Source organism: Nocardia nova NBRC 15556, from assembly GCF_001613005.1.
GTDB classification, from domain to species: domain Bacteria; phylum Actinomycetota; class Actinomycetes; order Mycobacteriales; family Mycobacteriaceae; genus Nocardia; species Nocardia nova.
On sequence record NZ_BDBN01000075.1, the window covers coordinates 1 to 52,097 of the forward strand.

The following is a 52,097-nucleotide window of genomic DNA, read 5'->3' on the forward strand; positions in this document are numbered from 1 at the left end:
CGCCGACCTCGGCGCCGCGGCCCACGACCGTGCCGCCGATCAGCAGCGCACCCGGCGCGACGCCGGCACCGGGATGAACCAGTGATTCGCCGCGCTGCCCCGGCAGCGCCGGAGAAGGCGCGATGCCGCGCACCAGATCGGCGGACCCGCGCACGAAATCCTCGGGCGTACCCATGTCGCGCCAATACGAGGCATCGACATGGCCCTGAATGTGGGCGCCCTCGGCCAGCAGCGACGGGAACACCTCGCGCTCGACCGATACCGGACGGCCACTCGGGATCTTCTCGATGTACTCGCGGCGGAAGACGTAGCAGCCGGCGTTGATCTGGTCGGTCGGCGGATCCTGGGTCTTCTCCAGGAACGCCGTGACCCGGCCGGTCTCGTCGGTGGGTACGCAACCGAACGCGCGCGGATCACCGACCCGGACCAGATGCAGGGTCACATCGGCACGGGTCGAGGCGTGCGTATCGAGCACGGCCCCCAGATCGGCGCCGCCGAGGACGTCACCGTTGAAGACCATCACGTTGTCGGCGCGCAGCTTCGGCAGCACGTTGCGGATGCCGCCGCCGGTTCCGAGCGGCTCGGTCTCGGTGACGTATTCGAGGTCGAGGCCGAGCTCGGCTCCGTCGCCGAAATGCTCCTCGAAGACCTCGGCCTTGAACGATGTGCCCAGCACCACATGAGTGATGCCGGCATCGGCGATCCGGGCCAGCAGGTGATGCAGGAACGGTAGACCGGCGACCGGCAGCATCGGTTTCGGCGCCGACAGCGTCAGCGGGCGCAGCCGGGTGCCCTGGCCACCGACCAGGATCACGGCGTCAGTTGCGGTATCCACGCCCGCTCCCTCCCGAATTGTCCGGCATCAGTCTTCCCCTGTTCAGGTTCGGTCCACGCGTTATCGCTGCGCTTCGCGGTCGCGCTCGCGCAGCGCAGATCGAACCGCAAGTTTGCAGCGAATCGCAAGTCCGGCCCGCAACGCCCAGCGCAGCGGGGCCTGCCACCAGTGCGGATGGCGGTCGGCCTGGAAACGATAGGCGGAGGCGTGGTGGGCGGGCAACATGGTCTCCGGATGCCGCCCGGCCGCGTGTCCTTTGGCGTGGGTGACCTCGGCGGTCGGCACGAAGACGTTGTGCCAGCCGGCCTTGCCCATCCGGTCGCCGAAGTCGACATCCTCCATGTACATGAAGTAGCGGGAGTCGAAGCCCTCGATGCTGTCGAACGCGTCACGCCGGACCAGCAGGCACGAACCCGACAGCCAGCCGACCGTGCGCTCGGCGATCTCCTCGTTCTCCTGCCGGTACCGGCGCGTCCACGGGTTACCCGGCCAGACCGTGCCGAGGATCGCATGGCCGGCGCCGTCGAGCAGGCCGGGCACCCGCCGCGCGGAGGGATAGATGCTGCCGTCCGGCTCGTGGATCAGCGGCCCGAGCGCCCCGGCTCGCGGCCAGCGCCGCGCGGCGGCCAGCAGCTGATCGATGGAATCGGTCCCCCAGCGCACGTCGGGGTTCGCGATGATCACGTATTCGATATCCGGATCGAGCTCGGCGACCGCTCGGTTCACCGCGCCGCCGTAACCGATGTTGCCGCCGGTGCGCAGCAGCGTGACGTGTTCGTTGGACTCCGCGGCCAGCTCGGGAGCGCCGTCGGTCGAGCCGTTGTCGGCGAGGATCACCTGCGGCTTCTCCGCGGTGGCGGTCGCGAGGGTGCTGATGAAGTGGTCGAGATGCTCGCCCGGCGAATAGGTTACGGTGACCACCGCCAGCTGAGGGGTACGGTCCGCGGAAGGGGCTGAATCCGAAGCGCTCACGGAAGGCCAGCCTAATGGGTGAGAGGCCGGAGTAGGCACCCGAGCGCAGCCACCCACAGGGCCTTATCAGACTGACGGCCGGCACCGGTGCTCACGCTCGCCGCCTCGCGCGGCGGCGAGCAGGAAGAATCACGGTTTCGCCCGATCCGACAGGCGTGCCAGCGCGTCGGCGAGCGCCGCGCGCCACTCACGCAGCGGGGTGAGCCCGGCCTCGGCCCACGCTCGATTCGACAGCACCGAGTACGCCGGGCGCCGGGCGGGACTCGGGAAATCGGCGGTGCCGCAGGGCCGCACCCGCTCGGGATCGGCCCCGAGTTCGGCGAACACCGCACGCGCCAGCCCGAAGCGGCTGACCGCACCCGCGTTGCTCGCGTGCAGTACCCCCGGAACCGGCTGTCGCGCAACGAGTTCCAGCAGACCCTGCGCCAGATCGGGCGCGTAGGTGGGCGATCCGATCTGATCGTCGACCACCGATATCGTCTCGCGTTCGGCCTCGAGCCGGCGCATCGTCGCCACGAAGTCGCCGCGGTCACCGGTGTAGACCCAGGCCGTGCGCACGATCGTGGCCTGCGGATACTCTTCGAGCACGGCCTGCTCACCGGCCAGTTTGGTACGGCCGTACACACTTGCCGGTCCGGTCGGGTCGTCCGGCTCGTACGGGTCCGAGGCGGTGCCGTCGAAGACGTAATCGGTCGAGATGTGGATCAGGCGCGCATCGGCCACGCGGCAGGCGGCGGCGAGTACCGCCGGCCCGGTGACGTTGCCCGCATACGCCGCCTCGTGGTCGGACTCGGCGGCGTCGACGGCGGTGTACGCGGCACAGTTGAGCACCACGTCGCCCGGACGCACGACAGCGCGCACCGCCTCGGCGTCGGTGATGTCGAGATCGGCACGCCCCAGGGCGAGTGCCGTGGGCGCCGCCGCGCGCAACGCGCGGCCGAGCTGTCCGCCGGCACCGGTGATCACGAGCCGGGAGTGGGAATCGGGACTCACCCGGCAAGTCTGGCACGCCACGCCAACAGCGGTTCAGCGGTGCGGGCGCACTGGTTGGATAGCCTCGAATCCGGGAACTCCCCGGTACGCCACCGGTATCGGAGGCGGTGGGCTACGCGGGCAGATTCTCGAACGGGGGTCGATCGAGCGTGGAAAAGGAATACGGAGTGCCGCAGAACAGACGTGCGTCGTCGCCGCCCCGCGGCGCCGGAGCACCACTGCCCGGCGGCCGCATCCCGCGAGCTCGCGGCGTTCGCCCGAGGCCGGATCCCGGGGTGAATCGTCCCGGACGGCTGCTCGCCGTAGCCGCCGCGGCCGTGGTGTTCATCGTCACCGGCTTCGGCTGGCACAGTGTGGATTCCTTGATCTCCGGTATCGAGCGGATCGGCAATCTCGGCCTGGGCGGCGGCCACGACGGTGCGGTCGACATCCTGATGGTCGGCATCGACAGCCGCACCGACGCACACGGCAATCCGCTCAGCGACCAGGAACGGGCGATGCTGCACGCCGGCGACGAGGTCGGCACCAACACCGACACCATCGTGCTGGTCCGGGTGCCCAACGACGGCCGTTCGGCGACCGCGATCTCGATTCCGCGCGACTCCTACGTCGACATCCCCGGCATCGGCAAGGGCAAGATCAACTCCGCCTACGGCGCGACCAAGGAGAACGCCCGGCAGAAATACGCGTCGCAGGGCCTGTCCGACTCCCAGATCGAGCAGAAGTCCACCCAGGCCGGCCGGCAGGCGCTGATCAAGTCGGTCGCCAACCTCACCGGGATCACCGTCGACCACTACGCCGAGGTCGGGCTGCTCGGATTCGTGCTGCTCACCAATGCCGTCGGCGGGGTCGACGTATGCCTGAACAATGCGGTGGACGAACCGCTCTCGGGCGCGGATTTCCCAGCCGGACGGCAACGCCTGAACGGGGCGCAGGCACTGAGTTTCGTACGTCAGCGCCACGATCTGCCCCGCGGCGACCTGGATCGGATCGTGCGTCAGCAGGTGTTCATGGCCTCGCTGGTGAACAAGGCGCTCAACGCGCGCATCCTCGCCAATCCCGCGAAGTTGCGCGAACTCAGCGATGCCGTCGGCCGCACGATCGTGCTCGACGAGGACTGGGACGTGGTGGCCTTCATGCATCAGCTGCAGGATCTGTCCGGCGGGAAGGTGAATTTCGAGACCATTCCGGTGCAGGACCTCGACGGGACGACCGCCGACGGCGAATCCGTGGTGAAGGTCGATCCGAAATCGGTGAAATCCTTCGTCGCGGCGGCGGTCGGCGCCACCACCGACGAGCACGACGACGACCGGACGGTGGCGCCGAGTTCGGTCACCACCGACGTCTACAACGCCGGCAGTACCGGTGGTTTGGCCGGCCAGGTGGCGCAGGCCTTGACCGGCAAGGGTTTCCACACCGGAACCGTCGAGAACTGGCCGGGTTCGCCGGTGCGCAGCAGCCGGGTGCTCGCCGCCTCCGGCTCCGATCCGAAGGCGAAGGCGGTCGCCGAGGCGCTCGGCGGCCTGACCGTGGTCGCCGCACCGGATGTGCCGGAGGGCGCGGTGCGCGTGGTGCTCGCCGATGACTACTCTGGTCCGGGCTCGGCGGCCGGCAGTCTGTTCGATATGTCCGGAACCTCGCCGGCCTCGGGCACCGCGACACCGGTGCCGCCCGCGCCTCCCATCGACGCCGGCCAGAACGGACCGAAATGCGTGAACTGAACGACACTCTCACCGATGCCCTGCTCGGCCCGATCCTCGCCCGCGAGCCCGCGGCGCCCCGGATCACCCACTACGACGACAGCACCGGTGCCCGCATCGAACTGTCCGGGCTGACGCTGGCGAACTGGGCGGCCAAGACCGCCAATATGATTCGCGACGAATTCGGCCTCGCTCCGGGCGCACGGGTGTCGGTGCTGCTGCCCGCGCACTGGCAGACCGCCGCGGTCCTGCTCGGCTGCTGGTGGGCGGGCACGGAGGTGGTGCTGCGGCCGGACGCCGACGCCGAGCTCGCGCTGGTCTCGGCCGCGCGCATCGCCGAGGCCGGTGATATCGCCGAGGTGGCCGCGCTGTCGCTGGATCCGATGGGCATGCCCGTCGCCGATCTGCCGGTCGGCGTCACCGATTACGCCACGTCGGTGCGGGCGCACGGCGATCAATTCCACCCGTCGGGCGCGGGCGCCGCCCTCGACGGCGCCACCGTCGCCGAGACCGTGGCCGCGGCCCGGGCCTCGGCCGAACAGCAGGGGTTCACCGCGAGCGACCGGGTGCTGTCCACCACCGACTGGGACACCACCGCCCACCTGATCGACGGACTGCTCGCGGTGTACGCGGCCGGGGCCTCGCTGGTGCAGGTGACCGCCCCGGATCCGGCTCGGCTCGAGCACCGGATCGAGACCGAGCGCGTCACCACTCGCCGGTCCTGATCTCCTACCCGGGTAGGGCACGGCGATCCACCCGCAGGCCGTTTTCGGCTCGCCCGCTACTCCGTAGTGTGGGGGTCAGCGAACCGGACGACGAACGGGGATGGCGATGAAGCCGCAGTACTGGTTTCGGTGGTTGGTGGTGCAGGGCACGCCGCGGCTGGTCTTGAAGACCTACGCCCGGCGCGGCGAAACCGTGGCACAACTGATGTCCAGCCCCGAGGCGGTCGATGATCCGATACCACTGCTGGAATCCTTGCGCGCACAGGGACGGCTGGTGCACTCCCCCCTCGGCTGGGCGACCACCGACTACGAGGTGGTGCGGACCGTGCTGCGCGACACCACCTTCAAGGTCGCGGCGGCCGAGGGTTTCGTGCCCGGACCGCTGCGGCCGCTGATGGATCTGGCGCCGCTGCCGCCCAATCCGGTGCAGCCGCCGTCGATGCTGGTGATCGATCCGCCCGACCACACCCGGATGCGTAAACCGGTGGCCTCGGCATTCACTCCGCGCGCGATCGCCCGGCTGCGCGACCGCGTCGAATCGGTGACAACGGAACTGCTCGATGCCCTGCCCTCCGGCGGTTCGGCGGATCTGGTCGCCGATTTCGCCTCCCAGGTGCCGATCGCGATCATCTCCGAAATGCTGGGCTTCCCCGACGCCGACCGCGACCGCTTCCTGGCGTGGGGCGACGCCGTCTCGCCGATGCTCGATATCGGCATCAGCTGGCCAACCACCCGCGACGCCTCGGCGGCCATTCTGGAGATGGACCACTATCTCGACGAGCACATCGCGCGGCTGCGGCGCGAACCGGGCGAGGACATCCTGTCCGGCCTGGTGAGTTCCGGCACGCTGGACAACACCGAGTTGAAGGCCTCCGCCACGCTGCTGATGGGCGCCGGATTCGAGACCACGGTCAATTTGATCAGCAACGGCGTCGTGCAGCTGGTGAACCATCGCGATCAGCTGGACCTGCTGCGCGAGGATCCGCAGCTGTGGCCCAACGCGATCGAGGAGATTCTGCGTTTCGACGCCCCGGTGCAGAACACCGGCCGCATTGCCGGGCGCGATGCGGAACTGGGCGGGGTCACCGTGCACCGGGGCAGCACGGTGGTGCTGTCGCTGTCGGGCGCCAACCGCGACCCGAAGGTGTTCGACGAACCGCACCGCTTCGACGTCACCCGCGCCAACGCCAAGGATCACCTGACGTTCTCCAGCGGCATCCACGCCTGCCTGGGCGCGAGCCTGGCCCGGATGGAGGGCACGTACGCGCTGCGGTCGCTGTTCGAGCGTTTCCCGAATCTCGTGCTGGCCGGTCGCCCGCAGCGCCGGCCGCTGTTCACCCTGCACGGCTACAGCCGGTTGCCGGTGCTGCTCGGTCAGCGCGCCGAACAGCCCAGCAGCGTCTGAGCCGGCTCAGCTGAAGCCGACCGCCTGGTCGCCCCAGGCGGTGTGCAGATCGTGATCGGGATCGTCGAGGACTCGATCCGCGGCGTCGACGACCAGTGTCGTGCGGGTGGATTCGCGGTAGGGCGGCCAATGCTTCGAGCCGTCCAGCGCGGCCGGCACTCCGTGCTCGGCGAAGGCCAGCCAGCGCCGCATCATCCGGCCCGAGACCTCGCTCGCGACCTTGCGACCACCCAGCCAGAAGGTCGGGTCGTGGTCGAAGGAGCCGAAATTGCCGAAGATGTACGGCAATTCGGTGGCGTGTCCGGCGCCTACACGCGCCGCCTTCAGCATCGGCGTGGCCTGATCGAAGCGATACATCCAGGTGCGGCTGTGCCGGGAATGCGCATCGGCGACCCAGTGCGCCGGCATCCGGAACGCCGCATCGGTCGACATCGCCAGCGCGCCGCGAGTCTTGGTCAGATCCGGGTAGGCGGAGGTGATTTCGGCGATGCGCTCGTGCGACATCCCGGGGTGTTCCCCCGCGACGGCATTGAGCATCGCGTTCACCGCATCCGGTGTCACCGGCATGATCGGCGAGCGGAACAGCCGGAACAGCGACGCCTCGTCCTTGTTGGTGCCGATGATCAGCGGTACGCGATGCGAGCGGCCCTGCTGGAAGCGGTCGGTCGGATAGGTGGGCAGCAGATCACCGTCCACCACCGGCGCCGCCGCCAGGCGCCCCGGCGACTGCAGCGGCACCTCGTCCAGCAGGATGCCGGCCGCGTCCACGATCCGTTCGACGGGGCATTCCAGCAGTTCCCCGGCACGTTCGAGCGGCAGATCCATCAGCTCCAGGAAGCGGCTCGCCACCCCGGCGGCCCGGTCGGGGCCGAAGACCGTCGTGGCCGGGGGGCTCTGCGCGATGGCGCGGTGGAACAGGCCCGCGGCCCGCGGCGAGGTCAGTAGCGCGGTGACGCATCCGGCGCCGGAGGATTCGCCGAAGACGGTGACGTTGCCCGGATCGCCGCCGAAGGCGGCGGCATTGTCGCGCACCCATTCCAGCGCCGCTATCTGGTCGTGCAGGCCGAGGTTGGCGACGAACCCGTCGCCCAGCGAGGACAGATCGAGGAAGCCGAGTGCGCCGAGCCGATAGTTCACCGCGACGATCACCACGTCGCCCATCTCGACCATCCGGCGGCCATCGTAGATCGCCTGGGCCGCCGTGCCCAGACAGTAGGCGCCGCCGTGCAGCCACACCATCACCGGACGCGGCTGCACCGGCTCGGCGGCCGGCGCCCACACGGTGACCCACAGGCAGTCCTCGCCCATGCGCAGCCCCGAGTCGACGGGCACCATATCGCCCATGGTCTGCGGCGCGATCTCGCCGAATTCGGTGCAGTCACGCACTCCCGACCAGTGTTCGGGCGGTTCCGGCCGGGCGAACCGCTTCGGTCCCGCCGGTGCCGCGGCATAGGGAATGCTGCGCCACACGTGAACCGATCCCGTACGGAATCCGCGTACCGCACCGCTGGTCGTGTGGGCGACAGGTCCGGCAGTGTCCTCGACCGGGGTCGCCTCGAAGAATTGAGTGCTCATCTCGCACCTCCTCGTACTCCCTGTAACCGAGAGTACGTCCGAGATCATTCGTACCGCGTCAGCCTCGATCGATGTGGCCGAGGTCGCGGGCGGGATCGATGCGGTCGCGCACGCGCTGTTTCAGCCCGGCGACATCCGGGAAGCCGCCGTCGGCTTTGCGCTCCCAGATCTGCTCACCGTCCACGGTGATCCGGAACACTCCACCGGTTCCGGGAATCAGTGCCACCTCGTCGAGGTCGGTGCCGAAGGTGTTCAGCAACTCCTGGGCCATCCATCCGGCCCGCAGTAACCACCGGCATTGCGTGCAGTATTCGATCGCGATTCGTGCCATGCGGTGACCCTAATGAGGGTCCGGATTCCCGGTAGCCACCGCGCGGCTGTCCACGTTTACGGCAACTCCTTCGCTATCTGCATTAATCGGAAATGTATTGTCGAAATAATAATGGGAGAGCACGGGAAACTCTTTACGAGCCGGTTACGATTCGATATCTCCATCGACGTAGACCCAGCGGCCGTCTATACGAGCAAACCTGCTGCACTCGGAGAGCACACCCCGCCGGCCGTCGTATCGGTATGTGGCGCGGAATTCGACCACTCCGGTGTCGTCGAAGAGGCCGCCCGCCTCCGTAGCGAAGACCTGCAGCGACACCCAGCGCTGCGCCGGATCCAGGGCCAGCCGTCGCGGCCTGGTTCGCGGATGCCAGGTCCGCAGCAGGTAGTCGCGATCGCCGACGGCGAAGGCGGTGTAGCGCGAACGCATCAGCGCCTCGGCGGTCGGCGCTGGGCGGGTGTCGTCCAGGCGCGGGCCGCAGCACTGCCCGAACTGTTCGCCGCTGCCGCACGGACAGCGGTCGGTGTCGTCCGGACGCTCGGGAAAGGTATCGGCCATCGGACGATTATCGCCGCCCGATATCACCTGTTCCGGCGGCGGCCGAAGACGGCGGGTACATCCGCGCGGCCGATGCGGTCGAGTTCCTCGGCCAGCCGGGCGGTCTCGTCGTACCAGTCACGCAGTTCGTGCAGGGTCGGCGCGGGTTCGGAGTCGAGGTGATGTCCGGCCCGCGACAGCGTCGCCCACAATCCGGCGACCCGGCCCGACAGTTCGGAGCCGGCGCAGCTGTCCAGCGCCAGCAGCTGGGCGCGCATACTGCACCGGGCCAGCGGTGGCGACACTCGCGCCCACAGCCGGTCCACCGACTGTTCCAGCGCGATCCGCAGGATCCACACCGTCGCCCGCGACCACAGGCCGCCCGCATCGGTGACCGTGCCGTCGAGTAGTTCCGCGGCCGCCGCCAAGCGCTGGGCCACGGTCGGGCTCACGGATTCAGCCATGTCACGAATCTCTTCGTCCCCGAGATCAAATCGCCCGAGCGACGCTGGATGCGGATATGGGCTCCGGCCGTGGCATCGCGCACCACCGCGCGCGCCCACGGCGCCTCCCGGTCGAGATAGTCGTTGAGATCGTCGACCCGGTCGGGCACACCGAAGACGGCCAGGGCGACCGTCTCCCAGGTAGTCCGGGCCCGATCGACGCGGCGCTGGACCTCGCGGTGGTCGACGCCGGCGGCCAGCAGTTCTCGCCGCGCGCGGGCCAGCGCGGCCGCCTCGATCGCGGATCGGCAGCAGGTGATGACCAGTTCGTTCGCGATGGGCTTGGGCAACTGCCTGGTGCGCAGCAGGGCCCGCGCGTCGCCGAGATAGCGCTGCACCGGATCCTCGACCGCGCGCACCTCCACTCGCGAGTGTTCGCGCCGCTGCACGTCGAGAACCGTTGCGTCCAAACGTAACCGGCGCACCGCCTCGGCCAGCCGCTCGTCGTGGGTGAACACGATGACCTGGCGTCCGCTGCGCGCCACCGCGGCCAGCACGCGGGCGAGTCCGTCGACCTTCGCCGGATCCATCGCCTGCACCGGGTCGTCGATCATGACGAATCCGAACGGACTTTCGGCCACCGTGGCCCGCGGCAGGAACAGGGCCAGGCCCAGCGCATGCAATTCGCCCTGGCTCATCACTCCGAGAGCGGCGGCTCCGGAGTCGTCCACGGTGACGTCGAGCAGCACCTTGCGACTGGCTCCGGCGTTACCCTGCAGGCGAATCGCGCCGAGATCCACATTGCTGCGCTGGCGCAACCCGCCCCAGATGCGCCGGGCGTGCTCGGCCAGCGGGGCGAGCCGTTCGTCGCGCAGGCCGGCGGCGGCCGACTTCAGCCAGTCCTCGGCGCGGCGGACGGTACGCAGTTCGGCATCGACCGAGGCCACCAGCCGTGCCTCGTGCAGCCAGGTGGCGATGCGCGGGACCAGCGGCGTCCAGACCGCATCGATGCGATCGAGTTCCTTGTGCACGGCCCGCTGCAGCACCTCCAGCCGCACCGCGAGGTCGGCGTGCGCGCCGCGCATCCGGGCCGCCAGCGTGGCGCCCGCTTCGACCTCCAGCAGAGCGGACCAGGATGACCAGGCGCGACGAGCGTCCACAGGATCGATATTCGGCGCGGCGATGGTCGAATCCAGTTCCGGCGGCACCGGTTCGATCAGCGCACGGGCCGCGGCGATCGCCTCGCCCAGCGCGCCCCGGGCGGCGGTCAGGACGGCGGCGCGCCGCTCGACGGCCTCGATCCGGGCTGTCGCCTCGCGCCGCCACCGCGCGTCGAGCCGGCCGTGGCCGCAGACCGGGCAGGGGCATTCGCCGTCCTCGGCGTGTTCGCGGGCGCCACGCAGCAGGTCGACCACCCGGAGTTCGGCCTCCAGATCGCCGGTCGCCAGGTCCAGCAGCTCCGCGGTGGCCCACTCGACCGCCTCGGCGGCCGCCTCGACCTGGGCCGGAGCCGGAATGCGCAGCCGTGCCACGGCCTGCAGTGCCGCGACACCGCCGGGGTCGTGGCGGGCGCCGGCGAGTTCGTGGGCAATCGCGGACAGATCCGGCGCGGGCGCGCGCAACATCTCGGCGACGCGCTCGGCGCGCTCGTCGGCGACGGTGATCAGTTCGTCCAGCAAAGCCTGCCGGCCGTCCCGGGACTGTTTCGCGGCGCGTTCCAATTCGATTCGGCGCGTGCGGGTCCGGTCCAAGGCGGCACTGATGTCGTCGAGCCCGAGCAGCCGATGCAGCGCGTCGAACAGATCGCTCGGACGGCCGTCGACCACCGCGCCGAGTTCGCTGTAGGACAAAAACGGCCGATACAGCTCCAGGGCGCGCGCCCAGTCCTGTGGGCGGAATCGGTCGCTGTCGCTGCCGTTCTCGTGCTGCGTCCAGCTGCCTTCGGACAGTTCGTCGCCGCCGGCCCACGTGCGCTCGATCGTGAACGGGCCGCGTTCCTGCGCGACCAGATCGATCGCGATCCGGGGATCCTGCTCGCAGTGCATATTCCGCCAGCCGTCGCGCCAGACCGCGGATCTGCCCTCCCAGCGCCGGTTGACGCCGGTGAGTGCGAGTTCCGCGGCCTCGGCGAAACTCGACTTACCCGACCCGTTGCGGCCGACCACCAGCGTCAGACCGGGGCCGGGCGCGATGCGCAGTACCGCCTCGCGACCGATTCCGCGGAAGCCGCGGACGCGGATGGCACGCAGGAATACTCCGGATCGCGGCCCGGCGCCGCCCGCCTCGGCGGACTCCCCCAGCGCCTCCAGCACCGTCTGCGCTACCTCGGGGCTCACCGACGAATCCGTCTGCAGCCGAGCCGAAACCAGGTCGCGCAGCCGCGGCGCGACCTCCCCCTGCTCTTGCCCCACTGCCCCTCCCGGCCCTCGCACACGACTCGTCGTGGCGAACGCTACCGGAGAACCGGCCCGGGCGGGACGCATGGCCATCGAACGGTCGAACCGCCCGATGTCCACCCCTCGGCCGTCCCGGCCGGGCAGTTCCACGGGTTACACCCCTGACGGGTGGCTCGGTTCAACCGAACAGATCAGAATGCCAGAGATCACGATCATTCACAACAGCGCTTGATCCTGCAATAACATTCCGCGCCACGGCAATTCGTCTCGCAATCGATGAGCGAACCCGGTGACGGCCAGCCGGACGGCGGCGTCGACGGCCGGGCGCGCGATGTTGTCGGTGGGCTCGGGTACAAATCCGTGGGTACCGAACGAACGGGGGAACACGTGACGACCTCTCCGGCCGCGACCTACGCCGTCACCGCCGACAATGTGCTGGCCCTGGCGCCCGACGCCACATCGGTGAGCGCCGCCCGCAAGCTCACCGCCGCATGGCTGGGCACCGGCGTCCACGGCAGCTCGCTGTGGGGGCAGTGCAAGGGCAGTGGCGCCACGCCGTATCAGACGATCGTCGACCTGTCGGGGCCCGCCTATCGCTGCTCGTGCCCCAGCCGGAAATTTCCCTGCAAACATGCGCTGTCGCTGTTACTGCTCTGGTCGCAGGGCACGGTCGCGGCGTCCGACGCACCCGCCGACTTCGCGGCGGAGTGGTTGGCGGGCCGGGCCGCACGGGCCGCGAAACCGGCCGAGCCGGCCACGCGCGGCACCAAACAGTCGACGCTCGACCAGCGGCGGGCGCGAGTGACCACCGGACTCGACGATCTCGACGTCTGGCTCGGCGACCAGATCCGCACCGGCTTGGCCCAGGCCGACCATTCCGCGGCGGCCCTGGAGGCGGTGGCCGCCCGGATGGTGGATTCGCAGGCGCCGGGGGTGGCGGCAGCATTGCGGCAACTGCCGCGCCGCACCCTGGGCGTCGAACAGTGGCCGGCGATTCTGCTCAGCGAATACGCCCGGTTGCATCTGCTGATCGGCGCACACCGGCGGCTCGACGACCTGCCGCCGGCGCTGGCTGCCGGGGTACGCGCCCATATCGGCTATCCGGCCAAGGCCGAGGAGGTCCGCGGCGGCGAGCCCGCGATCCGCGACCGGTGGATGGTGCTCGGGGTGCGGATCACCGAGGAGGAACGGGTCTTCACCCGCCGCACTCTGCTGCTCGGCCGGGACACCCAACGCTGGGCACATATCCTCGACCACAGCTTCGGCAGTGCGAGTTTCGCGGGCGAGCTGCCGATTCCCGGCACCATGGTCGAGGCGGACCTGCACTACTACTCGGGGGCGATGCCGCTGCGCGCGGTGTGGGGCGTGCGCCACGGCGAGCCGGAACCGTTCACCACCATCGTCTCGGAGTCCGCGTCCATCGCCGGACAGCTCGACGCTCACGCGCGGGCACTGGGCGCCGATCCGTGGTTGCGTGGGTGGCCGATGCTGCTGGCGGACGTGGTGCCGAGCCCGGGAACCGCCGGCTGGTATCTCGCCGAGCCCGACGGCACGGCGGTGCCCATCGCCGCGACCGCCGAGGTGCCGTGGCAGTTGATCGGACTGTCGGGCGGTCATCCGCTGACGGTGATCGGTGAATGGACCGCGGCCGGATTGGTCCCGGTCTCCGCTCTGGTGGCCGGCGAACTCGTCGGGGTCGAGACCGAATCACTTCTGGGGGTACCGACCCCCGGCACCGCCGTCCCGGCCTCGTCGGAGCCGATCGTGCCGGTTGCGCTGCTGGGTACCGCCCGCCGCACCCTCGATCCCGGCGAACTGGCCGAGGCGGTGACTTCGGCCGCGCGCGCCGACACTCCGGAACATGCCGTGCTGGGGGCTGTGGCGCTCCTGGAGCTGTATCACCGCGGCGGGGTGCCACCGGCCCGAGCCGAGTTGCCGGTCCCTGCCGCCGACGACGATCGCGCCCCATTGCCGCGGGCAGCGGCACAGCGGCTGCACCATCTGCTGGCCGACGGCTCACCGATGCTAGCCGAATGGTTCGAGGCCGCGCTGCCCGGCGACCGGCGGGCACCCGACGCACTCTGCGCCACACTCCTCGAGGCAGCGAGAAGCCAAGCCGCCCTGCGGGTTCCGCTGATGCGCCTGGCGGGCGCTCGGGGGCGGTGGCTGGCGGCTCTGCATCCGCGCTGGCGACCACTGCTGCGGACCGGTGACGACGATCCCCAGGTGTGGACGCACGGCCGGCCTGCCGAACGCCGAAGTTGGCTGGAAGCCCTGCGCGCCCGCGACGCCGCGGCCGCCCGGCAGGCCCTCGCCGAAACCTGGAGCCGGGAGCCGGCGCGCGGCCGGGCCGAACTGCTGGCGGTGCTGGCCGCAGGAGTCGGGCCCGAGGACGAGCCACTGCTCGAATCGGCGCTCGACGACGCGCGGCCCGACGTTCGCCGCACGGCCGCCGATCTCCTTGCCCACCTGCCTGATTCGGCCTTCGCGGAACGGATGCGCGAGCGCGCCGGCCGGTGGCTGACCGTCCGGTCCGGCCGGCTCGAGGCGCATCTGCCGCACGACCTCGACGACGCGGCTCGCCGCGACGGACTCGCCGACCGGCTCGACCCGGTGGCCTACCGCCGCGACGGCGGGGCGGACGTGGATGCCGAACGGCTGCGCCGCCTGATCGCCGCCACCCCGCTGCGACATTGGGAGCAGCTGTGCGGATCCGCGGAGGCCGCCACGGCGCTGGGGCTGCCCGACGACATCCTCGGGCCGATCGCCGCGGGATGGGCGGAAGCGGCTCTGGCACAGGGCGATTCCCGCTGGGCGATTCCGCTGTTCGAGGTGCTGACCACCACGCCCACCCTGGGTGCGGATCCGCGGCTGCGACAGCGGTTGTTCGCGCTGCTGCCGATCGAGCGGCGGGTGCGGTACCTGTGCGGCCTGGACAGCAGTTGGCTGGCCGAACTCGAACTGCTCGTCTCGGCGCTTCCGCGGCCGTGGCCGCAGCCGCTGGCCGAACACCTGGTCCGGCTGCTGCTCGATCGCGCCCATCTGGCCGCCGCCCGTCCCGGCGCGGCCGGGCTGTCCCCCGCCTCCTATCGCACGCTGCTGCGCAGTGCCGCGATCAACTTCCCGGTCCGCGCGGTCGCGGCGGTGACCGTCGCCGCCCGCCGCTGTACGGACCCCTACTGGCAGAACGCCTTCGACCGCCTCGCCGACGATCTGACCCAACGCACCCTGATGCTCGAGGAGCTGGCATGACCACCACCCAGAACCCACCCGCCGACCTGCTGCGTCCCCATGCCGAACAGGCCTACGCCGACGAACTCCGAGTCCTCGCCGAGGTCGACGACCGTCCGCGGCCGCCGTCGTGGCGGCTGTCGCCCTGGGCGGTGGTCACCTACCTGTTGGGCGACACCCTGCCCGACGGCACCGTGATCACCCCGAAATACGTCGGACCGCGCCGCCTGATGGAGGTGGCGGTCGCGACGCTGGCGACCGATCGGGCACTGCTGCTGCTCGGCGTACCGGGCACCGCGAAAACCTGGGTGTCCGAACATCTTTCGGCCGCCATCAGCGGCGCCTCCACCCTGCTGGTGCAGGGAACGTCCGGAACCGCCGAGGAGGCGATCCGGTACGGCTGGAACTATGCGCGCCTGCTCGCGGAAGGGCCGAGCACCGGCGCACTGGTGCCCTCACCGGTCATGACCGCGATGCGCACCGGTGCGATCGCCCGCGTCGAGGAGCTCACCCGCATTCCCTCCGACGTGCAGGACGCCCTGATCACGGTGCTGTCGGAGAAGACGCTGCCGGTGCCCGAACTCGGTATCGAGGTGCAGGCGGCCAAGGGCTTCAACGTCATCGCCACCGCCAACGACCGCGACCGCGGCGTCAACGAACTCTCCTCCGCGCTGCGCCGCCGGTTCAACACCGTGGTGCTGCCGCTGCCCGCGGGCGAGGACGACGAGGTCGCGATCGTGACCCGCCGAGTCGAACAGCTCGGCGCCGCACTGCAATTGCCGCCGATTCCGGCTGCGGCCGAGGAAGTGCGGCGGGTGGTGCGGGTGTTCCGCGAACTGCGTTCCGGCATCACCGAGGACGGCCGGACCAAGTTGAAGTCGCCCTCGGGCACGTTGTCGACGGCAGAGGCGATTTCGGTGCTCACCAACGGCATCGCGCTCGCGGCGCACTTCGGTGACGGGGTGTTGCGCGCGAGCGATGTCGCCGGTGCGGTCCTCGGTGCGGTGATCAAGGACCCGGTCGCCGATGCCGTGGTGTGGACCGAGTACCTCGAGGCCGTCGTCCGCGAACGCCCCGACTGGTCCGATTTCTACCGCGCCTGCCGCGAGGTGCACGGGTGAGCGGCGACGCCGTCGCGCTCGACGAGCCGCAGACCCGGATCTTCGGCATCCGCCACCACGGTCCCGGGTCGGCGCGCTCGCTGACCTGGGCGCTGGAACGTTTCCGCCCGGATGCGATCCTCATCGAAGGCCCGGCCGATGCCGACCCGCTGGTCGCCTACGTCGCCGCCGAGGGTATGGAACCGCCGGTGGCATTGCTGGCCTACGCTCCGAACGAACCTTCGCGAGCCGCCTTCTGGCCGTTCGCGGTGTTCTCCCCGGAATGGCAGGCGCTGCGGTACGCGTCCGAACACGCTGTCCCCGTGAGCTTCTGCGATCTTCCGGCCACCCACACCCTCGCCCTCGACACCGAGCCGGGTGACAGCGGTGATCCGCTGGCCGCGCTGGCCGCCGCGGGCGGATACGACGACCCGGAGCGGTGGTGGGACGCCGTCATCGAATCGTCGTCGAATCCCACCGGGGACGGCACCGACATCTTCGAGGCCATCACCGAGGCCATGGGCGCACTGCGCGCCGCGGCCGGAGACGGTCCTGCCCGGGCGGCGTCGGAGACGGATCCCGGAGCCGACCCGCCGCCACCGTCCGACCTCGATCGGCACGCCACACATGCCTTCGACACGGAAGATACTGCGCCACAGCAGGATTCATCCGCGCCCACGGAGCTCCTGCCCGGTGGCATCGACCTGCGCACCTTGCAGCGCGAAGCGTATATGCGGCAGGTCATCCGCCGGACGCTCAAAAGCGGTGCGCGCCGGATCGCGGTGGTCTGCGGGGCGTGGCACGCCCCGGCGCTGGCGGGCAAACTCGGTCCGGCGGCGGCCGATTCCCGCCTGCTCAAGGGTCTGCCGAAGGTGAAGGCCACGCTCACCTGGGTGCCGTGGACCCACTCGCGGCTGGCCGGCTCGTCCGGATACGGCGCGGGCATCACCTCGCCCGGCTGGTACCACCACCTGTTCACGCGGATCGACGACCCGATCGCCCGCTGGTTCACCCGGGTGGCCGGCGCGCTGCGCGCCCGTGACCTGCCGGTTTCCAGTGCGCACATCATCGAGTCGGTGCGACTGGCCGACACTCTGGCCGCGCTGCGTGGTCGTCCCGCGCCGGGGTTGTCCGAGGTCACCGATGCCACGCGGTCGGTGCTCTGCGACGGCGACGAGTCGATGCTGCGGTTCGTCAGCGACGAACTGGTGGTCGGCGAGGCGCTCGGTTCGGTGCCCGAGAGCACGCCGACCGTCCCGCTGGATGCCGACCTGCGCGCGCAGGCGCGCACCCTGCGGCTCAAACAGCAGGCTCTGGCCCAGCAGTTGGACCTCGATCTGCGCAAGGACCGCGATGTGGCCAGGTCACATCTGCTACATCGGCTGCGACTGCTCGGAATCGACTGGGGCACACCCGTCACCGGCGAGGTCCGCAATACCGGCACCTTCCGCGAATCGTGGGCGCTGCGGTGGGAACCGGGCCTGTCGGTCGCGGTCATCGAGGCATCGCGCTGGGGCACAACCATCCGCACCGCGGCCGAGGCGAAGATCCTCGACCGCGCCGGCGCCTCCGACGCCACGGTCGCCGATATCAGCGCGGCCCTGGAGACCGCGCTCCTGGCCGACCTCGGCGGCGCGGTGGACGGGCTGGTCGCTCGCCTGGAGGCGGTGGCCGCGCTGGATCACGACGTCACGCACCTGCTGGACGCACTGCCCGGACTGATCCGCACCCTGCGCTACGGCGACGTCCGCAGCACCGACCTCGGCGCGCTGGCGCGAGTCGCCGACGGCCTGCTCCTGCGCATCTGCGCCGGGTTGCCCGGCGCCGTCACCGGTCTCGACACCGATGCCGCCACCGAACTGCGCGGCCTGATCGACGCCACCCACGTCGCCATCGCGACCCGTGACGATGCGGACGCCACCCGGTCCTGGCTGGCGGCACTGGGCCTGGTGGCCGACCGCGACGATGTGCACGGGGCGCTGGTGGGCCGGGCGGTTCGATTGCTCTGCGATGCGGAAATCATCGCCGACGCCGAGGCCGCGCGTCGGCTGTCGGCGGCCCTGTCGATCGGCCACAGCCCGGCCGAGAAGGCGGCGTGGATCGACGGCTTCCTGGGCGGGCGTGGCCTGCTGCTCGTCCACGACCGAGACCTGTTGCGGCGCATCGACTCCTGGCTGCGCGAGCTGGACGAGGAGCAATTCGTCGCGACCCTGCCGCTGCTGCGGCGCACCTTCGGCGCTTTCGAGGCGGGAGAACGACAGGCCATCGCCCGAGCCGTCCGGGAGGGCACGCCCGCGGCCGCGCCGCAGCGCGACCACTCCGGGCCGGACGCCGCCCGCGGCGTGCTGGCCCTGCACGCGGCGACCGAAATTCTGGCGGGCGCACGATGATTCGAGCCGAGAGGAGCCGACGATGACCCATATCGAATCGGATGAGGTGCAGGCCCGGCGCTGGCGACTGGTCCTCGGCGCTCCCGCCGAGGCGGGGCTGGGCGGGCTCGGTACCGCCGAGGACGCGGCGATGGACCGGGCGCTGTCGGCGCTCTACAACGGCGACGAGCACGCGCCGGCGGACAAGCGCGCCGCCGGCCTGGGTGGTTCGGCGCCGAAGGTCGCCCGCTGGCTGGGCGATATCCGCACCTACTTTCCGTCGACGGTGGTCGAGGTCATGCAACGCGACGCCATCGACCGGCTGCAACTCACGCAACTGCTGCTCGAGCCCGAACTGCTCGAGGCGGTCGAACCCGACGTCCAGCTCGTCGGCACCCTGCTCAGCCTGAACCGCATGATGCCCGAAACCACCCGCGCCACAGCACGAGTCGTGGTCGAGAAGGTGGTGCGCGACATCGAACGCCGGCTCGCCGCGCGCACCGTGGCCGCGGTGTCCGGTGCGCTGAACCGCGCGGCGCGGGTGTCGCGGCCACGGCTGCGCGATATCGACTGGGATCGGACGATTCGCCGCAACCTCGCCCACTATCTGCCCGAACACCGCACGGTGGTGCCGCAGCAACTGGTCGGATACGGGCGCAAGGCGCAGGCTGTTCGGCGGGAGGTGGTGCTCGCGATCGACCAATCGGGGTCCATGGCGGCCAGCGTCGTCTATGCCTCCGTCTTCGGTGCGGTACTCGCCTCCATGCGCTCGCTGAAGACCTCACTGGTGGTCTTCGACACGGCCGTGGTGGATCTCACCGAGCAACTGTCGGATCCGGTGGATGTGCTGTTCGGCACACAGCTCGGCGGCGGAACCGATATCAACCGGGCCATCGCCTACTGCGGGCAACTCGTCACCCGTCCGGCCGACACGCTGTTCGTCCTGATCTCCGACCTGTACGAGGGTGGAATTCGCGACGAGATGTTGCGGCGGATCTCGGCGATGAAGGAGGCGGGCGTCCAGGTCCTGGTACTGCTCGCGCTCTCCGACGAGGGCGCCCCGGCCTACGACCACGACAACGCCGCCGCGCTCGCCGCGCTCGGAGTGCCCGCCTTCGCGTGCACTCCCGACCGCTTTCCCGACCTGCTGTCGGTGGCCCTCGACCGCGGCGACGTGGCGACCTGGGCCCGATCCAACGCGAGCCGCCGATGATCACCCGACCGGCGCCCGTGTCCGGCGCCACCGAAAGGTCTTGCCGGACCGCAACTCTCACCGGCAGCACAGTCGCGCGGCGACTACCTGCTGTTCTCGGCGGGGTACGGCCGATTTCCTCCGTACGGGCCGCGCAGTTCGGCGGGCCGCGCGCCGGCGCGGAAATCGACGCGATAACTTGGACCGGTGTTGAAGAATTCCGTGGCCACGACGGCAGGAGCATGGCGGGTAGGTGACGGCACTGCGGTGTCATTTCGCGAGGCGGCGGTGGCCTGGGCATTGGCCGCACATGCCGAACTGGCCGAAACCGCGACCGGATACGGGCATTTCATCACTGTGAACGAGTTGGCCGAACGGATTCAGGACGTGTCCGGGGTGCATACCGAGGCGCCGACACGCACCTGGATGGCCGCGATTCTGCGGAAGGTCGCGCGGCGCTGCCACGGCGCCGGTGAGCCGCCGCTGACCGCGCTGTGCGTACGCCAGAACCACACCGTCGGCGACGATTACAAGTACGTGCTCGAACTCGCCGGTCTGCCGATTCCCGACGATCTCGAACTGCATGCGGCCTACGCCCGCTGGCAGTGCTATCAGCACTACGGCGCGGAGATGCCCGCCGAGGTCGGCGTTCCGCCGCTGACGCCGAAGGTGGACGCGCGCCGTCGCGGTCGCAGCGCGACCAGAACCGTGATGGCACAGGAGGAGAAGACTTCCGAGCCGCGGCCGGCGGTCTGCTCGCAGTGCTTCATCCAGCTGCCTGCCGGCGGCGTCTGCCAGTACTGCGTCTGAGCGTGATCCGGGTACGGCCGCTGAGCGCCTGCGCTCAGCGGCCGTACCCTCACCGTCACAGATCGGCGATCGCCGCCAGCGGTGGTGTGCGCGCGGCGCGCACGGCCGGCCACAGCGCCGCCAGCACACCGACCACGGCCGAGCCGATCAACATGCCCACGATCTGGCCCCACGGCACGGTGATCGTGCTCAACCCCAGATCCGACAGCGTGCGCAGGAATCCGACGCCGAGTCCCAGCCCGAGGACCACCCCGACCACGGCACCGAAGACCGCGATCAGCATGGATTCGAGATAGATCGTGCGCCGGACCTGTGGGCGCTGCATGCCGACCGCACGGAGCATGCCGATCTCGCGCCGCCGCTCGACGACCGAGAGGGCGAGCGTATTCACGATGCCGAGAATCGCGATCACCACCGCCAATGCCAGCAGCCCGTAGAGGATGGCGAGCATGGTGTTGATCTGTTTGCCCTGTGCGCCTTTGAATTCCTCGCGGTCCTGCACCTGCACCACCACGTAGGACGCGGTCGCCTTCTCCAGGTTGCCCCGCATCGCGGCGACGTCGGCGCCCGGCGCGGCCTTGACCAGCACGATCAGGTCGGTGCGGAACGCCACCGGCATCACCTGGTTGTAGAGGTCCGGCGCCACCACCAGGGGGCCGAGCAGCTGGCTGTCGGCATAGATGCCGGCGACGGTCACCGAGAACTTCTTGTTGTCCACACTGGTGACCTCGACGCGGTCACCCGCATGCCAATTGCGTTTGCCCGCTTCGGTTTCCGACACCAGCAGAGAGTCGCCGGTGAGGTTGTCGGTGCCGTGGCGGATGTCGTAGCGCAGGACCTGGCCCATCGGCGCGTCCGGCGAGGTGCCGGTGACCTGGTCGTCGCCCACCCGCAGCGCGACCCCGCGGAAGGCCACCACGTCGGAAACCCCGGGGACCGAGCGCGCCGCCTCCGCGGCGCCCAGCGGCACACCGATCATCTGCGGCCCGGCCAGGACGTAGTCGGCGTTCACACCCTTGTCGACGAGTTCGCCGACACTGGCCTTCGCCGAGGCGCCGAGCATGCCGATCGCCGAGACCAGCATCAGCCCCAAGGTGAGCGCGAACGCCGTGGCGGCGGTGCGGCGTGGGTTGCGCATCGCGTTGTTGCGCGCCATCGCGCCGATCGAGCCGAACGGACGTACCAGCAGGCTCAGCGCTCCGACCACCGGTCGCGACAATGCCGGTGAGGCGAACAGGACCGCGAAAATCAAAGCGGCCGCGCCGACTCCGACCGTGGCCGCGGCATTGCCGCCGGTGTTGCGGGCCCCGAGCACCACCAGCACCACACCGATCACCGCCAGGACCGCACCGATCAGCGTGCGCACGCGCAGCGATTCACCGACCGAGGCGAACTCCTCGCGCATCGCCTCCACCGGCGGAATCTTGGCCGCCCGCCGAGCGGGTGCGTAGGCGCTGGCCACCGTCACCACCAGGCCGATGCCGATCGCCGTCAGCACGGTCCGCGGCAAGACCTGCATGGTTCCGGTGGGCAGTCCGAGGTCGAAGGCGTTGAGCAGCGCGGACAGCCCGAACGCCAGCCCGATGCCGCCGGCCAGTCCGAGCAGACTGCCGATCAGGCCGATGACGAAGGCCTCCGCCACCACCGACAAGCCGACCTGACGCCGCCCGGCCCCGACCGCTCGCAACAGCGCCAGCTCCCGCAATCGCTGTGCCACGATCATCGAGAAGGTGTTGTAGATGATGAAGGTGCCGACCAGCAGCGCGATCGCGCCGAAGGCGAGCAGGAAGTAGTTGACGAATTTCAGCGCGTTGCCGACCTGGGCCTTCAGATCGGCGCGCACCTGATCGCCGTTCATGACCTTGTAATCGGGCGCCACCTTCGCAATCCGGTCGCGCAATGTATCCGGGGACACCCCGGGCACCGCGGCCACATCCACGTAGGCGACATGCGCTCCGTCGGTGAACAGTTCCCGGGCCTGCGAGTCGTCGAACAGCAGCCCGATGAATCCGCCGGTGTCCGAGGACACGGTGTAGATGCCGCTGACGGTCATATCGATGGTGCCGCGGGAAGGAATCAGCACCTTGGCCTTGTCACCCACGTGCAATCCGGCCCGGTCCGCCCCACCGGAATTGATCGCGATCTGCCCCGGTGTCACCGGCGCCACTCCGTCGACGAAATGCTCCGGGTCGGCGATCGCCTTGTCCGGCGGCAGATAGGACCGGCCCCAGCTCGGCGCGCCGCCCGTCTGCACCGCATGCCCGTCCTTCAGCAGAACGATCGGTCCCTGCACCGCCGGCGCCACCGCGCGCACGCCGTCGGTCGCGGCGACCTTGGCGACCAGGTCGTTCGGAACACCCAGCGACTGGCTGTGTTTCGGCTCCACCCGTACGTCGACGCCCTTGGCCTGGTCGGCGAAGATGCCGTCGAAGGTGCGCTGCAGGGTGTCGGTGAAGACGAAAGAGCCTGCGACGAAGGCGGTTCCGAGCACGACCGAGAGCAATGTCAGCGCCAGCCGCACCTTGTGCGCGGCCAGATTACGCAAGGCCACCTTGCGCATCGGCGATCCAGCCATGGCGCTATGCCTCCAGGGATTTCATGCGGTCCAGCACCGACTCCGCTGTCGGATCCCGCAATTCGTCGACGATGCGCCCGTCGGCGAGGAAGATCACGCGGTCGGCGTAGGAGGCGGCATGGGGTTCGTGCGTGACGATCACGACCGTCTGGCCGAATTCGTCGACCGCCGCCCGCAGAATCGACAGCACCTCCCCGGAGGACCGCGAATCGAGGTTGCCGGTCGGCTCGTCGCCGAAGATGATGTCGGGCCGGCCGACCAGCGCCCGCGCACACGCGACACGCTGCTGCTGCCCGCCCGACAACTCACTCGGCCGGTGGTCGAGGCGGTCCCCCAGACCGAGACGTTCGATCACGGTGTCCAGCCACTCCTGATCGGGTTTGCGGCCCGCGATATCCAGCGGCAGGGTGATGTTCTCCAGCGCGGTCAGCGTCGGCACCAGGTTGAACGCCTGGAAGACGAAGCCGATGCGGTCGCGGCGCAGGCGCGTCATCTGCTTGTCCGACAGACCGGTCAGCGCGGTGTCGCCGATGCACACCGTGCCGGAGGTGGCGCTGTCCAGTCCGGCCAGGCAATGCATCAACGTCGATTTTCCGGAGCCGGACGGGCCCATGATCGCGGTGAACTCCCGCTGGGCGAAATCGGCCGAAACCCCGTCGAGGGCGCGGACCTGGGTGTCTCCGGATCCGTACAGTTTCGTCAGGTCGGTGGCGCGGGCCGCGAGCGTGGTCGCCGCGGCGGGTTCGGTGCCCAGGGCATCGGCAGTCATGGTCTCCAGTCTGGCCAAACCGGCGTGCGGGCGCCATCAGGATTTCCCCCCAATACCTGGGGCGCATTTCCCGGGCCCCGCCGGGGATCCCGCAGCGCCGAGCTTCCGCGCACCTATCCTCGTGCGCATGGCTGCGCTCACCCCGGTCCTGCTGATGCTCGTCGGTGGGATCGCGCTGGCGCAGTACGGCCTTCTGCGCTGGATTTCGGCCGCCCGATTGCTTCTGCCGGCGGTGGTCCTCGGCCTCGCCGCACAACTCACCCACGACGCAATCGACGGTGGCGGCATCACCCGCATCGACGAACCCGTCACCGACTGGGTGATCGACCATCGCATCGGTTGGCTGAACCCGGTGATGCGGACACTCACCGATTTCGGCGGCGTCGCCGCGATGACGGCCCTGACCATCGTGGCCTGCGCCTGGTTCGGCGTGCGGCGGCAGTGGGCGCGGCTGCTGACCACGGCCGCGGTGGGCGTCGGGACAGCGGTGATCGGTGCCGTGCTGAAGTCGGCTATCGGGCGGCACCGGCCGCCCGCGATCGATCAGCTGGTCACCGAGACCAGTCCGTCGTTCCCGTCCGGTCACACCTTGGGGAGTACCGCGGTGGTCGGGGTGCTGGCCGCCATGGTCGTGCTCTCACCGTGCGGCCGGATGGCCCGCGTCGCCGCGGTCGCGGTCGCGGCACTGTTCGCGGTGATGATCGGCCTGACCAGGATTTATCTCGGCGTGCACTGGACCACCGACGTGCTGGCCGGTTGGTCGATCGGGCTGATCTGGCTCGCGCTGTGCCTCGGCCCCTACCTGTGGTGGCGGGCGCGGGTCAACTCGAGAGCGCAGCCAGCAGAACCAGAACCACCAGCAGCAGCACCACCGCGCCGACGATGATGCCGATGATGAGCCCGGTATTCGATGTGTTCTGCGCCGGGACCGGTCGCATCGGCTGCATCGGCGCCGGCGGCCGCTGTCCGTACGGCTGGTTGTACTGGTTGTACTGCCCCGAGGCTCCGTACGGCTGCGGCTGATTCGCCGGACGCGCGGCGGTGGCGGGATACGGCTGCGGCACGGGCCCGTGATGCGGCATCGGTTGGGGCCGGGCCGCGTGCGGCATCGACGGACCGGTCGCCGGCCGATGCACGACCGGCTGTCCCGGCCCGGTGCCCGGCCGGCCCGTCGTCGGCATCGGCGGACCGGTGTAGGGGCGCCCGACCGTCGGCATCCGCGGCGCACTGGCCGGGGACAACGCCTGGCGGGCGGCGGCGGCGAACTCCGCACAGCTGCCGAATCGGTCGCCCGCACGCTTCTGCATCGCCTTCAGCAGGACCGCGTCCAGGCTCGCGGGCAGGCCGGGTCGCACACTGCTCAGCGCGGGCGGCGGCCCCTGCAGATGGCCGCGGATCACCGCCGCCGGATTCGGCGCGTTGAACGGTCCCCGGCCGGTGAACAGCCAGAACAGGCTGCACGCCAGTGAGTACTGGTCCGAACTGCCGTCCAGCGGCGCGCCGGTGAGCTGTTCGGGTGAGGCATAGGCCAGGGTCGCGGTGAAGGTTCCGGTCTGGGTGAGGTGACCGCCGTCGTCGCGCAGGCGGGCGATGCCGAAGTCGGTGAGATACACCCGCTCGCCCTTGCCTCCGGTGGAACGGGCCAGCAACATGTTGCCGGGCTTCACATCCCGGTGCATGACCCCGTTGCCGTGCGCGTAGTCCAGCGCCTCGGCCACCTCGGCGATGATCTGCACGGCCCGCTCGGGTGGCAGCTTCTTCGGGTCCACACTCGCGGCGTCGATACCGTCGATGTACTGCATCGAGATCCAGAGCTGACCGTCCTCGAGGCCGCGATCGTAGACCGTGACGACCTTGGGATGATCGAGTTGGGCGACCAGATCGGCCTCGCGCTCGAAGCGGGCCCGGATCTCCGGATCGGCGACCATCTCGCGGTTGAGCAACTTCAGCGCGGTCATCCGCGGCAACCGCGGGTGTTTGGCCAGATAGACCTGCCCCATACCGCCGCGGCCCAACAGTCGTTCGATGACGTAGCCCGCGAACACATCACCGTTGGCCAGCATGCCCCGCTCCCACTTCCCGTGCCGGAATCCCCGAAACCATAGCAGTCCACCGGAACCGGCATTCTCGATCGACGGGGCCGCCGGCCCGCGTGAACAACGGGTCACCGCCTGTCGCTGCGGGCTGTCGGTGCCTACCGATACGCTCTCTGCCATGCGTATTGGAGCACACGTCCGTCAAGACAGTGATCCGATCGGCTTCGGCGAGCGATTGGGTGCCGACGTCATCCAGATGTTCGTCGTGGATCCGCAGGGCTGGGACAAACCGCAGCCGCATCCGCGCACGGAGGAGATCAAATCCAGCCCCATCGACGTGGTGGTGCATTCCTCCTATCAGATCAACGTGGCCAGTACGAACAACAGGTTGCGCATGCCCTCGCGCAACGCGGTCGCGCAGCAGGCGCAGGCCGCCGCCGATCTGGGCGCGTTCGGCCTGGTCGTGCACGGCGGGCACGTGCGTTCGGATGCCGAGATCGAGGCCGGAATCGTCAACTGGCGCAAGCTGTTCGAGCGCCAGCAGGACAAAGGCGGGTTCGCGGTGCCGATCCTCATCGAGAACACCGCCGGCGGTAATCACGCCATGGCACGTCATTTCGATTCGATCGCCCGGCTGTGGGATGCGGTCGGCGACTTCGGCGCGGGCTTCTGCCTCGACACCTGCCACGCCTGGGCGGGTGGTGAGGAGTTGGTCGGCGTGGTCGATCGGATTCGCGCGATCACCGGCCGCATCGATCTGGTGCATCTGAACTCCTCGCGCGACGACTTCAACTCCGGCGCCGACCGGCACGCCAACTTCGCCGACGGCACCATCGATCCGCAATTGCTCGCCGAGGTGTGCCGGACCGCCGACGCGCCCGTGGTGCTGGAAACACCGGCCGAGGGTGTCGCCGAGGACCTCGCCTACCTGCGCGAACACCTCGGCTGAGCAAGGTCGCCCGGGCGCAGCGCCGGTGCCGCCTTTGTGATCGCGCTGACCGTAAACCTGGTCGCGCGCGGGCCCCGATGGTGTGCTCGGAACACAGCACGTTCCGAGCGAAAGGCCCTCCATGTCAAGCGATCACGCAGCAGAGTCCGTGTCCGTGGTGAAACTCGGAACCCACATCGGCGCCCGGATCGACGGCGTCCGGCTCGGCGGGGATCTGGCTCCGGAGACGGTCGCGGCCATCCGCGCGGCCCTCAACGAGCACAAGGTGATCTTCTTCCGGGATCAGCACCATCTCACCGAAGACGGTCAGCACGAATTCGCTCAGCTGCTCGGCAGTCCGACCACGCCGCACCCGACGGTCACCTCCAAAGGCGTGAAGAGCCTGGCGATCGATTCCCACCACGGCCGAGCCAACAGCTGGCACAGCGACGTCACCTTCGTCGACCGGATCCCGAAGGCCTCGATTCTGCGCGCGGTCACCCTGCCCAGCTACGGCGGCTCGACCACGTGGGCCTCGACCGTAGCCGCCTACGCCTCGCTGCCGGAGCCGCTGAAGCGCCTGGCCGAGGAGCTGCGCGCCGTGCACACCAACAAGTACGACTACGCGGCGAGCCACGAGGAGCAGCCGGACCCGAACGCGCAGGCCTACCGGGAGGAATTCCAGTCGACCTACTACGAGACCGAGCATCCGGTAGTCCGGGTACACCCCGAGACCGGTGAGCGTGCGCTGCTGCTCGGACATTTCGTCAAGCAGTTCGTCGGTCTGTCCAGCAACGAGTCACACGCTCTGTTCCGCCTGCTGCAGGATCGCGTGACCCGGCTCGAGCACACCACCCGATGGAACTGGTCGCTCGGCGACGTGGCGATCTGGGACAACCGTGCCACTCAGCATTATGCGATCGACGACTACGACGGCGCCGAGCACCGCAAGCTGACCCGCATCACGCTGGCCGGAGATATTCCGGTCGGCGTGGACGGCCGGACCAGCCTCAGCATCGCCGGTAACGCCGACCACTACTCGATCATCGAGGATCTGGCCGAGGCGGCCTGATCCGCCGCGCCGGCCGGTGGTTGAATCGGTACATGGAGATTCGACCGCTGGCCGGCGTTCGGGTACTGGAACTGGGCAACTACATCGCGGCGCCGACCGCGGGGCGCATTCTCGGCGACTTCGGCGCCGAGGTGATAAAGGTCGAGCGCCCGAAAACCGGTGACGAGCTGCGCAATTGGCGCCTCTACGGCGGCGACACCTCGATGTTGTATCGCACGGTGAACCGCAACAAGAAGTCGATCACCCTCGATCTGCGCACCGAGGCGGGACGGGCGATCGTGCTGGATCTCATCCGGCACTGCGATGTGCTGCTGGAGAATTTCCGGCCCGGCATGCTGGAGAAGTGGGGGCTGGGGCCGGAGGTGCTCGACGAGGCGAATCCCGACCTGGTCATCACCCGCATCTCCGCCTACGGGCAGACCGGACCGCTCTCCCAGCGGCCGGGTTTCGCCGCGGTCGCCGAGGCGATCGGCGGGCTGCGCGAACTGGTCGGCGACCCGGATCGACCGCCGGTGCGGGTGGGCGTCTCGATCGGGGATTCCATCGCGGGGATCTACGCCGCCTTCGGCACGGTGCTGGCACTGTTCCAGCGCAAGGGTGCCGAGGAGCGAATCCCGTTGCCGCAGCGCATCATCGACGTCGCACTGAACGAGTCGATTCTCTCCGTGATGGAGTCGCTGGTTCCCGACTACGAGGCCTACGGCATCAACCGCCAGCGCGTCGGCGGTCGGATGGAAGGGATCGCGCCGAGTAACGCCTACCCGTGCGCCGACGGCACCAGCATCATCATCGGCGGAAACGGCGACGCGATCTTCCGGCGCTATATGCAGGTGATCGAGCGCCCCGATCTCGCCGAGGATCCGGAATTGCAGGACAACGCCGGCCGCTGGCGCCACCGCGACCGCCTCGACGCCGCGATCGGCGAATGGAGTGTGCGCCACACCCGCGACGAGGCGCTGGCGATCCTCGAGCAGGCGGCCATCCCGTGCGGCCCGATCTACACCGCGGCCGATATCGTCGCCGACGAACAGTACCGGGCGCGCAACATGATTCAGCATTTCCCGGTCGACGTCGGCGCCGCCGAACCGAAACAGGTCGCCTTCACCGGCATCGTCCCGGTGATCGGCGAACGTTCGCTGCCGATCCGCACGGTGGGCCCCGATCGGGGCGAACACACCCGAGAGGTCCTCTCGGAACTGCTGGGAATGTCGGACGCCGATATCGACGGCCTGGAGGCGTGATGAGCGACAATCGCGCAGCGGCTCGTCCCGCCGACCGGGTGCGGGTGTCCCGCATGAACACCGCAGGCGTGATGAGCGACAATGGCGCAGCGGCTCATCTCGCCGACCGGGCGCGGGTGTCCCGCATGAACACCGCAGGCGTGATGAGCGACAATCGCGCAGCGGCTCGTCCCGCCGACCGGGTGCGGGTGTCCCGCAAGACACAGGAGGCGTGATGAGCGACTTTCCTTCCACCACTGCGGGCACGTTGCGGGATGTGACCCTGCGGGACGGACTTCAGCTGACCGGCAAGGTGCTGCCGACCGAACACAAGGTGGAGATCGCCCGCACCCTGCTCGCGCTGGGCGTGCCGGAACTCGAGATCGGTTCGATGGCACGCCCGGATCTGGTGCCGCCGATGGCCAACAGCATGGAGGTCGTGGCCGCGCTGACTCCCGAAGAGCTGCAACGCTGCTGGGTGTGGGTGGCCACGCCGCGGCAGGTCGCGCGTGCCGCCGAGGCGGGCGTGCGGAACTTCCAGTACTGCCTGTCGGTATCGGATGCGCACAACAAGGCCAATATCGGCCGCACGGCCGAGGACAGCGTGGCCGCGATGCCCGAGGCGATCCGGCTGACCGAGGAGGTCGGCGGGTCCATTCAACTCTGCCTGGCAACGTCTTTCACCTGTCCGTTCGACGGGCCGGTGGATCCCGAGCGAGTCCTCGCGATCGCCGCCGATCCCCGCACCGACGGCGCCGCCGATATCGTGATCGCCGATACGCTCGGCCAGGCCTATCCGGCGCAGGTGCATGCCCTGATCGCCGCCGTGCGAACGGGAACTCCGCAGCGCCGCATCCTCTTCCACGGCCACGACACCTGGGGTATGGGCGTCGCCAACTCGCTGGCGGCCCTGGCCGCCGGCGCCGATGCGGTGGACGGTTCCCTGGGCGGTCTGGGCGGCTGCCCCTTCGCGCCGGGCGCGAGCGGCAACACCGCCAGCGAGGACATTCTGTTCGCCACCCGCCCGGACTGGTTCACCCCCGCCGCGCTGACGACCATGGTGGGCCTCACCGAACGTCTGCTGACCGACCTGGGCGAGCCCAACCGCTCCCGCACCGCCGAAGGCGCTCGCTCGGAGGCTCGTGCCTTCGAATGGGTTGTGCCGCGCCAGGATTAGGCGTGCCGGGCCTTATCGGCCGTCCCGATCGTCCAGGCCCATACGCGCGGTGATGCCGTCGAGCAGGCACCCGAGTGTCCACGCCACGGGGTCGGCGGGGCCGGCGCCGGTGCGGCCGTGGAACCAGCGCGTGAAGGCGGGATAGCGACTGTCCGCGAGCAAGGGTTCCACCAGGGGCTTCGCCGCCTCGGCGAGCTGCTGGTCGGTGGCGAGTCCGACGCGGGTCCGCATGCGCCGCTCCTCGGCCACCTGCAGGGCGGCGCCGAACAGATGGCCGTCCACCGCACCGGTCAGCAGTGAGAGGTCGTCGGCGGACAGACCGAGCGATTCGAGCATCGCGAAACGGAAATCGAAGTAGCGCAGCGCATTCGGTCCCAGCGGGGGGCGGGTGTGGACGAGTTCGCCGAACCAGAGGTGGCGCTGGATGACAGTCCAGGTATCCAGCGCGAGGCGTTCCAACGCGCCTCGCCAGTCCGAATGCGCCGCCGGAGCCGGAGCGTCGGCGAGCGGCACCTCGCCGTAGACGGCGTCGATCATCAGATCGACCAGCCCATCCTTGCTGCCCACGTACCGATACAGCGACATCGGCGTGGACGCGCCCACCGCCTGGGCCACCCGGCGCATCGTCAGCGCCCGCGCGCCCTCGGCATCGGCGATCGCCATTCCCGCGCGCAGAATCTCGGCCCGGCTCAGATTCGTCGTCGGCCGGCCGGGCGGTTCCGGCAGGGACCAGATGAGCGGTCCCGGCACTTCCTCGGTCACCGTGCACACCTCCTTGCCGGAATTCAACCACCGGTGTACAACGTACACATGATGTACGACGTACACTCTGATCCGGTCCTCATCGTCGGCGGCGGATTGACCGGCCTGACCGCGGCCTTGTTCCTGCGCCATCAGGGCGTACCGTCGGTGCTGGTCGAGCGCCGGGCCACCACCTCGGCCCAGCCGAAGGCACGCCGGATCAATATCCGGACGATGGAGCTGTTCCGCCGGATCGGCATCGCCGCGGCCGTCGAAGACGCCGCCCGTGGACTCTCGGCACATCAGGCGATGGCGGCGGGGCCGACACTGGCCCGCGCCGAACGGTTACCGTTCACCTTCCCCGGCGGGCTGCCGGACTGGGACGCGATCACACCCGCCGCGGCGTGTCTGTGCGCACAGGATCTGCTGGAGCCCACTCTGCGCGAACTGGCCGAGGCACGCGGCTGCGATATCCGCTTCGGTGTCGAATGCGTCGACGTCACCGAGGACGCCGCGGGTCTCACCGCGACCCTGCGCACGGCTCCGGATCGCGTCGACACCCTGCGAGCGTCGTACCTCGTCGCGGCGGACGGTGCGCACAGTCCGATCCGCGAGCGACTGAAGATCGGCCGCCACGGCCGCGGCACCCTCGGCCGCGCCGTGAACGTGTACTTCCGCGCGGATCTGACGGAGTGGGTGCGGGGCCGCGAATTCAACCTCTGCCAGATCGAGAACGACCGCGTCCCCGGCGCTTTCGCCTCGGTGGACGGCGCACACCGATGGATCTTCACCAGTTCGGCGGAGGTCGACCACCCCGCCGCCCGGTGGCCCGAACTGCTGCGAGAGGCCATCGGGGTCTCCGATATCGATGTGGAGGTGTTGAGCGTATTGCCGTGGGAGCCGGGAATGTTCATCGCCGATACATTCCGATCGGGCCGGGTGTTCCTGGCCGGCGACGCGGCGCATGTGATGCCGCCGTACGCGGCCGCGGGCGCCAACACCGGCATCCAGGACGGCCACAACCTGGCCTGGAAACTGGCGCTGGTCCTGCGCGGCGCGGCGCCGGCACACCTGCTCGACAGTTACGACCTCGAGCGCCGCCCCGTCGGCCGGTACATCGCCGATCAATCGAGCATCCGAACCGCCGACCTGCGCACCATGACTCGCGAATCCACCGACGGCACGCCGCTCGCCGACCCGATCGCCCTGATCCTCGGCACTCGATATCCCGCCGGCGCGTTCGTCGACGACGGCAGCACGCACACCATGGACCATCTGGATCTGACCGGGCAGCCCGGTACCCGGCTGCCCCACCGCTACCTCGCCGCCGGCCGCTCCACGCTCGATCTGATCGGCACGGCGTTCACGCTGCTGGTCGGTCCGGAGGCGCCGGACCGGGAGTTCGACGCGCAGCCTGTCGAGATCGTCCGCATGGACCGGTCGTGGTGCGCCACCACCGGATTGACGCCGACGGGCGCGCTGCTGGTCCGCCCGGACCAGGTGATCGCGTGGCGGGTTCCGGTCGCACCGGCCGATCCCGCCGCGGCCTTCCGGTCGGCCTGGGCCCGAATCATGGACGGCACCGATCACGAACCCGAGCGCGGCGGCCGCTCGACCGCCATCCACACGGACGCTTGACCTGAAGTTTACTTCAGCTTCTAGGTTGGCTGTAGCCGAAGCGAACACGACACAGGAGACAGCCATGACACAGCGCCCGACTCTCGACGACCCCGCAGCCCGCACCACGGCACAGCGGGTGGCCGCGCATTTCGCCGCGGAATTGCAGCGCGCGGGCGAGACCGGCGACGCCGATCTCTACGACCACTCCTTCGCCGCGGATGTGCTGTGGGGCAGCCCGTTCGGCGCCACCGTCGTCGGTTACGACCAGCTCAATCCGATTCACCACCGCCTGATGGCCGGACAGGTGGCGCCGCCCTCGACCTTCGAGGTGGTCGCCGCGACCACGCCGGCGCCGGGCGTGGTGGTGGCCCAGATCCGCAGGCAGGCAGTCGATCCCGACGGCTTCTCCGAGACGGCCATGTACGTGCTGGTGGAACGGGACGGGCGATGGTGGCTCGCGGCCGCCCAGAACACCCCGTTCCAGCCGGAGAAATCGGCACTGGGACGCACGGCGTAGCCGCCGTCACCCGGAAGCGCCGAAGACGAACCTCGGGAAATCGCCGACCGGGAGGTAGCCGATCTCCTGATAGATCTTGTTGGAGGTCGGATTGGCGAGATCGGCGAACAGACATACCTGGGAGCCGCTGTCGCGCAGCACTTTCGACACCTGCGCGGTGGCGGCGGCAGCGTACCCGCGGCGGCGGAATTCGGGAGGGGTGTAGACCGGCCCGATCCGGGTCCAGCCGTATGCGCGCCGCTGATGCGCGACCACGGAGACCGCCGCACCCTCGTCCTCCCACAGCCACCACTGCCCCGCGGCGATCCGATCGGGCACGGCACGCGGATCCGGGCCGATATCCTCCTCGCGGCGCATGCGTTCGGCCAGGCGCACACACACATCGGTATCGAATTCGCCGGCGCGGCGGACACGTCCCGGAACAGCAGGGATGCGCAACTCCCCGAGGCGATACAGTCGCGTCGTCCACTGCGGCCGAAACGCGATGCCGGACAGGCGTTGCCAGTGCACGGCGAATTCCGACGCGGAGTGCGGATCTCCCTCGACGGCCACGACGGCGGGGTCGCGATCGAACAGGGCCGCGGCCAGCCCCGTCGCCGCCGTGGCGGGAATGTCACCCAGGTACGCGCCGTACCCGGGCGTATTCATGGCGACCCCCAGCACCGTGTCGCCCTCGCAGACCATGGCGAAGACCGGATCGACCGTTATCGCCCCGGCGGCGCAGTTGCGGAGCATCGTGGCAATGACCGTGTGCCGCAGCGGGTCTCGCGCCAGGCAGTCGCCCGCGCGGGCACGGAGTTCGAACGGGTCCGTGGTCAGCTCGATCCTCATGCCGCCAACGGTAGGCCCGTCGGATCAGCCGGCCCACCGATTTTCCGCGACGGCGGGGATCCTCAGGCCGATTGTTGCCCGTCGGCGCGGAGTTTCAGCAGGACCAGACCGGCCGTGCAGGCCAGAATCAGTCCGGCAACGGTGATTTCGACACGAAGACCCGCGATGCCGAGCACCGCGCCGACCAATCCGCCGAGGAAGATCAACCAGGCCGCGATGCGGGATGTGATCGACCAGGCGCTGCGCCCGGATTCGGCGGCAGCCGAATCACCCTGCGACACCGCGCGCGTGGGGGATGTCGAATAAGCTCCCATCACTACTCCTCGATGACGCCCACCGAGACTGTCGAAACGTCCGTTTCACCCGGTAAATAACACGCGTCTCACATGTAACTTCGCTCACACGGTACGTGCCCGACACCGAATCTCCACGCGACACGTGCCCGCGACACGCTGAACGTAACTACTTCGTTATGTGAAGTATTGGCTTTTCACGTTACCGTCCGGTATTTTGCGGACCGACCGGCATGCCTGGCCCCGGGTGCGGCTCTCGGTTACTGTGAGTCCACTCGGAAACAGTTTGAGGGAGCACCACATCCATGGACGACAGGGCGAGCACGGGGGATCGCGCCGATGAGGAGACCCCGGGCCGCCTGAACATGAAGGTCGCGGGTCCCGCAATGGCCGCCGGTGCGGTATCGCTGGGTTTGGTGTTGATCGGAGCCTGCGGAATCGGTCACAAGGACGTCTATGTCGCCCCGCCGCCGCTCGCCGCGGATCTGCAGGTGGCCACCACCCCCATCACGCGCAGCGGCACCACCACCGCCCCCGCGGTGATCATTCCGCCCTCTCCCTCCTGGCGTGTCGCGGCGAATACCCCGGCCCGGCGCACCACCTCCGCCACGGCGACCAGCACCACGACCGAGGCCGATCCGAGCTACACCGCGTTCGCACCGCCCGTGCCGACCACCACCACGACGACGCAGACTCCCCCTCCGACCACGGAACCGTCCGCTGGCGAACCGTCCGCCGATTCCGACACCACGACGACCACGCGGCCCCATCACACACCGCGCACGGTCGAGGAATCCGCACCGACGGCCGATCCCTATCTCGCGCCGACCACCGAGGACGCCGGCAACTGATCCGCACGGCGAAAAGGGTGGCGGCCGCGCGGATTCGCGACGACCGCCACCCTCCCCGGTGAACCGGCGTACGGATCAGAGTTCGGCCAGGCCGTAGTCGCCGACCCGGCTGCTCAGGACACCCAGATGTTCGCGGCGGCCACCGAAGGTCTGGTCCACGGCGGTGAGCCGGGCGACGTAGTGGCTGACCGGATATTCGGTGGTGATACCGATTCCGCCGTGCATCTGCACCGCTTCCTGCCCGATGTGGCGGGCGCCGCGGCCGACCTGGAGGCGGGCCCGCGACAGCGCGATCGGATCGACCGTGCCCTCGGCCAGCGAGGCGGTCGCGTAGAAGCTCATGCTGCGAGCCAGTTCCATCGCGACGTACATGTCGGCGGCGCGCTGGGTCAGGGTCTGGAACTTCGAGAGCGTGACCCCGAACTGCTTGCGCGTCTTCAGATATTCGGTGGTCAGACGCAATGCCTCGCCCATCGCGCCGATCGACTCCGCGCACAGGCTCGCCTGGGCGGTCGCGATGGCGGTGGCGACGGCCTCCGTGGCGTCGCCGGCCTCGGCCGCGCCGAGCAGTTCGGCCGGCGCCGAGGCGAATTCGATCTGCGCACCCCGGCGTTCGTCGAAGGTGCGGTAGGAGGTGCGGGTCACCCCCTCGGCATCGGCGGCCACCAGGAACAACCGCAGCACGCCGTCGGATCCGAGCGCGGTGACGACCAGCTCGTCGGCGCAATCACCCGGCACCCGGCTTTTCACACCGGAGAGGCGGTAGCCGTCGCCGTCTGCGGTGGCCGTGGTCGTCACCGTGAGATCCGGCCAGCGCGAACCGGCCTCCTCGTGCGCGAAGGCCAGCAGCCGGGAACCGCCGGCCACCTCGGGCAGAATCCGCTGCCGCTGCTCGGCGGTGCCGAGGGAAGCGATCAGGCCACCGGGCAGCAGGACCGCGTCCAGCAGCGGTTCCGGGGCGAGACGGCGGCCGACCTCCTCCATGACGACCATCGTCTCCACGGGGCCCGCGCCGACTCCGCCGTCCTCCTCGCTGAAAGACAGTCCGAGGACACCCAATTCGGCCAGCTGCGACCACACGTCGCGACTCCAGCCGAGTTCGGTGTCGAGCACCTTCAGCCGGCTCTCCGGGTCGTAGGCACGGGCCAGCAGATCACGCACCGTCTCACCCAGCATGACCTGTTCATCGGTCAATTCGAAATCCATGGCAGCGCCTCACAATCCGAGGATGGTGGAGGCGATGATGGTGCGCTGCACCTCGTTCGAGCCTCCGTAGATGCTGGTCTTGCGGTAGTTCAGATAGGTGGGGCCGGTGCGCTGCGCCCAATCCGGCGCGGCGATGTCGTCGGCGCCGACCGGCACCGCGTCCGGGCCCGCCACATCGAGCATCAGCTCGGTGGCCGCCTGCTGCAATTCGGTACCGCGCAACTTCAGCACCGACGACACCGGATTCGGTTTGCCCTCGGCGGAATTGGCCACCACCCGCAACAGCGTCAGTTCGAGCGCCAGCAGTTCGTTCTCCAACTCGGCGACACGCGTGGCGAAAACCGGATCCTCCAGCAGGGTGCCGGAACCCGTCGCGATCTGTGCCGCATGCTTTTTCGCGGTGGCGATAACCACCTTGGTGCGGCCCACGCCGGCGATACCCGTGCGCTCGTTGCCGAGCAGGAATTTCGCGTACGTCCAGCCCGCATTCTCCTCACCGACCAGTTGATCGGCGGGCACCCGCACGTTTTCGAAGAAGACCTCGTTGACCTCGTGCCGGCCGTCGATCAATTTGATCGGCCGCACGGTGACACCGGGCGATTTCATATCGAAGAGCAGCATCGAAATACCGGCCTGCTTCTTCGGCGCATTCGGATCGGTGCGCACCAGGCAGAAGATCCAGTCGGCGTACTGAGCCAGCGTGGTCCAGATCTTCTGGCCGTTGACGATGTAGGAATCACCGTCACGCACCGCGGTGGTGCGCAGCGACGCGAGATCGGATCCGGCGTCGGGCTCGGAGAAGCCCTGGCACCACCAGATATCGAGGGCGGCGGTCGGCGGCAGGAAGCGCTGCTTGAGTTCTTCGGAGCCGAATTGTGCGATGACCGGGCCGATCATGTTCGCGTTGAAGGTCAGCGGCTCGGGCACGCAGGCCAGCTGCATCTCGTCTTCCCAGATGTGGCGCTGCATCGAGGTCCAGTCCTGGCCGCCCCACTCCACCGGCCACTTCGGCACCGCGATGCCCTTGGCGTGCAGGAGTTTGTGGGCGGTGACGATGTCCTCGCGGGAGAGTTCCCGGCCGTTTTCGACCTTGTCCCGGATCTCGGCCGGTATCTCGGTCCGAAAGAACGTGCGTAGTTCGTCCCGGAAGGCCACCTCGTCGGGTGACAGGGCAAGTTTCATGGGCATCTCCCACCGTATTTCGTAGGTCCGAATCGAATCTACGCCTCGAATCGAACCGGTCGTCGACGGGATCATAAACGACGAATCGCGCACGATGCCGCGATCCCGAGCGGTCCGGTTCCCCCGCCGGTACGAAGGAACCTTTAGGTTGCGGCGAAATGCCCGTACGCTGCGCAATTCCCCACGAGTGGAATAAGTTAATGATAATTCGCATGCATTCCGCCGAATTCCCCACGACGGGAAACGCGCCCGCCCGTCGACGCCGCGGCACCCGGCATCCGGGGCCGGTTTGCCGTTTCAGCAAGTTTTCTTGCCGCCACTCCGGACCATTGGTGATCCTGGGAGCAGGCGCCGACAGGGGCGCCCCGAGCGACGAGGAGTCTCATGTCCGCCACATCACCCACCGAGGCCGCGGTGTTCTGGGAGCAGCGGTATCGCGACAACGACCGGGTCTGGAGCGGTAATCCGAATCCCTTGCTGGTGCGCGAGACCACGGACCTGCGGCCCGGCCGCGCATTGGATCTGGGCTGCGGCGAAGGCGCCGACGCGGTCTGGCTGGCCGGTCAGGGCTGGCAGGTGACCGGCGTGGACATCTCGCAGACCGCGCTGGAGCGCGCCGCGGCCCACGCCGGCCAGGCCGGCCTGGGCGATCGCATCTCGTGGCAGCGACACGAACTCGGGCGCAGCTTCCCGGACGGCAGCTACGACCTGATCAACGCCCAGTTCCTGCAGTCACCGGTGGCCCTGGACCAGGACGGCGTGCTCCGCCGCGCGGCCGACGCGGTGGCGCCCGGCGGCACCCTGCTGATCGTCATGCACGCCGGATGGCCCACCTGGATGACGCCCGACGAGTACCCGTTCGAGGCCGTCTTCCCCACCCTCGACGGTGTCCTGCACGCCCTGCACCTCGGCGACGAATGGACCGTTCGCACCTGCGAGCCGGTCGAACGCGCACTGACCTCCCCGGACGGCCGTTCCGGCACCCGGGTCGACAATGTCTGGCGCCTCTCGCGCGCCGCGGCGGCCCCTAACTAGCTGCGCGGCTTGCGGCGGTCGTATTTCCGCGGACCTTCGCGGCGCGGGCCGCGGCTCAGGGAGCGATGGGACGGCGCGCCCTGGTCCAGCTGCAACTGGATCAGGACACCGCTGATCCTGGTGCGGCGCAACGCATCCAGAGTTTCCGACGACAGATCCGCGGGAAGTTCCACGAGGCTGTGGTCGGGGCGGATGCTGATGTGGCCGAAGTCGCTACGACGCAGACCGCCCTCGTTGGCGATGGCGCCGACGATCGCGCCGGGCACCACCCGGTGCCGTTTGCCGACCGCGATGCGGTAGGTGGCCATCTCCGCGCCGGTGGCCCGGTGGTGCTGCGGCCCGCCCTCCGGGCGGCGCTCGCGATCCTCTCGGGGGGCACGTTCGCGACGCGGCGGGCGGATCGGCTCAGCCTCGGCCTCCATGAAGAAGTTCTCGCCGTCGTGGCCGCCCACCGCCAGGGCGGCGGCGATGTCGGCGAGCGGGATGTTGTGCTCGGCCTCGTAGTCCTCGATCAGCTTGCGGAACAGCGCGAGATTCGACGACGCCAGATTCTCGGTGATCGCGTCGTGGAATTTGACCACGCGCTGAGCGTTCACGTCGTCGACGCTGGGCAGCTGCATCTCGGTCAGCGGCTGGCGGGTGGCGCGCTCGATCGCATCCAGCAGGCGGCGTTCGCGCGGCGCGACGAACAGCAGCGCCTCACCGGTGCGTCCGGCCCGGCCGGTGCGGCCGATGCGATGCACATAGGACTCGGTGTCGTGCGGGATGTCGTAGTTGACCACATGCGAGATGCGGTCGACATCGAGTCCGCGCGCGGCCACATCGGTGGCGACCAGGATGTCGAGGGCGCCGGACTTCAGCTGGCCGATGGTGCGTTCGCGCTGGTTCTGCGCGATGTCGCCGTTGATCGCGGCGGCCGAGTAGCCGCGCGCGCGCAGTTTCTCGGCCAGTTCTTCGGTGGCCTGCTTGGTGCGCACGAAGAGGATCATCGCCTCGAACGGCTCGACCTCGAGAATCCTGGTCAGCGCGTCGAGTTTGCGGTGATGCGATACGTGCACCCAGCGCTGCGAGATGTTGGTGTTGGTCGAGGTCTTGGACTTGACCGTGATCTCGACCGGATCCTTGAGGTACTGCTTGGAGATCTTGCGGATCACCGACGGCATGGTGGCCGAGAACAGCGCCACCTGCTTCTCCGCGGGAGTGTCGCGCAGAATGCGTTCGACGTCCTCCTGAAAACCCATCTTCAGCATCTCGTCGGCCTCGTCGAGCACGAGATACCGCAGCTCGGTGAGGTCGAGGGTGCCACGCTCGAGGTGGTCGATGACCCGGCCCGGCGTGCCGACGACGACCTGCGCGCCGCGGCGCAGACCCTGCAACTGGACCGCGTAGTTCTGACCGCCGTAGATCGGCAGCACGTGGATTCCCGGCAGATGCGACGAGTAACGGCCGAACGCCTCGGCCACCTGGATCGCCAGTTCACGGGTCGGTGCGAGCACCAGCGCCTGCGGCGGCTTCGGCCGCTTCTCCAGGCCCATCAGAATCGGGATGGCGAAGGCCGCCGTCTTACCGGTGCCGGTCTGGGCCAGGCCGACGACATCGGCGCCCGCGAGCAGCGGCGGAATGGTGGCCGCCTGGATCGGGGAGGGGGACTCGTAGCCGACATCGGCGATCGCCGCGAGCAGCCGATCGTCGATGCCGAGATCGGCGAACGACGGCTCGGTCGCGCCGGCCGTGACATCCGCTCCGCTACCGTCGCGAGACCCGGTGGCGGCGTCCGCGGGCCCTTCGTGGTTGCGCGCGTCTGCGCCTTCGGGCCTGTCGTCCCCGCCGCCGGGCACGCTGTCGACCGATGAGTTGTTCATATTGACCAGCAGTTTAATGCCTTGCGGTGGCCGCCCGGACCATCGGGCCAATACGGTGAGACCTATGCAACCGCAGCCGCCGCCCTCGCGCGCCGTTCCGGAGCCCGCCGAACCCCTGCGGCCCACCGCATCTGCGCCCGCCGAGCCGAATTCTCCGGGCGGCGCCGGAGCGCGCGTGAGTGACGAATCCGACACCGCCGACGCACCCGGAACGACCCGGGCGCACACCGCCGAACCGATCGGCAGCCCTGTCCCGATCGTGATCACCTACTCGACGACCGCGGAGGCGGGGCGGCCCGCGCCCGCGGTGGCCGGTGAACTCGAACCCCGGCCCGCCGCCCGACCGGCGCCCACCCCGGCTCCGGCGCAAGCGGTCGACATCGCGGTCGTCCAGTTCGGGCCCTATACCGACAAGGCCGCCAATCTCGCCGCGCTGCGCGACCATGTTCGCGCCGCTGCCGAACACGGCGCGAAAGTGGTTGTCGCTCCGGAGTATTCGATGTTCGCCGTGAAGCGGCTGGACGAACGGGTAGTGGCGGCGGCCGAACCGATCACGGGCCCGTGGGCGAGCGAATTGCGCGGGCTCGCCGCGGAATTCGGCGTGCACGTGGTCGCCGGCGTCGTCGAGGCGCCGGGCGGGCAGATCACCGACCGGATCTACAACACGCTGATCGCGGCCGGTCCCGATGCCGAGTTCGCGGCGATCTACCGCAAGGTGCATCTCTACGACGCGTTCGGATTCCGCGAATCGGAGGTGGTCGCCCCCGGCCCGATCGAGGATCCCGCCACCTTCACCGTCGACGGCGTCACCTTCGGTCTGCAGACCTGCTTCGACCTGCGCTTTCCGGAGGGCTGCCGCCGGGTGGCCGCCGCGGGCGCGCAGGTGTTGCTCCTTCCCGCGCAATGGATTCCGGGACCGGGCAAACTCGATCAGTGGACCACGCTGCTCCGCGCTCGCGCGATCGAGAACACGGTCTACGTGGCCGCCGCCGACCACTGCGCCCCGCGCGGTGCGGGCGCGTCGATGATCGTCGACCCTTCCGGCAATCCGCTGGCCGAACTCGGTGATGCCCCCGGCATCGCCACCAGCCGCGTCGACCTCGATCACCTGCGCCAGATCCGCACCACCAACCCCAGCCTGAGCCTGCGCCGATTCACCGTCGAGCCATAGACTGGACGGCACCATGATCTATCCGGATCGTCGGTCGGCCGGTCGCACGCTGGGTGAATCGCTGTCGCACCTGCGGGCGTGGCATCCTCTCGTGCTGGGACTGCCGCGCGGCGGGGTGCCGGTCGCGGCCGCCGTGCGCGAGGTCATCGGCGGAGATCTGGATGTGCTGCTCGTCCGGAAACTCGGCGTGCCGTGGCAACCCGAACTGGCGATGGGGGCGATCGGCGAGGACGGGGTCCGGGTTCTCAACGACGACGTGGTGCGGCAGACCGGCGTGCGATCCGAACAGATCGCCGCCGTGGAGGAGGCCGAGCGCGCGGAATTGTCCCGCCGGCAGCGGATGGTGCGCGCGCAGGTGCCGCGAGTGCCGATTCACGATCGCGCGGTGGTGATCGTCGACGACGGGATGGCCACGGGCGCGACGGTCGCCGCGGCGTGCCGCGTGGCGCAATCGCACCGGCCCCGCTGGATCACGGTGGCGGTGCCGGTGTCCTCGATCGAGGCGATCGAGCGGCTGCGCGGCCTGGCCCGGGAGACGGTGTGCCCGCTGATTCCGCGTTCCCTCGGCGGGGTCGGCGGGGCCTATCGCGATTTCCATCAACTCGACGACGAGGAAATGCTGGACCTGTTGCGCACGGCGCACCAGCCCGGCCGCTGAGGATGCGGGTGCGAATCACTCGGTCTCCGAGTCGATCTCGCGCACCCCTTTCCGATGCCGCTGCGCGAGGTCGGCGTAGTACCCGGGGTTGATCCTGACCCAGTTCTCGGCCTGGGTGCCGGCGAGGGGACGTTTGACCTCGGCCGGCGCTCCCGCCGCCAGGACTCCCTCGGGGATTTCGGTTCCGGGCTGGACCAGCGAGTGCGCGGCGATCATCGAACCGGCGCCGATCGTGGCCATATCGAGCACCGTGCTGCCGTTGCCGACGATCGCCTCGGCTCCGACGCTCGCGCCGTGCAGGACCACGCTGTGCGCGATCGTGGCGCCGGGCCCCACCTCCACGGGCACGTCGGGCGGGGTGTGAATCACGGTGTTGTCCTGCACATTCGCCCGCTCGCGGACGATGATCGGCGCGAGGTCGGCGCGCAGCACGGCGCCGTACCAGACCGAAGCGTTCGCCTCCACGCGCACATCGCCGATCAGGGTGGCGGTCGGCGCGATGAACGCGGTCGGATCCACCTGGGGGCGTTTACCTTCGAATTCGTAGCAGGGCATGCGTTCTCACCATTCGTTGTCGTCGGCGACCACTCGTTCCGCGGCCGCGACCATCGGGCGCAATTGCGCGGCAAAGGTTTCCGCGGTGACGCCGACGATATCGACCTCCGCGCGGGTGCGGACCGCGTAACGGCCGTCGCCGGTGACGTCGATCCAGCACAGCACGCCGAGCGGGCGCATGCTGTCGTCGGCGCGACGCGCGGAGACCACGATCTGACCGATGCCGTCGCGGGGCTGCTTGAGCAACCGCCGCATCCGCGCCGTGGTGGAGGGACCGGCGACCGGCACGGTCACCAGATCGCGACTGTCCTCGCGCACCCGGTCCAGCGGTGCGGTGCGGCGCGGTTCGGCCCCGGCCGGGCATTCCGGCAGCAGCGAGACCACCCGGGCCGCGAGGGTGCCCGAATTCCCGACGAACAGCCGCACGTCGCCGCCGCGATCGGGCGCGCTGCCGTGGCGCTGGGCCGCGACCACGGTGATGTGACCGGCGGCCGCGCCCAGCACCCGGACGGGCCGAGCCTCCCCCGCGCCGTGTTCGCCGAACACCTCGACGCATACGGTGGGCCGGGCGAGCAGTCGCAGCGCCGCCTCCAGATCGGGGTCCACGGTGCGGTCGCACCATTCGGTCAGCTCCGGGAGCTGCGCGGCCCGTTCGGCACTGTCGCGGGCGGACAATCGCACGGCGAGCGGATACGGGATCCGGTCACCGTCGATCCGTTGCCACGCCATCGCGAATTGATCGGGCGTCAGCGTCCATTTCACCGCCGCCGGACCGCCTCGGCTCCGGCCGTGACCCCGCGGTCAGTCATCCTCGGACCATTCGCCCAGCACGGGTGGGGTGGTCGGGTCGAGGTGCCCGACCAGTTCGCCGCCCGGCTCGGCCGGTTCGAGGAAGGTCGGCTCGTCGTCGAATTCGGAGTAGTAGTCCTCGTCCTCGTCGACACGGCGGATCGGCTTCGCCGCCACCGGGGTCGACGGTCCCTGTCGCACGGCATCGCCCGCGGCGAACGCGCCCCCGGCCAGGCCGCCCACGATGCCCGCGCCCATGCCGGACATCGAGTCGGCGCCGGGGTTGCGGTCCTGGTCGTGGTCGTCGCGCTTGGTCGAATCGGAATTCTGCGCCGTCGACGCCGGGCCGGTGGCCGCCCCGGCGGGACCCACGGCGGCCGCGGGGACCACACCGGGAGCGAGCGGTGCCCCGGCCGCGGGCTGCGCGGCAACGGACGGTTTCGACTGCGCGACACCATGATTCGTGGTCGCTACCACCGGCACCTCGGAGACCGCGGCGGCGGGAAGCGTGGTGTTCACGGGAGTCGTGATCGGTGTCGCGGGCTCTACGAGCGTCGGTGCGACCGCGGCGGGCGCCACGGCCGGGGGCCGATCGGCGGCCGGCTGGTCACCGCCGGGCCGGTCGCCGCCCGGTTCGCTCGGCCGATCCGCCGGAGCCGCTTCCGGCCCCTGCGGTCCGTCCACGGTCGGCGTCACCCGAGAGCCCGTCACCCGGCCGACCAGATCCGCACTGCCGCCACCCGGTGCGGTCGCCTCGTCACCCGGTGGCACGACAGCGGGATTCGGATACATGCCGCCGTCGGGAAACGCCGGCACGCTGTCGCCGGTGCGCAGGAAGACACCGGCATAGACCGAATCCATCACCCGCACGGCGTCCTGCCGCACGTTCTCGGCGCTCTTCTGCACGACGACGTTGGCGGCCGCCTGTTTCGGATCCAGCAGTGCCGCTTCCAGATCCGGATGTGCGGTCACCTGTTGCGATACCGAGGCGCGCAATGTCTCGGCTGCGTCGTTGGCCTGCGCGAGTCGTTGTCCGACAACTGCCATCACATCGGACAGCTGCTGGCCCAGCCGTTCGAAGGCGGTCACCGCGTCGGCGGCCAGTTGCGCGGCACCACCGCGCCAGCCGTCGGCGATGGCGCCGCGGATTTCGGTATGCGCGGACTGGACGGCATCGGCCATCCCGGCCGCCGAACTCTGCCAGGCCTGGCGGCCGGCGGTGAGGATCTCGGGATTCAATTCCTGGACCCCACACTGGATTTCGCGATGGGTGAGGTTGTCGAACACCTCGACCGTCGGGGCGTAATCCGGGTCGGCATGCCCCTGCGCCGGCGGTGTTCCGTTGCCGCTGACCCTATGCATGTCCGACCCCCACCGGCTGCGACGGCTGTACCACGACCGCGGGTGGTGCGGTCTTCCCGATCGCCGCGGCGGCATCGGCATCGTGCTGGGCATAGGCGGCCGCGGCGGCACGCAGCGTCTGCGCCAATTGCCGTGCGGCATCGGCATATTCGCGTAACCGATCGACCGCGTCGGCGGCCTTGCTCTCGAAACCGCGGCGCAGCGACTGCCCCGACTCGAAGCCGCCGAATCCGGGCAGCGACGCGGCCGCGCCGAGGATGCGGATCTGCTGCTCGACCTGCTCGGCCAGTGACTCGTATCGACGCGCGCAGCGTTCGTGGGTGCCGTCGCCCACCAGTACGCCGTCGATCCACAGCTCTCCGTCGTCGACCGCCTGGGCCAGCGCACCGACATCGTTGCGCAGATCCCCGGCCTCTTGTGACTGCATCGCGGTCCCCCTTTCTCAACCCACTTCCGCGGCGCGGTAACGACGGTCCGCGACCTCGCGAATCCACTCCGCGATATCGGCGGTGACTGCCGCGTGCACCGGCTCGTGCAGCAAATCGTGCCCGGCATCGGTGTACTCGTGCAACCCCACCGACCGGTGCCGGGCCGACCATTCGCGCGCGGAGTCGATCGGTGCGCGACGGTCGTCCACACCGTGCAGCGCCAGGATCGGTAGTCCGGGTGGCAGGGCGGCGGGCGATTCGGCGGCCCGTTTCGGGGTGCCGGTCAGCACCATGCCCGCGCACCCGGCCATCTCCGGCAGCGACATCGACGCGAGACAGGTCGCCGCGCCCAGCGAGTGGCCCGCCAGGAACAGCGGCGGATCGGGCTGCTCGGCGCGCATCGCCCGCACCAGCGCGGCGGTGTCGGCCGCCAGTTCGGGGAGCGTTCCCGGCGCCGCCGGGTCGCCTTCGCTCAGCCCCTGACCCGCGGTGTCCAGACACCAGAGCTCGATCTCGCGCGCACCCAGGGCACGACCGAACCGATGGTAATGCCCGCTGTGCTGGCCGGTTCCGGGCAGGAACGCCACCACCGCCACCGGCCGCTCCACCGGCCACCGCCGATAGTGCAGTCGACCGCGGGCACCCTGGAAGTACGGCATCACCCCATTGTCACGGGCGGGTCGCCGGTGAGCGGGCCCGGCCCGGCGAAGTGAGACCGATATCCGACACGCCCCCCTCACGCCACGCCGTACGACCTCGAAAGATTACGCTGTTGCGCGACTCGGCACGCGAGCGGTGCGTCGGCCGCGTGCGGGTGTCCGGACTCAGGAGGGCCGCGATTGATTCTGTTCGGTGATCGTGTCGTGTGCAGCACCGATGACCTGGTGAGGGCAGCGCGCTGCGAATTCGCGCTGCTGCGCGCGCTCGATACCGAACTGGGCCTTGTCGTTTCGCCGAATCCGACCGATCCGGTGAGCTTTCCGCTGGGTTCGGACACACTGTCGGACGACGTGTTCGACGATGTGTACGCGGCTCTCGGCGCGGCCGTGATCGGCATCGATTCGCCGGCCGCCACGGCCACGGAATTGCGCCGCGCACACGAGCAGACCGTCGCCGCACTCGGCACCGACGCGCCGGCGATATTCGGGGCCACCTTCTTCGACGGATCCTTCGCGGCCGGATGCGCCGTCCTCGTCCGCCGCGACGACCTCACGCCGGTTCGGCCCCGGCGATCGGCGGCCGCGGCACTGCCCGACGTCGGCGCGACCGGCGAATCCGCGACAGCGGCCGCCGACGCCCCGGACCGCGACGCCGCGCCTACTCCGCATTCCTCCTTCATCCTGTACGTCCGTTCGATGTCGTCCGATGTCGCGGCGCTCATGGAGGCCGCGGCGTGTGCGCGCATGGTGCGCGCCAACGGATTCGACGTCGATCCGTGGGTCCGGATCCGGGATGCCGCGGGCGCGGAACGGATCTACGAGCTCGGTCCGGCCGAAACCGTGTACGCGGCGCGACGGATTCGGCTCGCCACGATCCTCGCCGCCAAACAGGACGAACTGCTGCCCGTGCAGTGGGGAGACCGCCGCTACCTCGCCTGCGGGCAATGCGCGAGCTGCACCGCCGAACTGGTGGCCGGGCGTGATCTGCTGCTGGTGGCCGGGATGCGACCGACGGTGCGTGCGCAGCTGCGCGATGCCGGCATCACCACGGTCGATCGCCTCGCCGCCGCGGATTCGTCGGTGACCGGCGTTGCGGTACAGACGTTTTCGACGCTGCGGCGGCAGGCCGAGCTGCAGTTGCGCCGCGAGCGTTCCGGGCGCCCGGCCTATGCGGTCACCGATGCGGCCGCGTTCGGCGAGCTGGCCCGGCCCGACACCGGCGACGTCTTCGTCTCGGTCGCCGGATCGGCCGTCGGCGTCGGAGTCGCCGCGCGCGGTGCGGACGGTGGCGAGGGCGTGTTCCTGTTCCACGCCTTCACCACGCACGATCCGGTGGCGCTGCTGGAATTTCTGGCCGACCGCCAGCAGCACCATCCCGACCTGCGGATCTACCACTTCTGTTCGCCGATCCGGACGCTGCTTGCCGACCTGTGCGCACGCTGCGGCGCCGACGAGGAGACCGCCGACGAGCTGCTCGGCGCGCTGCTGGACCTGTATCCGATCGTGCGTTCCGCGCTGCTGATCGGCGCCCGGTCCTATGATCTGCCGGAAGTACTCGGCCTGCTCGACCCCGAGGCGGAACCGGTTCGCGCCGATCTCGAATCCTCCTGTGCGGCAACGCTGCGGCTGCGCGAGCGACTGTGCGAACTCGCCGCCGAGCACGACATCCAGCCCTGCCCGGTCCCCCGCCGCACCCTCGCCGAACAACCGGCCGCGGTGGAGGCGGCGCTGCGCGAATTCGCCTTCGACTACGACGACACTCGCAGTGCCGGACAGCAAGCCGCCGCGATGATGGCCGCGGTCCTGGGTTATCACCGGCGCGAGCGTCAGCCGCTGCACTGGGCGCACGAGGACCGCCTGCATCGGCCGATCGGTGAATGGGCCGATACCCCGGGGGTTCTCGTCGCGGACTGGGCCAGCGTCGACACGAAATGGCAGCACACCGACGACCGGCCGATGCGGCGCTACCTGAAGCTGACCGGCAGGCTCGGCACCGGACGTCCGCCGCCTCCGGGCACCGCGGTACGCACGCTCTACGATTCGCCCGTCCCCGACCTGCCGGCCACCCCCGGCCGGCGCGCCACCGCGGCGGCGACGGTCCTCGGCTTCGCCCTCGACGACAACTTCGACGATGTGGTGCGGGTGGAGGAGCTGCTACCGCCGGGATGCGCACCCTACGACGAACTGCCGGTCGCCATCGTGCCCGATCCGCCGGGCCGCGACGACAATCTGGAACAGGCGCTGAACGCCGTGGCGCACGATCTGCTGGTCAGCCTGCCGGACGTCCCGCTGACGGCGGCCTTCGATGTGCTGTGCCGGCGGCGGCCCCGGCTGCACGGCGCGACCGCGCTGCCGCAGGTCTTCGGCGACTACGCGGCCGCGATCACCGCGGCGGTGCTCGATCTCGACCACTCGTATCTCGCGGTGCAGGGGCCCTCGGGCACCGGCAAACTCGACACCGCGGCGCGGGTGATCGAGCGGCTGGTGACCCGCTACAAGTGGCGCGTCGGGGTGGTGGCGCAAACACATTCGGCCGCCGAGGTGCTGCTCGACGCCGTGGTCCGCGTGGGCGTACTGCCCGAACTGGTCGCCAAATCGGATGTGCACACCGTGGCTCCGGAATGGCTGGGAATCGCCGCCGACCGCTATCCGCGCTTCCTCGACAACGCGGTGAACGGTTGTGTGATCGGCGGACTGACCGGCGATTTCACCGATCCCGACCAGGTGGCGCCGCAGAGTCTGGACCTCCTGGTGATCGCCGACGCCGGGTACTTCCCGCTGGCGCAGGCGATCGCGGTCGGCGCGTCGGCGCGCAATCTGCTGCTGATCGGCGATCCCGCTCCGCTGCCGGGTACCGGCCTGCATCCCGAGCGCGTCCACGAATCGGCCCTGGGTCGCATCGTCGGCGACAACCCCACGGTGCCCACGGCTTTCGGCTATTTCCTGGAGCGCACCTGGCGGATGCATCCCCAGGTGTGCGGGCCGGTGTCGTCGCTGCGCTACGGCCGCCGGCTGCGCTCCAACGAGACGGTCACCCTCGCCCGCGAACTCGAGGGCGTCGCGCCGGGTGTGCGAGCGGTGCCGGTCGAACATCACGGCAACAGCACCGAATCCGCGGAGGAGGCCCGCGAGATCGTCCGTCAGGTCCGGTCCCTGCTTGGCCGCACCTGGCGCCAGGGCGTACTCACGCGGCGGCTGCATCCGCACGACATTCTGGTGGTCACGCCCTATCACGCGCAGGTGGCACGCATTCGAATGCTGTTGTCGCGGGCCCGGATCGAGGACGTGGTGGTCGGCACCGCCGATCGCTTCCGCGGCCGGGAGGCGGCGGTCGTGCTGATCTCGATGACAACCTCGGCCCCCGCCGACGCACCACACGGAATGGACGATCTGCTCTCGCGGCATTGGCTGACCACCGCTGTCTCCCGGGCGATGTGGTCGGCGATCGTCGTGGCGTCGCCGCTGCTCACCGACTATCTGCCCGAAACCCCCGAACAGCTGCCCGATCTGGCCGCCTACCTCGAACTGACCGGGCGCGGCTAGCCGAAGTTGCGGCCCTCGCCCCGATACGTCGGCACCGTGGTGCGCCGGTCGTCGGCATCTACGATGTGGATGGCGTCGAAGCGTTCGCAGAGCTCACCGGCCTTGGCGTGGCGCATCCACACTCGATCCCCGACGGCCAGGTCCGCTGCGCCCGTGAACGGCGTCTGCACCTCGCCCGCACCCTCGGTGCCGATCAACCGTAACCCCTTGGGCCACACCGGCTTCGGCACTCGTGAGGCACCGGCCGGACCGGAGGCGATATAGCCGCCGGCGAAGACGGTGGCGATCTCGGCAGCCGGGCGGCGCAGCACCGGCAGCGCGAAATACAGCGCGGGACGAGGCGTGAACGCGCGATATCCGTCGAACAGCGTAGGCACATAGAGACCGGATCCGGCCGTCACCTCGGTGACCTCGGGTGCCGCCACACTCACCTCGATGGACCCGCTGCCGCCGCTGTTGACGATCTCGAGCTCACCGGCCACCGAACGCACGGCGTCGAGCACATGCGTACGGCGAGTGCCGATTTCGGCCGCGGAGAGCCGTTTGACCAGCCGCACCGCGGGATTGGTGTCGGGCAGGCCGGCGATCTGGGCCTCGTAGGTCATCACACCCACCACCCGGAAGCCGCGCTCGCGAGCGACCCGGGCCAGCCGCTCGGCCTGCTCCGGAGTCCGGATCGGCGATCGGCGCACTCCCAGGTGCAGCGGGCCGATCCGCAACGAGGCGTCGACGTCCAGGCACACCCGCGGGCTGATTCCGGCGCCACCGACCGCGGCGCGGATCAGATCCAGCTGGGCGACGTCGTCGATCATCAGCGTGATCGAGTCGAGCAGGGTGGCGTCGGCGGCCAATTCGGCCAGCGCGGCGCGATCGACGCTCGGATAGCCGAGCAGAATGTCGCGTGCCCCGTGTCCGGCCAGCCACAGTGCCTCACGCAACGAATAGGACATGATGCCGGCGAATCCGCCGTGGCCGGTGAGCTGCGATCCGAGCACTTCCTCGAGGACCGCGCGGCAGCGCACCGATTTGCTGGCCACCCGGATCGGCACGCCGCGGGCCCGGCGCACCAAATCTGCGGCGTTGGCGCGCAGGGCGCTCAGGTCCAGCGCGGCCAGGGGCGGATCGAGGTCCGCGGTGGCGGCGTGCAGGTCGGCGATGGGCGACGCGTCTGTCACCACATCAGCCAATCACGAAACTGGTCAAACGTCCAGGAGAACCCCGCGCGTCGTTACCGATCGACCGCCTTGGTGATCAGCGTGGCGACCAGATCGTCCAGCACCACGAGCGTGGTCTCGTCGTCACCGTCGGCGAGCCAGCGCAGCACGGCGCCCTGGATCACGGCCAGCACATACGCCGATATCGCCGCCACCGGCTCGATCCACTGGGTATCGGAACGCTCGGCACACGCGTACAGCGCCGCACCGACCTCGGCGTCCAGGTCGCGCAGCCACTCCGTCGCCGAGAGACCGGGGCAGTCGGCCTCGCCCTCCCAGCGGCGGCGTAAGGAACTGATCGTGAGATCCAGCGTGTGCACCTGCCGTTGCGGGGTGGCCCGGATGGCCGACCACATCGCACTCACGCCGGCATGCAGAACCACCCGCAACGCGCGCGTGCCCGTGCAGTCGCAGGCGGCCGACGCGGCGTCGATGGCCTCCTGCACGATCGGCCGCGGCCGGACCCGAATCATCTCTCCACTAGCGCTCAACGACGACTCCCTCGGCGAAAGAACTCGCGCACCTCGCCTGCGCGGCTCGCTCAACGGGCATCAGATCCGCGGTGATCTCTTCCGAGGTCTACCCCGGGCGGCCCGTTCAACATCCGTCAATGTTAGAGGGTTTTCGGGGATCGTGACCAGGTTCAACGGGTCATTCCGTACTGAAAGATTGTTTTGTTACCACCCCGACACATCCCGCGGTGGGGTTCGGCGGTGGATCCGCCACGGTCAGGGCGGCTGCCGCGCGGGCGCAAACGCTCAGAACTCTACGGCCTCGGGCCGGGAATCGTTATATCGATGTGGGCGAGCACACAGCTGAGCCATCGCCGCCCACCGTGTCGAACCCGCCGATAACCTGGAGTCGTGACAACGGTGCGCCCCGATCATCTCCACATTCCCGGCACCTTCAACTACCGCGACGTCGGCGGCCTGCGCACGGCGAGCGGGACCAAGATTCGCAGCGGAGTTCTGCTCCGGTCGGCTCAGCTGTGCCGGCTCGACGAACGCGGACACGACATCCTGCGCCGGCTCGGCGTCGCCACCGTGCACGATCTGCGCGGGCCCGGCGAGGCCGACCGGATGGGCGTCGACGTCCTTCCCGACGGCGTGCGGCTGGAGGTGACACCGTTCCACTCCGGGGTCGGCGCCGCCCGGGCCCCGCACGAGGCTCCGGAGGCGACGGCGCAGCC

46 protein-coding genes are annotated in these 52,097 nt (G+C 69.7%); 22 read left to right on the forward strand and 24 right to left on the reverse strand.

What is annotated here, in order from left to right; all coding sequences use genetic code 11:
- The 3 genes from manB to rfbD all read right to left on the reverse strand — a co-directional run.
- Positions 1-835, reverse strand: an 835-nt coding sequence (gene manB, locus NN2_RS26465) for a mannose-1-phosphate guanylyltransferase (protein WP_063016876.1), incomplete at its 3' end; no start/stop codon positions are given.
- A 60-nt stretch (positions 836-895) separates the two neighbouring features.
- Entirely contained in the window at positions 896-1,807 is a 912-nt protein-coding gene (locus tag NN2_RS26470) for a glycosyltransferase family 2 protein (RefSeq protein WP_063016878.1), read from the reverse strand.
- Between the two features lie 129 nt (positions 1,808-1,936).
- On the reverse strand, positions 1,937-2,800 hold the full coding sequence (rfbD, locus tag NN2_RS26475; RefSeq protein ID WP_063016880.1) for a dTDP-4-dehydrorhamnose reductase: 864 nt from the start codon (positions 2,798-2,800) through the stop codon (positions 1,937-1,939).
- Positions 2,801-3,075: 275 nt separating this feature from the next.
- On the opposite strand from rfbD, the gene NN2_RS26480 reads away from it, so the two are divergent.
- The 3 genes from NN2_RS26480 to NN2_RS26490 all read left to right on the forward strand — a co-directional run bounded on the left by NN2_RS26480 (position 3,076) and on the right by NN2_RS26490 (position 6,630).
- On the forward strand, positions 3,076-4,521 hold the full coding sequence (locus NN2_RS26480) for an LCP family protein (protein ID WP_063016882.1): 1,446 nt from the start codon (positions 3,076-3,078) through the stop codon (positions 4,519-4,521).
- Positions 4,509-5,225, forward strand: a complete 717-nt coding sequence (locus NN2_RS26485) for a TIGR03089 family protein (protein ID WP_063016940.1) — start codon at positions 4,509-4,511, stop codon at positions 5,223-5,225. Before NN2_RS26480 ends, NN2_RS26485 begins: the two co-directional genes overlap by 13 nt.
- Before the next feature lie 100 nt (positions 5,226-5,325).
- A complete protein-coding gene (locus NN2_RS26490) occupies positions 5,326-6,630 on the forward strand; it encodes a cytochrome P450 (RefSeq protein ID WP_369817459.1) in 1,305 nt (434 codons plus the stop codon).
- Between the two features lie 6 nt (positions 6,631-6,636).
- On the opposite strand, the gene NN2_RS26495 is transcribed toward NN2_RS26490, so the two are convergent.
- From NN2_RS26495 to NN2_RS26515, 5 genes are all read right to left on the reverse strand, one after another.
- The gene (locus tag NN2_RS26495) at positions 6,637-8,205 is read right to left on the reverse strand and encodes a carboxylesterase/lipase family protein (RefSeq protein WP_063016884.1); all 1,569 of its coding nucleotides are present in this window, start codon (positions 8,203-8,205) and stop codon (positions 6,637-6,639) included.
- Positions 8,206-8,263: 58 nt separating this feature from the next.
- Positions 8,264-8,536: an Rdx family protein gene (locus tag NN2_RS26500; protein WP_030514989.1), complete on the reverse strand. Its 273-nt coding sequence runs from the start codon at positions 8,534-8,536 to the stop codon at positions 8,264-8,266.
- A gap of 144 nt (positions 8,537-8,680) precedes the next feature.
- Positions 8,681-9,094 carry a YchJ family protein gene (locus tag NN2_RS26505; protein WP_063016944.1) on the reverse strand — a complete coding sequence of 138 codons (414 nt, stop codon included), beginning with the start codon at positions 9,092-9,094 and terminating at the stop codon, positions 8,681-8,683.
- Positions 9,095-9,117: 23 nt separating this feature from the next.
- On the reverse strand, positions 9,118-9,537 hold the full coding sequence (locus tag NN2_RS26510) for a hypothetical protein (protein ID WP_063016891.1): 420 nt from the start codon (positions 9,535-9,537) through the stop codon (positions 9,118-9,120).
- Positions 9,522-11,927, reverse strand: a complete 2,406-nt coding sequence (locus tag NN2_RS26515) for an AAA family ATPase (protein ID WP_245658856.1) — start codon at positions 11,925-11,927, stop codon at positions 9,522-9,524. Before NN2_RS26515 ends, NN2_RS26510 begins: the two co-directional genes overlap by 16 nt.
- A gap of 261 nt (positions 11,928-12,188) precedes the next feature.
- Here NN2_RS26515 and NN2_RS26520 point away from each other — a divergent pair, with 261 nt between their 5' ends.
- The 5 genes from NN2_RS26520 (at position 12,189) to NN2_RS26540 (ending at position 20,614) form a co-directional block, all read left to right on the forward strand.
- Positions 12,189-15,164: an SWIM zinc finger family protein gene (locus NN2_RS26520; protein WP_082857281.1), complete on the forward strand. Its 2,976-nt coding sequence runs from the start codon at positions 12,189-12,191 to the stop codon at positions 15,162-15,164.
- Entirely contained in the window at positions 15,161-16,264 is a 1,104-nt protein-coding gene (locus NN2_RS26525) for an ATP-binding protein (protein ID WP_063016893.1), read from the forward strand. Before NN2_RS26520 ends, NN2_RS26525 begins: the two co-directional genes overlap by 4 nt.
- Positions 16,243-18,633: a DUF5682 family protein gene (locus NN2_RS26530; protein WP_063016948.1), complete on the forward strand. Its 2,391-nt coding sequence runs from the start codon at positions 16,243-16,245 to the stop codon at positions 18,631-18,633. Before NN2_RS26525 ends, NN2_RS26530 begins: the two co-directional genes overlap by 22 nt.
- Before the next feature lie 22 nt (positions 18,634-18,655).
- Positions 18,656-19,825, forward strand: coding sequence for a VWA domain-containing protein (locus NN2_RS26535; protein WP_063016895.1), 1,170 nt, complete (start codon positions 18,656-18,658; stop codon positions 19,823-19,825).
- Between the two features lie 246 nt (positions 19,826-20,071).
- A complete protein-coding gene (locus NN2_RS26540) occupies positions 20,072-20,614 on the forward strand; it encodes a hypothetical protein (RefSeq protein ID WP_063016952.1) in 543 nt (180 codons plus the stop codon).
- 55 nt (positions 20,615-20,669) lie between these two features.
- Here the strand turns inward: NN2_RS26540 and NN2_RS26545 are convergent, their stop codons facing one another.
- Positions 20,670-23,189, reverse strand: a complete 2,520-nt coding sequence (locus NN2_RS26545) for an ABC transporter permease (RefSeq protein WP_063016897.1) — start codon at positions 23,187-23,189, stop codon at positions 20,670-20,672.
- Positions 23,190-23,193: 4 nt separating this feature from the next.
- Positions 23,194-23,958 (reverse strand): ABC transporter ATP-binding protein, encoded by a 765-nt coding sequence (locus tag NN2_RS26550; protein WP_063016899.1) that lies wholly within the window; start codon positions 23,956-23,958, stop codon positions 23,194-23,196.
- A gap of 127 nt (positions 23,959-24,085) precedes the next feature.
- Between NN2_RS26550 and NN2_RS26555 the strand changes: the two genes are divergently transcribed.
- Entirely contained in the window at positions 24,086-24,844 is a 759-nt protein-coding gene (locus NN2_RS26555; RefSeq protein WP_063016901.1) for a phosphatase PAP2 family protein, read from the forward strand.
- Here NN2_RS26555 and NN2_RS26560 read toward each other — a convergent pair.
- Positions 24,780-26,021 (reverse strand): serine/threonine-protein kinase, encoded by a 1,242-nt coding sequence (locus tag NN2_RS26560; RefSeq protein ID WP_082857283.1) that lies wholly within the window; start codon positions 26,019-26,021, stop codon positions 24,780-24,782. The genes NN2_RS26555 and NN2_RS26560 overlap by 65 nt on opposite strands.
- A 151-nt stretch (positions 26,022-26,172) precedes the next feature.
- Between NN2_RS26560 and NN2_RS26565 the strand changes: the two genes are divergently transcribed.
- From NN2_RS26565 to NN2_RS26585, 5 genes are all read left to right on the forward strand, one after another.
- Entirely contained in the window at positions 26,173-26,943 is a 771-nt protein-coding gene (locus NN2_RS26565) for a deoxyribonuclease IV (protein ID WP_063016902.1), read from the forward strand.
- Between the two features lie 121 nt (positions 26,944-27,064).
- Positions 27,065-27,994: a TauD/TfdA dioxygenase family protein gene (locus NN2_RS26570; RefSeq protein WP_063016904.1), complete on the forward strand. Its 930-nt coding sequence runs from the start codon at positions 27,065-27,067 to the stop codon at positions 27,992-27,994.
- Between the two features lie 32 nt (positions 27,995-28,026).
- Positions 28,027-29,235, forward strand: coding sequence for a CaiB/BaiF CoA transferase family protein (locus NN2_RS26575; protein ID WP_063016906.1), 1,209 nt, complete (start codon positions 28,027-28,029; stop codon positions 29,233-29,235).
- On the forward strand, positions 29,235-29,450 hold the full coding sequence (locus NN2_RS26580; protein WP_063016908.1) for a hypothetical protein: 216 nt from the start codon (positions 29,235-29,237) through the stop codon (positions 29,448-29,450). The genes NN2_RS26575 and NN2_RS26580 overlap by 1 nt, the downstream gene beginning before the upstream one ends.
- Positions 29,450-30,391: a hydroxymethylglutaryl-CoA lyase-like TIM-barrel protein gene (locus tag NN2_RS26585; RefSeq protein ID WP_063016910.1), complete on the forward strand. Its 942-nt coding sequence runs from the start codon at positions 29,450-29,452 to the stop codon at positions 30,389-30,391. Before NN2_RS26580 ends, NN2_RS26585 begins: the two co-directional genes overlap by 1 nt.
- Positions 30,392-30,403: 12 nt before the next feature.
- Here NN2_RS26585 and NN2_RS26590 read toward each other — a convergent pair whose 3' ends face one another.
- Positions 30,404-31,153: a TetR/AcrR family transcriptional regulator gene (locus NN2_RS26590; RefSeq protein WP_245658858.1), complete on the reverse strand. Its 750-nt coding sequence runs from the start codon at positions 31,151-31,153 to the stop codon at positions 30,404-30,406.
- Positions 31,154-31,201: 48 nt separating this feature from the next.
- Here NN2_RS26590 and NN2_RS26595 point away from each other — a divergent pair, with 48 nt between their 5' ends.
- Together NN2_RS26595 and NN2_RS26600 are read left to right on the forward strand one after the other, a co-directional pair.
- Positions 31,202-32,770: an FAD-dependent monooxygenase gene (locus tag NN2_RS26595; RefSeq protein WP_245658860.1), complete on the forward strand. Its 1,569-nt coding sequence runs from the start codon at positions 31,202-31,204 to the stop codon at positions 32,768-32,770.
- 64 nt (positions 32,771-32,834) lie between these two features.
- Complete coding sequence (locus NN2_RS26600) at positions 32,835-33,269, forward strand: SgcJ/EcaC family oxidoreductase (RefSeq protein WP_063016912.1); 435 nt, start codon at positions 32,835-32,837, stop codon at positions 33,267-33,269.
- A 6-nt stretch (positions 33,270-33,275) separates the two neighbouring features.
- Here NN2_RS26600 and NN2_RS26605 read toward each other — a convergent pair whose 3' ends face one another.
- Together NN2_RS26605 and NN2_RS26610 are read right to left on the reverse strand one after the other, a co-directional pair.
- Entirely contained in the window at positions 33,276-34,100 is an 825-nt protein-coding gene (locus NN2_RS26605) for a GNAT family N-acetyltransferase (protein WP_063016914.1), read from the reverse strand.
- Between the two features lie 62 nt (positions 34,101-34,162).
- Complete coding sequence (locus tag NN2_RS26610; RefSeq protein WP_146098635.1) at positions 34,163-34,414, reverse strand: hypothetical protein; 252 nt, start codon at positions 34,412-34,414, stop codon at positions 34,163-34,165.
- 284 nt (positions 34,415-34,698) lie between these two features.
- Between NN2_RS26610 and NN2_RS26615 the strand changes: the two genes are divergently transcribed.
- Positions 34,699-35,244, forward strand: coding sequence for a hypothetical protein (locus tag NN2_RS26615; RefSeq protein WP_063016918.1), 546 nt, complete (start codon positions 34,699-34,701; stop codon positions 35,242-35,244).
- A 75-nt stretch (positions 35,245-35,319) separates the two neighbouring features.
- Here the strand turns inward: NN2_RS26615 and NN2_RS26620 are convergent, their stop codons facing one another.
- Together NN2_RS26620 and NN2_RS26625 are read right to left on the reverse strand one after the other, a co-directional pair.
- Entirely contained in the window at positions 35,320-36,450 is a 1,131-nt protein-coding gene (locus NN2_RS26620; RefSeq protein ID WP_063016920.1) for an acyl-CoA dehydrogenase family protein, read from the reverse strand.
- A gap of 9 nt (positions 36,451-36,459) precedes the next feature.
- Positions 36,460-37,632 carry an acyl-CoA dehydrogenase family protein gene (locus NN2_RS26625; protein WP_030514965.1) on the reverse strand — a complete coding sequence of 391 codons (1,173 nt, stop codon included), beginning with the start codon at positions 37,630-37,632 and terminating at the stop codon, positions 36,460-36,462.
- 384 nt (positions 37,633-38,016) lie between these two features.
- Here NN2_RS26625 and NN2_RS26630 point away from each other — a divergent pair, with 384 nt between their 5' ends.
- Positions 38,017-38,667 (forward strand): class I SAM-dependent methyltransferase, encoded by a 651-nt coding sequence (locus NN2_RS26630; RefSeq protein WP_063016922.1) that lies wholly within the window; start codon positions 38,017-38,019, stop codon positions 38,665-38,667.
- Here the strand turns inward: NN2_RS26630 and NN2_RS26635 are convergent.
- On the reverse strand, positions 38,664-40,529 hold the full coding sequence (locus tag NN2_RS26635; protein ID WP_082857284.1) for a DEAD/DEAH box helicase: 1,866 nt from the start codon (positions 40,527-40,529) through the stop codon (positions 38,664-38,666). The genes NN2_RS26630 and NN2_RS26635 overlap by 4 nt on opposite strands.
- A 379-nt stretch (positions 40,530-40,908) precedes the next feature.
- Between NN2_RS26635 and NN2_RS26640 the strand changes: the two genes are divergently transcribed.
- Both NN2_RS26640 and NN2_RS26645 read left to right on the forward strand, forming a co-directional pair.
- On the forward strand, positions 40,909-41,700 hold the full coding sequence (locus tag NN2_RS26640; RefSeq protein WP_063016956.1) for a carbon-nitrogen hydrolase family protein: 792 nt from the start codon (positions 40,909-40,911) through the stop codon (positions 41,698-41,700).
- Positions 41,701-41,713: 13 nt separating this feature from the next.
- Positions 41,714-42,358 (forward strand): phosphoribosyltransferase, encoded by a 645-nt coding sequence (locus NN2_RS26645; RefSeq protein ID WP_063016924.1) that lies wholly within the window; start codon positions 41,714-41,716, stop codon positions 42,356-42,358.
- Positions 42,359-42,373: 15 nt separating this feature from the next.
- Here NN2_RS26645 and NN2_RS26650 read toward each other — a convergent pair whose 3' ends face one another.
- Genes NN2_RS26650 through NN2_RS26670 form a run of 5 tightly spaced genes read right to left on the reverse strand, consistent with a single transcriptional unit; the run spans position 42,374 to position 46,151 of the window.
- Complete coding sequence (locus NN2_RS26650; RefSeq protein WP_063016926.1) at positions 42,374-42,913, reverse strand: gamma carbonic anhydrase family protein; 540 nt, start codon at positions 42,911-42,913, stop codon at positions 42,374-42,376.
- A 6-nt stretch (positions 42,914-42,919) separates the two neighbouring features.
- Entirely contained in the window at positions 42,920-43,675 is a 756-nt protein-coding gene (locus tag NN2_RS26655; RefSeq protein ID WP_063016928.1) for an ESX secretion-associated protein EspG, read from the reverse strand.
- A 39-nt stretch (positions 43,676-43,714) separates the two neighbouring features.
- Positions 43,715-45,064, reverse strand: coding sequence for a WXG100 family type VII secretion target (locus tag NN2_RS26660; RefSeq protein WP_063016929.1), 1,350 nt, complete (start codon positions 45,062-45,064; stop codon positions 43,715-43,717).
- Positions 45,057-45,491, reverse strand: coding sequence for a hypothetical protein (locus NN2_RS26665; protein ID WP_063016931.1), 435 nt, complete (start codon positions 45,489-45,491; stop codon positions 45,057-45,059). The genes NN2_RS26660 and NN2_RS26665 overlap by 8 nt, the downstream gene beginning before the upstream one ends.
- A 15-nt stretch (positions 45,492-45,506) precedes the next feature.
- The gene (locus tag NN2_RS26670; RefSeq protein ID WP_063016933.1) at positions 45,507-46,151 is read right to left on the reverse strand and encodes an alpha/beta hydrolase; all 645 of its coding nucleotides are present in this window, start codon (positions 46,149-46,151) and stop codon (positions 45,507-45,509) included.
- Between the two features lie 204 nt (positions 46,152-46,355).
- On the opposite strand from NN2_RS26670, the gene NN2_RS26675 reads away from it, so the two are divergent.
- Complete coding sequence (locus NN2_RS26675; protein WP_245658862.1) at positions 46,356-49,694, forward strand: bifunctional RecB family nuclease/DEAD/DEAH box helicase; 3,339 nt, start codon at positions 46,356-46,358, stop codon at positions 49,692-49,694.
- Here the strand turns inward: NN2_RS26675 and NN2_RS26680 are convergent.
- The gene (locus NN2_RS26680; RefSeq protein ID WP_063016957.1) at positions 49,691-50,869 is read right to left on the reverse strand and encodes an amino acid deaminase/aldolase; all 1,179 of its coding nucleotides are present in this window, start codon (positions 50,867-50,869) and stop codon (positions 49,691-49,693) included. The genes NN2_RS26675 and NN2_RS26680 overlap by 4 nt on opposite strands.
- A gap of 53 nt (positions 50,870-50,922) precedes the next feature.
- Positions 50,923-51,399: a TetR family transcriptional regulator gene (locus tag NN2_RS26685; RefSeq protein WP_227462692.1), complete on the reverse strand. Its 477-nt coding sequence runs from the start codon at positions 51,397-51,399 to the stop codon at positions 50,923-50,925.
- A 372-nt stretch (positions 51,400-51,771) separates the two neighbouring features.
- Between NN2_RS26685 and NN2_RS26690 the strand changes: the two genes are divergently transcribed.
- Positions 51,772-52,097: tyrosine-protein phosphatase (locus NN2_RS26690; RefSeq protein WP_245658863.1), on the forward strand; the 326-nt coding region annotated here is incomplete at its 3' end.

What these genes read in the sequence shown, in the direction of transcription:
- NN2_RS26510 (WP_063016891.1), bottom strand. Translation starts at nt 9,537, where the DNA reads ATGGCTGAATCCGTGAGCCCGACCGTGGCCCAGCGCTTGGCGGCGGCC.
- NN2_RS26545 (WP_063016897.1), bottom strand. Translation starts at nt 23,189, where the DNA reads ATGGCTGGATCGCCGATGCGCAAGGTGGCCTTGCGTAATCTGGCCGCG.
- NN2_RS26500 (WP_030514989.1), bottom strand. Translation starts at nt 8,536, where the DNA reads ATGGCACGAATCGCGATCGAATACTGCACGCAATGCCGGTGGTTACTG.
- NN2_RS26535 (WP_063016895.1), top strand. Translation starts at nt 18,656, where the DNA reads ATGACCCATATCGAATCGGATGAGGTGCAGGCCCGGCGCTGGCGACTG.
- NN2_RS26600 (WP_063016912.1), top strand. Translation starts at nt 32,835, where the DNA reads ATGACACAGCGCCCGACTCTCGACGACCCCGCAGCCCGCACCACGGCA.
- NN2_RS26635 (WP_082857284.1), bottom strand. Translation starts at nt 40,529, where the DNA reads ATGAACAACTCATCGGTCGACAGCGTGCCCGGCGGCGGGGACGACAGG.
- NN2_RS26520 (WP_082857281.1), top strand. Translation starts at nt 12,189, where the DNA reads ATGAGCGAACCCGGTGACGGCCAGCCGGACGGCGGCGTCGACGGCCGG.
- NN2_RS26495 (WP_063016884.1), bottom strand. Translation starts at nt 8,205, where the DNA reads ATGAGCACTCAATTCTTCGAGGCGACCCCGGTCGAGGACACTGCCGGA.
- NN2_RS26650 (WP_063016926.1), bottom strand. Translation starts at nt 42,913, where the DNA reads ATGCCCTGCTACGAATTCGAAGGTAAACGCCCCCAGGTGGATCCGACC.
- NN2_RS26505 (WP_063016944.1), bottom strand. Translation starts at nt 9,094, where the DNA reads ATGGCCGATACCTTTCCCGAGCGTCCGGACGACACCGACCGCTGTCCG.
- NN2_RS26570 (WP_063016904.1), top strand. Translation starts at nt 27,065, where the DNA reads ATGTCAAGCGATCACGCAGCAGAGTCCGTGTCCGTGGTGAAACTCGGA.
- NN2_RS26625 (WP_030514965.1), bottom strand. Translation starts at nt 37,632, where the DNA reads ATGAAACTTGCCCTGTCACCCGACGAGGTGGCCTTCCGGGACGAACTA.
- NN2_RS26665 (WP_063016931.1), bottom strand. Translation starts at nt 45,491, where the DNA reads ATGCAGTCACAAGAGGCCGGGGATCTGCGCAACGATGTCGGTGCGCTG.
- NN2_RS26585 (WP_063016910.1), top strand. Translation starts at nt 29,450, where the DNA reads ATGAGCGACTTTCCTTCCACCACTGCGGGCACGTTGCGGGATGTGACC.
- NN2_RS26620 (WP_063016920.1), bottom strand. Translation starts at nt 36,450, where the DNA reads ATGGATTTCGAATTGACCGATGAACAGGTCATGCTGGGTGAGACGGTG.
- NN2_RS26670 (WP_063016933.1), bottom strand. Translation starts at nt 46,151, where the DNA reads ATGCCGTACTTCCAGGGTGCCCGCGGTCGACTGCACTATCGGCGGTGG.
- NN2_RS26485 (WP_063016940.1), top strand. Translation starts at nt 4,509, where the DNA reads ATGCGTGAACTGAACGACACTCTCACCGATGCCCTGCTCGGCCCGATC.
- NN2_RS26525 (WP_063016893.1), top strand. Translation starts at nt 15,161, where the DNA reads ATGACCACCACCCAGAACCCACCCGCCGACCTGCTGCGTCCCCATGCC.
- NN2_RS26560 (WP_082857283.1), bottom strand. Translation starts at nt 26,021, where the DNA reads ATGCTGGCCAACGGTGATGTGTTCGCGGGCTACGTCATCGAACGACTG.
- NN2_RS26610 (WP_146098635.1), bottom strand. Translation starts at nt 34,414, where the DNA reads ATGGGAGCTTATTCGACATCCCCCACGCGCGCGGTGTCGCAGGGTGAT.
- NN2_RS26595 (WP_245658860.1), top strand. Translation starts at nt 31,202, where the DNA reads ATGATGTACGACGTACACTCTGATCCGGTCCTCATCGTCGGCGGCGGA.
- NN2_RS26615 (WP_063016918.1), top strand. Translation starts at nt 34,699, where the DNA reads ATGGACGACAGGGCGAGCACGGGGGATCGCGCCGATGAGGAGACCCCG.
- NN2_RS26645 (WP_063016924.1), top strand. Translation starts at nt 41,714, where the DNA reads ATGATCTATCCGGATCGTCGGTCGGCCGGTCGCACGCTGGGTGAATCG.
- NN2_RS26575 (WP_063016906.1), top strand. Translation starts at nt 28,027, where the DNA reads ATGGAGATTCGACCGCTGGCCGGCGTTCGGGTACTGGAACTGGGCAAC.
- NN2_RS26550 (WP_063016899.1), bottom strand. Translation starts at nt 23,958, where the DNA reads ATGACTGCCGATGCCCTGGGCACCGAACCCGCCGCGGCGACCACGCTC.
- NN2_RS26555 (WP_063016901.1), top strand. Translation starts at nt 24,086, where the DNA reads ATGGCTGCGCTCACCCCGGTCCTGCTGATGCTCGTCGGTGGGATCGCG.
- NN2_RS26490 (WP_369817459.1), top strand. Translation starts at nt 5,326, where the DNA reads ATGGCGATGAAGCCGCAGTACTGGTTTCGGTGGTTGGTGGTGCAGGGC.
- NN2_RS26660 (WP_063016929.1), bottom strand. Translation starts at nt 45,064, where the DNA reads ATGCATAGGGTCAGCGGCAACGGAACACCGCCGGCGCAGGGGCATGCC.
- NN2_RS26630 (WP_063016922.1), top strand. Translation starts at nt 38,017, where the DNA reads ATGTCCGCCACATCACCCACCGAGGCCGCGGTGTTCTGGGAGCAGCGG.
- NN2_RS26580 (WP_063016908.1), top strand. Translation starts at nt 29,235, where the DNA reads ATGAGCGACAATCGCGCAGCGGCTCGTCCCGCCGACCGGGTGCGGGTG.
- NN2_RS26565 (WP_063016902.1), top strand. Translation starts at nt 26,173, where the DNA reads ATGCGTATTGGAGCACACGTCCGTCAAGACAGTGATCCGATCGGCTTC.
- NN2_RS26605 (WP_063016914.1), bottom strand. Translation starts at nt 34,100, where the DNA reads ATGAGGATCGAGCTGACCACGGACCCGTTCGAACTCCGTGCCCGCGCG.